This window comes from Mesoflavibacter sp. (assembly GCF_964226795.1).
GTDB classification, from domain to species: domain Bacteria; phylum Bacteroidota; class Bacteroidia; order Flavobacteriales; family Flavobacteriaceae; genus Mesoflavibacter; species Mesoflavibacter zeaxanthinifaciens.
On the sequence record NZ_CAXQQP010000004.1, the window covers coordinates 57672 to 115342 of the forward strand.

Genomic DNA, 57671 nt, shown 5'->3' on the forward strand with positions numbered 1-57671 from the left:
CTACAGCAGATTGGCAAGCATTTACTACATATTTAAAGCGTGTATGGTTTAGTAATGGTATTCATCATCATTATTCTAATGACAAACTTAAACCTGAGTTTTCTTCAGATTATTTAAAGCAATTATTAGCAGAAACAGAAACAACTTTAGAAGTCGAAGCGTTTGATGTAATCTTTAATGATCAAGACCTTAAAAAAGTTAATCAAGCAAAAGGCGTAGATAATGTAGCGCTTTCTGCAGTTAATTTTTATGGTCCAAATGTGACTAATGAAGATGTTATTTCTTTTTACAAACAAAAAAAATCTCCTAATCCAGAAAAGCCATTATCTTTTGGTTTAAACTCGCAATTAGTAAAAGAAAACGGTCAATTAAAAGAACGCGTGTATAAATCTGGTGGATTATACGGAAGCGCAATTGACGAAATTATTAAATGGTTAGAAAAAGCAAAAAGTGTTGCCGAAAATGAAGCCCAAGGAAATGCATTAGGATTGTTAATCGAATATTACAAAACAGGAGATTTACAAACTTGGGACGATTACAACGTTGCTTGGACTGCTGCTACCGATGGTGATATAGACTACATTAATAGTTTTATTGAAGTGTATAACGATCCATTAGGATATAGAGGAAGTTACGAAACTATCGTACAAATCAAAGATTTTGATATGTCTAAAAAAATGGCAGTGTTATCTGAAAATGCACAATGGTTTGAAGATAATTCACCTTTAATGGACGAGCATAAAAAGAAAAACGTCGTTGGTGTTACTTACAAAGTTGTTAATGTTGCTGGAGAAGCTGGTGATGCTTCACCAAGTACACCAATTGGTGTAAACTTACCAAATGCAAACTGGATTAGAGCAGCAGTAGGAAGTAAGTCTGTATCTTTAGGAAACATAATTGAAGCTTACAATAATGCAGGTAGCACAGGACGATTAAAAGAGTTTGTTCATGATGAAGAAGAGCTTCAACTAGAAGAAAAATATGGGCAATTAGCAGATAAGTTGCATACAGCGTTACACGAAGTAATTGGTCATGCATCAGGACAATTAAATCCTGGAGTTGGTGAGACTAAAGAGACGCTTAAAAATTATGCATCTACCTTAGAAGAAGGTCGTGCAGATTTAGTTGGACTTTACTATTTATACAACCCAAAATTACAAGAATTAGGTTTAGTAGACGATTGGAAATCTGTAGGAAAAGCAGCTTACGATGGTTACATACGTAATGGTTTAATGACGCAATTAATTCGTTTAAATTTAGGAGATGATGTAGAAGAAGCGCATATGCGTAACAGACAATGGGTAAGTGCTTGGGCTTACGAAAAAGGAAAAGCAGATAACGTGATAGAAAAAGTAACTCGTGATGGTAAAACGTATTTCAATATTAATGATTATGAAAAACTACATGAATTATTCGGTCAGTTATTACGCGAGACACAACGTATAAAATCAGAAGGCGATTATGCAGCAGTAGAAGCTTTAGTAGAAGATTACGGTGTAAAAGTAGATCAAGCAATCCATGCCGAAGTTTTAGAACGTAACAAACAATTCAAATCTGCTCCTTACAGCGGATTTGTAAATCCTGTTTTAGTACCTGAAACTAATGACGAAGGAGAAATTACAGCAATAAAAGTAACACAACCAGATACATTTGAAGGACAAATGTTAGATTACAGTGCTAACTACAATTTTTTACAAACTAAAAATTAAGATTAGACAGTTTAAATAAAAAAGGTGCTTACATTGTAAGCGCCTTTTTTATTTAAAAATATTTAATCAATTTTGATTTGCTTTTTCTTTTATATCGCGCAAAGATTTTAGTTGGAAAATAAAGCACTATACTTAATAATATACTAAATATCCATATTTGATATAAGTGGTCAAATCCAAAATAGTCGCCTTTATTTTCTCCAAATAGATTAACAAAAACAGTATAAATTAATAATAACACATAAAGATGAAGGATATAAAAAAACATAGGAGCAGAGCCTAAAACTTTTATTGCGTTAGTTAATTTATTTTCAAACTTTTCAAAAACGATAAGTAGTAAAAAACCAATCCCTAATCCAAATAGCAAAAAGTCTAAAGATGGCGGGTATTTTGTATAGTTTAAAAATGATTTTAAACTATCAATTGAGTTGCTGTAGTTTATCCAAGGTAGCGTTTCGCCATATATATTAAATTCTCTTAAAATTAAAAGTAGAAATAAACAACTTGCGCCTAAAATGGTTAAAGATTTTAATCTGATTTTACTAGATGTTTTACTACTATATAAACTACCTAAGCTGTAACCTAAAGCAATAACACCAATCCATGGTAATACAGGATAAGATATTTTTATGTTAAACCAATCTGAAGTAAATAAGTAGCCTCTATCGTGTAAAATGGTCCAAGGAATGTAACCTGCATCTGTATTTTCAAAACTTATTGGAGTTAATAAATTGTGCCCAAATATAATTAATAAACCTATAACTAAAATTAATCGAATTGGTAGTTTTACTAAAACAGATAAACAAATCATACTTAATCCAATTGCCCAAATAACTTGTAGATATAGGTTATTGTAATTACCAAACCATGAAAAGTTAACTAAGGTTAATTCTATTAAGATTAAAAATAAACCACGTTTAAATAAAAAACCACTTGGAGAACGTTTAGGTTTATTATTCGGATTTGCATAAAGCCAAGCAGAAAGACCTGTAAGAAACACAAAAATAGGAGCACATAAATGCGCCGATAATCTTGTGAAAAACAAACCAGAAGATGTAGTTTCTATAGTTAAAGGATCACTTACTTGCATGTGCAAAAAAAAGCGTTCTCTAACGTGATCTACAAGCATCAATAACATTACAAAACCTCTTAAAATGTCTATAGAGGAAATTCTTTTTTTAACGGGAGAATTTACAGTCATTATATTTTAAAATAAGGACGGCAAAATAGAAAGCGATTGCTTATATAATGTGAAGTTTATCTTAATTTTTTTATGATTATCATAAAAAAAATCTACATAAAAATAAATTTAATAGAAGCAATAAGTCCAATAAAAGCAATAAAAGCTATTAAAATCCAAAGTACACCACGATAATGTATTTTATGAAGTTTTAGATCTTTACGATACATAAAAACCATCACAATTATAAAAGCGATAGCGAATAAAACTCCAAAAATGATTTGCCCTTTACTAAACATAATTTATTTTTAAGCAAAATTACTAAAACCAATATCTCCAAACAAAAAGAATACAAAGTATTATGCAAGATAAAATAGACGCAGTAAAAGCCTTTCATACAGCTTTTAAAATAGGACATAGAGAAACACCAAAAGCTGACCTAGGAACAGATAAAAACCTGTTGCGTTACAAGTTAATGCGTGAAGAAAATGAAGAATATCTTGAAGCAGCAAACAATAATGATTTAGTTGAAGTTGCAGACGCTTTAGGCGATATGCTTTACATTTTATGTGGCACCATTATAGAACACGGTTTACAACATAAAATAGAAGAAGTTTTTGAAGAAATACAACGCAGTAATATGTCTAAATTAGGTGAAGATGGAGAGCCAATTTACCGCGAAGACGGGAAAGTCTTAAAAGGACCAAACTATTTTAAACCAAACATTAAAGAGATTTTAGAGAAAAGTTAAAAAGCTTGAAATTTGAAGCATGAAGAATGGAACTATAAAAAAAAAGCAACCAATTTTGGTTGCTTTTTTTTATAGTTTATATGTAAACTCTGTACAGCGTACTATCTACTGCATACTAAACCTGTACTCTCCATCCAAAAGGATCTTCAGCTTTATTGGTTTGTATATCTACGATACGTTTTTTAATACGCATAGCATAAGAGTTTTCTAATTCTGGTAGTTCAAAATCTTCATCCCTAAATCCAAATCCAGAAATAGGCGAAATTACAGCAGCTGTACCAGCTCCAAACATTTCTTTAAGATCACCATTTTTAGCAGCTTCAACAATTTCGCTAACTTTTACTTTTCTAACTTCTGTTTTAATTCCTTCGTCTTCAGCAATTTTTAAAACACTTTTTCTAGTCACACCATCCAAAATACGGTCACTAGTTGGAGATGTTAATAAGGTGTCATTTATTCTTACAAAAACATTCATGGCACCAGCTTCTTCAATATATTCATGAGAGGTGTCGTCTGTCCAAATCACTTGCTGATACCCTTTGTCTTTTGCTAATTGTGTAGGATAAAATTGTCCTGCGTAATTACCACCAGCTTTAGCATAACCAACACCACCATTTGCCGAACGTGAGTATTTTTCTTCAATTAAAACCTTTACTTTACCAGCAAAATAAGCTCCAGAAGGTGCTAATGCAATTATAAATTTATATTGGTTTGCAGGAGACGCATGAAAACCTTCACCTGTAGCAAAAACAAATGGTCTTATATATAAAGAGCTACCTTCTTTTTCTGGTATCCAATCTTTTTCTACTTCTAAAAGTGCTTTTAAGCCTTCCATAAAAAAGTCTTCTGGTAACTCAGGAATAGCAAGACGCTTTGCAGATTTATTTAAACGTTTTACGTTTTCCATAGGTCTAAATAAAAACACTTTGCCGTCTTTGTCTTTGTAGGCTTTCATACCTTCAAAAATAGACTGTCCGTAATGAAAAATCTTTGCAGAAGGCATTAAAGATATAGGCCCATAAGGCTCAATAATTGGTTTTTGCCAAATACCGTCTTTAAAGTCGCAAGTTAACATATGGTCAGAAAAAACCTGTCCAAAAGCTAAGTTTTCAAAATCGGTTTGATCTAATTTAGAATTTTCTGTTCTAAATACTTTAATATCGTTTTTATTTATAGAATTCATAAATAGGCTTGGTTTTAGGCAGCAAAAATACAGAAATAAGCTTTAAAAACAGTAATTTCGACCTAAAATACTATCTTTGAGGTATAAATAACTAAAACAAAAAACATGAAAAAATATTTTTTAATGATGGCTGTTGCTGTTTCTTTTCTAGCTTGTAAAAACGAAGCAAAGCAAGAATCAAATACTACAGAAGTAGAAACAGAAACTGTAGATGTAAACTATAAATCTTTTGGAAAAGAAATTATGGCAGACGATGCTATTGCAGCCAATTCGATGTTAAATCATTACAAAGATTTAAAAGTTGGAGACAGTATAAATACAAAAGTTAAATTAAAAGTAAACGAAGTTTGCCAGGCTAAAGGATGTTGGATGACAGCAGATTTAGGAGATGGTAACGAAGTAAGAGTTACTTTTAAAGATTATGGATTTTTTATGCCAAAAAATATTTCTGGTGAAGAGGTAATTGTAAACGGTCAAGCGTTTGTTAAAGAAATGCCTGTAGAAGAATTACGTCATTATGCAGAAGACGCAGGTAAGACAAAAGAAGAAATAGAAGCTATTACAGAGCCAAAACGTACTTATGCGTTAGTTGCAGATGGTGTTTTATTAGTAGAAAAATAAACATGAAATCTATATTTTACCTTTTAATAGTCTTTATTTTATTTGCTTGTCACGATAAAAAAGACCAAGCACAAACTACTGAAAAAGCTGAGAAAGTTTACGATATGTACACGCCTTCTGAGATGGCAAATCTTATGAACGAAATGTATACCTATAACGAACAGCTAAAAAAAGATATCATAGACGGTAAAATACCTACAGAATTTCCAGAGAAGTTTTTAAACATTCATACCGCGCAATTATCAGATTTTAAAAGCCGAAATGAAACGTTTAAAAGCTTCTCTAATTTATACATTCAGGCAGAAAAAGAAGTTTTTAATCCAAACTCTAAAGTACCAATAGAAACACGTTTTAATACTGCAATTGGTATTTGTATATCGTGTCATACTACCGAATGTACAGGACCAATACCACGTATAAAAAAGTTGATAATTAAATAATTATCATGGCTATAAGTCCTAAAATCGAAATTACTAAAGATGGTTCTAATACTTTATTGCATCCCAAATTTAACACACATTATCACTCGATTTTTGGAGCAATAGAAGAGTCTGATCATGTCTTTATTGATGCAGGTTTAAAATTTATAAAAACTAACCTACAAAACGATACATGTCGCATTTTAGAAGTAGGGTTTGGTAGTGGTTTAAATGCATTTAATACATTAATTTCTTCAGAAGAATTAGCATTAAACATAGATTATGTTGGAGTAGAACAATACCCAATATCTATAGAAATAGTATCTCAATTAAATTTTCCTAAAGCATTTAAAAGAGAAGATTTGCAGTCTACTTTTTATAAAATGCATGATACAGAATGGGAGAAGTCTGTGAAAATTTCAAAAAATTTCACTTTAGAAAAACGTCAACAAGATATTTTCAACTTTAAAGATGAAAACTATTATGATCTAATTTTTTATGACGCTTTTGGTCCTGGATCACAACCAGAATTATGGACAGCTCCAATTTTTGAAATTCTTTTTAAATCATTAAAAGATAAAGGTGTTTTAGTTACTTATTGCGCGCAAGGAGCAGCAAGACGTGCTATGCAAAGTGTTGGTTTTACTGTGCAACGATGTCCTGGTCCACCAAATAAAAGACACATGTTACGAGCAATAAAATAAGTTTTTATTTACTGTTAAATCCTACTTAAAGCCCGTTTTTACCTGCTAATAATTGGTTATTTTTGTATAAAATTGAAATGAAAATGCGTGTATTAATAACAGGAGCAACAGGATTAATAGGAACGGAAATTGTTAAATTATGTCACGATAAAAATATAGCAGTTAACTTCTTAACCACCAGCCAATCTAAACTTAGTAAAGACAATAATTATAAAGGATTTTTATGGAATCCTTCTAAAAATGAAATTGATACAGATTGTATTAAAGATGTTGATGTTATAATAAATCTAGTTGGAGCGACTATCTCTAAGCGTTGGACAGAGACTTATAAAAAGGAAATTATTTTAAGTCGTACCCAATCTACACAATTACTATTTAATACATTACAGAATAATTCACATCATATCAAACAAATTATATCAGCAAGTGCAATAGGTATATATCCAGATTCTTTAACCAATTATTATACTGAAGATGAAACTAGTATTAGTCATTCGTTTTTAGGACAAGTTGTAGAAAAATGGGAACATGCAGTAGATGCTTTTAAAGAGATAGGTGTCGAGGTTTCTAAGATAAGAATAGGTTTAGTGTTATCACAAAAAGGAGGTGCACTACCAGAAATGATAAAACCATTTAAGTTTGGTTTAGGAGCAGCTTTAGGTTCTGGTAAACAGTGGCAATCGTGGATACATATTGAGGATTTAGCCAGTCTATTTATTCATGTTTTAGAAGAAGAGTTAACCGGTACTTACAATGCAGTAGCCCCAAACCCAGAAACTAACCAAACATTAAGTAAGCTAATTGCAAAAACATTAAACAGACCATTTTTTCTACCTAATGTGCCTAAAGGTATTTTAAAAATGATATTAGGAGAAATGCATATTTTACTATTTGAAAGTCAAAGAGTAAGTTCTAAAAAAATAGAAGCTACAGGATTTAATTTTAAATATTACAAACTTAAAAGTGCTCTAACTGCAGAGTTAAAATAAAAAAAGCCACAACATTTGTTGTGGCAATTTCACTTATAAAATAGTTTCAACTAAAAACTAAGCTTTATCAGCTTTTACTTTAACTTGTAATACTACATCGTCTTTAATTAAGTAGTCTCCTAATTTAGCAGCATCCATTACTTTTCCAGAATTGTACTCAATTCCCCATTCTGTTCTGTCAATCGTAAATTTATCACTAGTAATGTTTAATTCATCACCATTAACAGAGATATTAGCAGGGAAAGTTACGTTTTTTGTAATACCTTTCATTGTTAAGTTACCGCTAATATTGTTTCCTTCTACATTAGTAATTTCAAAGGTTGCAGTATCATGTTTTTCAACATCAAAAAAGTCAGCATTTTTTAAGTGACCAGTTAATTTTGCATGATTTTCATCGTCTGCAGGTATGTCTGTTGGGTTAATTGTGTTAATATCAAAAACAAAATTACCGCCAACTAATTTGTCGCCTTCTAATTTTGCAACACCTTCAGATACGTTAATAGTACCTTCGTGTCCACCAACAACTTTGTTTGCTCTCCACATAATCATAGAGCTTTCTGGTACCGCTTTATAATTTGCAGAAGCAACAACTTCTTTTACTTCTTTAGCATCAGAAGTTTCAGCTTTATTTTCATTTTTACAACTTACAACTGCTAAACCTATAGCAGCAAAAGTAAATAGGTTAAATACTAATTTTTTCATGGTTTATCTTGTTTATTTTTATTTGATATGCAAATATATAAAAAATATTCCATGGAAGATAATTAAATAATTGTTAAAAAAAATTTGTGACATTTTGACATTTTATTATTAATGGCAGTACTTTTGCCAACTATTGTAAAGTATTTTAAAGCAAGTACAACATGAGCAAAAACAATAAAGAAGAAAAGCATATAGATGATGAAGCTATAAAAGCTTCACAACAAGCAGAAACTGATACAGCAACAGAACAAACAACAGAAGAAGTTACTGTAGAAGAGCAGTTAAAAGAGCAAGTACAGCAGGAAAAAGACAAATATTTACGTCTTTTTGCAGAGTTTGAAAACTATAAAAAACGTACTTCTAGAGAGCGTATAGAATTATTTCAAACTGCTAGTAAAGATGTAATGGTTGCAATGCTTCCTGTTTTAGATGATTTTGAACGCGCTTTGTTACATATAGAAGAAGACAAAGAGGCAGAAGAGTTAAGAAAAGGTGTCTTATTAATTTATAACAAATTAATACAAACACTTCAGCAAAAAGGTTTAGCCAAAATAGAAGTAGAGAAAGGCGATAAATTTGATCCAGATCATCATGAAGCTGTTACACAAATACCAGCACCAACAGATGATCTAAAAGGAAAAATTGTTGACGTTATAGAAAAAGGCTACAAATTAGGAGAAACTGTAATACGTTTCCCAAAAGTAGTTATTGGTCAGTAAAAATATAAAACGCTAAAAGCAAACAGCTAAAAGCAAAATAGAATATGGCAAAAAGAGATTATTACGAAATATTAGGTATAGATAAATCTGCATCACAAGCCGAAATAAAAAAGGCTTATCGTAAGCAGGCAATAAAATACCATCCAGATAAAAACCCTGATAATGCAGAAGCAGAAGCTAAATTTAAAGAAGCAGCCGAAGCTTATGAAGTGCTAAGTGACGAGAATAAAAAAGCGCGTTATGATCAATTTGGTCATCAAGCTTTTGAAGGCGCTGGTGGTTTTGGCGGTGGCGGCATGAATATGGACGACATCTTTAGCCAATTTGGAGATATTTTTGGCGGTGCATTTGGCGGCGGCGGATTCTCTGGTTTTGGTGGTGGCTTTGGTGGCGGACAACGTCGTGTTAAAGGAAGTAACCTTCGTGTAAGATTAAAGCTTACCTTAGAAGAAATAGCTAATGGTGTAGAGAAAAAAATAAAAGTAAAACGTAAAGTTCAAGCACCAGGAACCACCTATAAAACTTGTACAACATGTAACGGTACAGGACAAGTAACAAGAGTTACTAATACCATTTTAGGACGTATGCAAACATCCGCGCCGTGTAATACTTGCGGTGGCGCAGGACAGATTATAGATAAAAAACCAAACGATGCAGATGCACAAGGGTTAATCATAAAAGAAGAAACTATACCAGTTAATATTCCTGCAGGAGTTGTAGATGGTATGCAACTTAAAGTGTCAGGAAAAGGTAACGAAGCGCCAGGTAATGGTGTTTCTGGTGATTTATTAGTAGCAATAGAAGAGCTAGAACATGACAATCTACAACGTGAAGGAGATAACTTACATTACGATTTATATGTAAGTCTACCAGATGCTATATTAGGTACATCTAAAGAAATTGATACCGTAACAGGTAAAGTAAGAATTAAAATAGAAGCAGGTGTACAATCTGGTAAAATTTTACGCTTACGCGGAAAAGGTATACCAAGTATAAACGGTTACGGTAAAGGAGATTTATTAGTACACGTAAATGTTTGGACACCAAAAACTTTAAGTAAATCTCAAAAAGAATTTTTTGAAAGCATGAGAGAAGATGACCATTTTACTCCAAAACCAGAAAGAGGAGATAAGTCATTTTTCGAGAAAGTAAAAGATATGTTTTCCTAAATAACACATAAACAAAACATAAAAGTCTGCTAAAAGCAGACTTTTTGTTTAACTATTTATGTCAATTTATATCTGTTTTAATAAAAAATAGTATATTTGATTTATCGTTGGATTAAACCAACGGTAATTTTTCTTTTTCATAGCAATTTTTTCCCATCCTTTATCTTTTTAAAGGGTGGGTTTTGTTTTTTATGCCTTATCTAATATGTTGTTTAAGCTTTTAAGTTAAAAATACACTAATCAGCAGTGTTACTTTTTTAACATTTTCTATATTTACATTTGTGTGTAAAGCACAAACTAATCAATTTTAAACAACAATATGAGTAACTTATTAGAAGTCCAATCGGTTTCTAAAAAATTTGGAGATTTTACGGCATTAAATAATGTGTCTATAGCTGTACCTAAAGGAAGTATTTTTGGATTACTTGGTCCAAACGGAGCAGGAAAAACTACATTAATTAGAATAGTTAACCAAATTACAATGCCAGATACTGGACAAGTTTTTTTAGATGGCGAAACCTTAAAAAATCACCATATAAAAGATATTGGTTACTTACCTGAAGAGCGTGGTTTATATAAGTCTATGAAAGTTGGTGAGCAAGCATTATACCTTGCGCAGTTAAAAGGAATGGATAAATCTGAAGCCAAAAAGCGTCTTAAAATGTGGTTTGAAAGGTTAGAAATAGGTGATTGGTGGAACAAAAAAATCCAAGAGTTATCTAAAGGTATGGCGCAAAAAATTCAGTTTGTTGTTACTGTATTACATGAGCCAAAACTATTGATTTTTGACGAGCCATTTTCAGGATTTGACCCAATAAATGCCAACTTAATAAAAGATGAAATTTTAAGGTTAAGAGAAGAAGGTGCTACGGTAATATTCTCTACACATCGTATGGAATCTGTAGAAGAATTATGTGATCATATAGCTTTGTTAAACAAATCGAACAAGATTTTGGATGGTAATTTAATGGATGTAAAACGTCAATACAAAACCAATACTTTTGAAATTGGTATAAATCCAAAACAAGACAATTTAGAACAAGAGTTAGCACAAAAATTTAGCATCACACCAGCAAGTTTTAAAACATTAGGAAACGATTTAAAACTAAATATCAAGCTTTCAGAACACGAAACAGCTAACGATTTACTAAACTATTTAACCACCAAGGGACAAGTTTCTCATTTTGTAGAAATAATCCCAAGTGCAAACGACATTTTTATTCAAACGGTTAAGAATAACTAATTATGAACCATCTTCCACTTATCATAAAGAGAGAATATTTAAATAAAGTTAAAAACAAAGCGTTTTTAATTATGACTATTTTAAGTCCGCTAATTTTTATAGCACTTATAGCAGTTGTTGCGTATTTATCGCAGTTAAATAATGACTCACAAAGACAAATTTCAGTATTGGATGAATCTGGTTATTTAACTGGAGTTTTTAAAGACTCTGAAAGTATAAAATATAATATCTTAACAGATAAAAATCTTGAAAATGCAAAGCAAATTGTAAAAGAAGCAGATAATTACGGTTTACTTCATATTAAAAAGATGAATAGTCTATCTGAAGCTAAAAATAGTGTCGAGTTTTATTCTGAAGAAACACCATCGTTATCATTAATTTCAGATTTAGAAAAACTTATTGAAATCGAATTAACTCATAAAAATCTTGCCGAAAAAAATATAGACACAAAACTAATTGATGATTCAAAAATTAATATTGATATAACTCAGGAAAACTTTTCAGGAGAGAAAACTTCAAAATTTGATAGTGTTGTTAAATTAGCATTTGGTGGTGCAGCAGGATATTTGCTTTTTATGTTTATTATTATTTATGGTAATATGATTATGCGTAGTGTTATTGAAGAAAAAACTAGCCGAATTATAGAGGTTATCATTTCGTCAGTAAAACCAATACAATTAATGCTAGGTAAGATTATAGGTACCTCTTTAGCCGGAATTACACAGTTTGTAATTTGGTTAATTTTAGGAGGTGTTTTAATGGTTGTTGTTACAGCTATATTTGGTATTGATATGACACAAATCCAATCACCACAGCAACAAATGATGCAGCAAGCAATGACCGATCCAGATGCAGCAGAAAAAGCACAAATTATATTTTCGGCATTTTTTAATTTACCTTTAGCCAACTTGATTATAGCTTTTTTACTGTTCTTTATTAGTGGTTATTTGCTATATAGTTCTTTATATGCAGCAATTGGAGCAGCAGTAGATAACGAGACAGATACACAACAATTTATGTTGCCAATACTAATGCCATTAATTTTGGCTGTTTATGTTGGTATGTTTACAGTGATAGAAGATCCTCACGGTACAGTAAGTACTGTTTTTTCATTTATACCATTTACATCTCCTGTAGTTATGTTAATGCGTATTCCTTTTGGTGTACCGTTATGGCAACAAATAGTATCTTTATTATTATTAGTAGGTACCTTTTTACTTACAGTTTGGTTTGCTGCAAAAATATATAGAGTAGGTATTTTGATGTATGGTAAAAAACCTAGCTATAAAGAACTAATTAAATGGATTAAATACTAATGCAAGGTAAAGTAGAAGAAAAAATAGAACAAATTGAAGACGTTATTGTAGAAAGCTCTATGTGGGAAAAACTTAATGAGTTTTTAAACCTACATGTAGATTTTACTGAAGAAATCTCTGTATCTATAAAAGATTTATTAGTCATCAGTTTTGTTATTTTTATCACTACAGTAGTACTAAGAATAGTATTTAAGATATTAACAAAACGCTTACCCGAACATGATAAAGGAAAATTTTCGGTAGTTTATGGGTATTTTAGATGGCTTATTTATGTCATTATATTATTAATAACGTTAAATGCAATTGGTGTAAACGTTACCGCTGTTTTTGCTGCATCTGCCGCACTTTTAATAGGTATTGGTTTAGCGTTGCAAACTTTTTTTCAGGATATAATTTCTGGTGTTTTTATTTTGATAGACCAATCTGCACATGTTGGTGATATTATTGAAATTGACGGTAAAGTTGGTCGTGTTGAAGAAGTTAAATTACGTACCACAAGAGCTGTAACTATTGACAATAAAGTGTTAATTATACCTAATCATTTATACTTAACTAATAGTTTATATAATTGGACGCAAAACGGAACTACAACAAGAGAAAGCGTATCTGTTGGCGTTGCTTATGGAAGTGATGTAGAATTAGTAAAAAAACTCTTACTTCAGGCAGCAAAAGAGCATCCTAAAGTATTAAAATTTCCTCCTCCATTAGTTTTATTTACAGATTTTGCAGACAGCTCACTTAATTTTAAACTAGTCTTTACACTTAACGATAGCTTTACAGCTGCAATACCGCAAAGCGAAATTAGATTTAAAATCAATAAATTATTTAAAGATAACAATATAAGTATTCCTTTCCCTCAAAGAGATGTTCATATTATAAAAGATTCACATGAAGAAAACCCATATTAAAATATTATTAACCTTATTGCTATTTAGCTTTTGTTTTTCGGCATCAGCACAATTAACAGATTTAGCACGGTTAGAGTATTCTTTTATTCCTAATGGAAAATCTGAAGATCAATACACGCGTCTTAGAGCGTTGCTAAACTTTCCTGTTAAAACTAAAGAAGATTCATATTTAATTTTTGGAGGAGAATACAACAGAATTATCTTAAATCTAGAAGATAACTATCCCTTTGATACAGAACCTTTAAAGACCTTAAATGTAATAGATCTAAACATAGGCTACACGTTTAAATGGAACGAAAATTGGCGTGTAGGTGCTAAAATAACACCAAGAATAGCTTCTACACTAACCCAAAAAATAACATCAGACGATTTGTTTTTAAACGGAGGAGTATACGCCATAAAGGATAGAAGAGATGCCGATATTAAAAGACCATATAGATTAATTTTAGGATTAACCTATAATACTACAGCAGGTATGCCTTTTCCATTACCATTTGTAAATTATTTTAGACAAGTAAACGAAAATTGGTCTTTAAGTTTAGGTGTTCCAAAATCTAATGCTACTTATTATTTTAACGATAAACATTCTTTAGAAGCTTTTGTAGGTTTAGATGGTTATTTTGCGCATTTGCAAAGACCAACTAGTGTTTTAGGGAAGCAAGTAGATAACATTTCATTATCAGTAGCTGTACTTGGTCTAGGCTACGATTATAATTTTACAGATCATTTAGTTTTATACACCTATGCAGGTTGCACATTTATGATGAATAATGTATTAAGAGACAAAGATCGTAACGACGTATTTACATTAAACCAAACCAATACCTTTTATTTAAGAACCGGATTAAAATTTAAAATATAATGTCAAAAATATTAGTAATAGAAGATGAAGCTGCAATTAGAAGAGTTTTAGTAAAAATACTTTCTGAAGAAAACAGTAAATATCAAGTTGAAGAAGCCGAAGACGGATTAGCCGGTATAGAAAAAATAAAAAAAGAAGATTACGATTTAATACTTTGCGATATCAAAATGCCAAAAATGGATGGTGTTGAGGTTTTAGAAGCAGTAAAAAAAATAAAACCAGAAATACCAATGGTAATGATTTCTGGTCACGGAGATTTAGATACCGCAGTAAATACAATGCGTTTAGGTGCGTTTGACTATATCTCAAAACCGCCAGACTTAAACCGATTACTAAATACTGTTCGTAATGCGTTAGACCGAAAAGAATTAGTTATAGAAAACAAAATTCTTAAAAAGAAAGTCAGCAAAAAATACGAAATGATTGGAGAAAGCGACGCCATATCTCAAATCAAAGAGATAATAGATAAAGTAGCACCAACAGATGCAAGAGTTTTAATTACAGGACCAAACGGAACAGGAAAAGAGCTTGTAGCACATTGGTTACATCAAAAAAGCCAACGTAGTAAAGGACCAATGATAGAGGTTAACTGTGCTGCAATACCTTCAGAATTAATAGAAAGCGAATTATTTGGACACGTAAAAGGCGCTTTTACAAGTGCGAATAAAGACCGTGCAGGAAAATTTGAAGCAGCAAACGGCGGAACTATTTTTTTAGATGAAATAGGCGATATGTCTCTTTCTGCTCAAGCAAAAGTATTACGCGCATTGCAAGAAAGTCGTATACAACGTGTAGGTAGCGATAAGGATATAAAAGTAGATGTACGTGTTGTAGCAGCAACTAATAAAGATTTAAAAAAAGAAATTGAAGACGGTAAGTTTCGTGAGGATTTATATCACAGGTTAGCAGTAATTTTAGTTAAAGTTCCTGCTTTAAATGAAAGAAGAGAAGACATACCTTTGCTTATTAGTCATTTTTCTAAAAAAATAGCAGAAGAACAAGGTACAGCACAAAAATCATTTTCAGAAAAGGCGATTAAGTTACTTCAAGAATATGATTGGACTGGGAATATACGAGAGCTAAGAAATGTCGTAGAACGTTTACTTATTTTAGGAGAAAAAGAAGTTAGCGAAAAAGATGTGAAGTTATTTGCTAGTAAATAAAACTAAAAAACTCAATAAATATTATTGAGTTTTTTTATAAGTAAAATTTATATCCAATACCAGTTTGTAAGTCTGGGTTATTGTTTAAAGTTAAATCTTGTTGCAAGTAAAAGTATGTTGTTGTTTTTCTTGAGAATGAATAAATAAAGCTCCAGTAATTATTGTTTTTATAGAGGTTTAATGCACCTTGTCCCCAAGATTTAAAAGCGTCTGGATGGCGTATGGGTATAATGTATTCAAATTCATCTTTTTTATTAAGACTAGTTTGAAGATAAAAGTTTGCACCAAAAGAATGCACAAAGTTTTTACTAGTTTTAAAACTGTACTCAACTGCGTTTTCTAGGTTAGCTATAAAATTATTGCTGCCAAATTCAAGGTTAGAGCTATTAAAGTCAATCAGTCCTTTTCTTAAGAAACCTAAGTTTAATCCTATATTTATTAGGCTTTTGTGGTTAATCTTAAAGGTTTTAACTCCGTTTGTAGATAGTCCAAAATCAATAGATTGATTGTGTTTAGAAAGGTTTGTGCCCAAATGTACACCAACATTAAAAGCAAGCGTATTGTTTTTAGATTTAAAGCTGTCAGGATAGTAATAGTAACTAGTTTCTATGCCAGTTGCAAAAAAATCTCCAGCATTAATATTCATATTATTACCGTTTCTGTCAGTATAATTGATATTGGCTTGGTTTAACCCAAATACTTTTCTGTCAAAAGGATCATCACCACCAGCAATATCTCTATGAAAGTTCTCAATAAACTCATCACCGGTAAGTATTGTAAAAGGTGTTTTTCCTTTTGTTAGAAGATAAGTTCTAAATCCAATTTGTAACTCATGTTTTCTTGCTAATCTAAAGTTTAAGTTAGCTTTAAAACCTTTAATAACGCCATCGTTAGAGATGCTAAAAGAGTCTTTTTCTATGGTGTTTTCATCAAATGCTCTATGAGCAAAATCCCAATCGTATTCTCTAATTACTTCACGATCTGCTTCGTTTTTTGGAATGTATACTTTTAAAGCAGGACTCCAAACATTTCCACTTTCAACACTAATATTAAAAGATGTTTTTTTGGGAGCATTCATTTCAAAATGACCTTGCAAACGCATAAAAAACACACCAAAACTATGTGTAGAGAGTAGGTTAGGCTTATTAATATTTTCTTTACTAAAAAATATGCTGTCCTTAGTTTGACTTACACCTAGTTGTACGATTAAAGCTAAAACTACAAAACAAAAAAAGCGTTGTATCATTGATGGTTTTTAATTGTAAACTACAAAATCTTCTGTATATTTATTATCCAAACTTAAATTTAAGATGAAATCTATAGATATAGCCAATCATAAAATAACACAAAAAGTTCAAATAACCGATTTACCAAGCAAAGTAGATTTAGACGCAGATAAAAAAGAAACCGAAAAAGCATTAAAAAAAGTAAGACGCCAATTAGGCGAACTTCAAGATACCATGTACGCACACGGAAAGTACTCGGTTTTAGTATGCTTACAAGGTATGGATACAGCAGGTAAAGACAGTTTAATTCGTGAAGTCTTTAAAGATTTTAATGCACGTGGTGTAGAAGTAATGAGCTTTAAGGTACCAACCGATTTAGAGCTAAAGCACGATTATCTATGGAGACATTATTTGCATTTGCCAGCTCGTGGTAAATTTGGTGTTCACAATCGTACACATTATGAAAATGTACTTGTAACACGCGTACATCCAGAATATATCTTAAATGAAAAGTTACCCTTTATAAATAGTGTAGAAGATGTAGATGATGCTTTCTGGAACAAACGATTCGAGCAAATCAAAAACTTCGAAAATCATTTAGCAGAAAACGGAACCATCATTTTTAAATTCTTTTTAAACCTATCAAAAGAAGAGCAAAAAAAAAGATTGTTACGACGTTTAGACCTAAAACGTAAAAACTGGAAATTCTCAGCAGGTGACTTAAAAGAGCGTAAACTTTGGGACAATTATATGGCTTGCTACGAAGATGCCATAAATCGCACCAGTACAAATAAAGCACCTTGGTACAATATTCCTGCAGACGATAAACCAACTGCACGATTAATCGTAGCCTCTATTTTATACGATACATTAAAAGAATATACAGATATAAAAGAACCAGAATTAGACGAAAAAACCAAAGCCAATCTACATCTTTACAGAGAACAATTAAATAACGAGTAGTCTTTTTTGGGCGTTACCACAAGGGTCGCGCTTTCACTACTCGCGCTCTATGAGGCGCTCAAACAAACCGTTTAATCGCTAACGCAACAATCATGAAACAGCTTACAATAATCTTAACACTACTACTATTTGCAAATGTCAATGCGCAAACAGATCAAGATGTATTAAAAACCATTTATACACAATCTTTAACCAATGGTAAAAGTTATCAATGGTTAGACCATTTATCAAACAAAATAGGTGGTAGATTATCAGGTTCAGAAAATGCAGAAAAAGCAGTACAATACACAAAATCTGAATTAGAAAAACTAGGTTTAGATAAAGTTTGGCTACAACCGGTAATGGTACCAAAATGGATTAGAGGCGATAAAGAAGTGGCGCATTTTATTACTAATTCAACAACTATTAATGTAAATATTTGTGCACTTGGCGGATCTATAGCTACGCCAAAAAATGGACTTACAGCAAAAGTTATTGAAGTGCAGAATTTTGAAGAATTATCAGTGCTTGGTGAAGAAAAAATAAAAGGAAAGATTGTCTTTTACAACAGACCGATGCAAGCAGATTTAATACAAACCTTTATGGCATATGGAGGTTGTGTAAACCAACGTTATGCAGGAGCAATGGAAGCTATAAAATACGGAGCAGTTGGCGTAATTGTACGATCTATGAATTTACGTCAAGACGATTTACCTCATACCGGAAGTATGTCTTACGGAGATTTACCAAACAATCAACACATCCCATCTGCAGCAATTAGTACAAATGATGCCGATAAACTTTCAGAAGCCTTAAAAAAAGACAGTAATCTAAAGTTTTATTTTAAGCAAAACTGCCAGCAGTTTGATGATGTTTTATCTTACAATGTTATAGGAGAAATTACAGGAACAGAATTTCCTAATCAATATATGATTGTTGGTGGACATCTAGATTCTTGGGATTTAGGAGATGGATCACATGATGACGGTGCAGGCGTAGTACAATCTATGGATGTTTTAAGATTATTAAAAGAAAGTGGTATTAAACCAAAACACAGTATTAGAGTTGTGTTGTTTATGAATGAAGAAAACGGATTACGTGGTGGAAAAAAATACTCAGAAGAAGCAAAAGCTAATAAAGAAACTCATGTTTTTGCTTTAGAAAGTGATGCAGGAGGATTTACACCACGTGGATTTAGCTTTGATTGTAGCGATGCTAATTTTGAAAAAGTACTAAGTTGGAAACCTTTATTCGAGCCATATTTAATCCATTATTTTGAAAAAGGAGGAAGCGGTGCAGATGTAGGACCATTAAAAACTACAAGTAATGTTTTAGCAGGATTAAGACCAGATTCTCAGCGCTATTTTGATCATCATCACGCAGCTAACGATACGTTTGATGCAGTAAATAAAAGAGAGTTAGAGTTAGGTGCAGCAACTATGACTAGTCTTATTTACTTATTTGATAAATATGGTGTAGATAATATCCCAGAAGTTAAAGAATTTAAAAATTAAAATAAAGAGTAATGAAAATATTAGGAATGGTAGGACCTTGGCAAGTATTAATTTTATTAGTTGGTTTATTGTTACCAATAATAGCCTTAGTAGATGTAATAAGAAGCAATTTTAAAGGGTCAAATGATAAATTAATATGGGTATTAGTTATTTTGTTTTTAAATATTTTTGGGGCTTTACTGTATTTTTTAATAGGGACACGTCAAAAAATAAAAAAATAGGGTAATGCAAGCTAAACTACATCAGATACATCCTGTTTTACCTGTAAAAAATGTATTAGAATCGTTAAAGTTTTATGTCAATAAACTTGGATTTACTATCGCTTTTGCAAATGATAGTAAGCAACCAACTTATGCAGGAATTAGACGTGATGATATAGAAATACACTTACAGTGGCACGATGCAAAAGGATGGGATCTTGAGGTAAACCGACCAATGCTTAGAATTGTAACAGAAAATGTTGACATCTTATTTCAAGAATATAACTTTAAAAACGTTTTTAATAAAGATACCAAAGTTAGAAATACAGATTGGGGTACAAAAGAGTTTGCTTTTTATGATATTGATAAAAATGGTTTAGTATTTTATCAAAATAATGGATAATTAAGCAAAGACTTCTTCAGTTATCTCTTTTAATTTTTCTCTAGAAATAGGTTTAACTATATAGTTACTAACCATGTTATATGTTTTTGCTCGTTCTATATCTGTTGGATTTACAGAAGAGCTAACAATATAAACCTTTATTGTTTTTTTAGTTTTAATTCTTATAAATTCATCTAAAAACTGCCAACCATCCATAATTGGCATGTTTAAGTCAAGTAAGATTACATCTGGTAATTCTTCTTCGTTGTAAAGTTTAGATTTTATTGCACGTAAAGCTTCTTTACCGTTATAAAAAAACTTAACTTCTTCTGAGAAGTCTGTTTTATTAATAAGTTTTTTTGCTGTGAAGATGTATATTTCGTCATCATCAATTAAGTAGGTAAGTTTTATTTTTCTCATAACTTAAAGTGTAGATAAAAAGTTGTTCCTAGGTCTAGTTTGCTTTTTACGGTAATTTTACCTTGCATAGCTTCTATTTCGTTCTTTATTAAAAATAGACCTAATCCTCTAGAGTCTTTGTTTTCATGAAAAGTATTATACATACCAAAAATCTTATGTTTATTAAGTTTTAGGTCTATTCCTTTTCCTTTATCTTTAAATTTGACTATAAAGAATTCGTCTTTTAATAAGGAGCTTATTAATATTTCGGGGTCTTTACTGTCCTTTTTGTATTTAATAGAATTAGAAATTAAATTTAAGAAAATACTTTCAAAATAAGCAGGTATTGTTTTTATGTTTATGTTACGATCAACTTTATTGACAATTTTAGCATTTGAAGATTTGATTTTACCTGATAAGCTTTCTACTATTTTATTAATTTCTTCGTATACATTAATTTCTACAAAGTTTTCTTTTAAATGAATATCAGTTTGTGCAACTTCATTTAAATTATGTATTGTTTCGTTAAGTTTCGCAGACGCTTTAGTAAGCATAGGATAAAACTCGTTTTTCTCTATTTCAGGATATTCATCCTTCATAAGATTTAGCAACATGTTAAAGTTAGTTGAGTGTGATCTTAAGTTATGAGATACGATATGCGCGAAATTTAATAAACGCTTATTTTGGTTAGTTGTTATCTTTAATAAAGACTTAATGTTAATCTCTAGACTTTTAGAAGGTGTTATGTCTTGAAAAAGACCATAAAGTTTAACGCATTTATTACCTGAATGTACTGGGTAACCTATGGCTCTTACCCATTTTTTATTACCTTTTTTTGTTGTAATTCTTAATTCTAGGTCCCAATTTTTATTTTCTCTTATAGCGTCATTAACTGCATTAGTGATAGTTTCTTTACATTCTTTATCAGCATAAAACTCTATTGCGTTTTCTAAATTAGGGACAAAATCAGCTTCTACTTCGTGTATGTCTTTAGTAACTTCACTCCATGTAAGATTATTATTTTCAATATCATATTCCCAACTACCAATAGTTGCAGCTTGTTGTATGAATAAAAATAAATCTTTGTGTGAAATGTCTGTTTTTGGGAGAATAAAATTGTTTTTCAATTTAAAATGCTATTAATCAGTTTTTTTTTTAAGGGACTTCAAAAATAGCTTTTTTTTTTAAATTAAAAAGGATAATGATTATCTATTCAATTTTAATTTCTATTTGATTTTTTATTATATCTTCAAACGTTTCTCTTTTTCGTATAAGATGCGCATCTCCATTATACACTAGTACTTCTGCAGGTCTGTATCTTGAGTTGTAATTGCTTGACATACTATAACAATACGCACCAGCGTTACTAAAAGCTAGTATATCATCTTCGTTAATCTCCGTAATTCTTCGATTATTAGCAAAAGTATCAGTTTCGCATATGTAGCCAACAACACTGTAAAAACGTTCGCGTCCATCAGGGTTAGAAATGTTTCTTATTTCGTGTTGTGCGCCATAAAGCATTGGTCTAATTAAGTGATTAAAACCACTATCTACTTGCGCGAAAACAGTTGATGTAGTTTGCTTTACAGCATTTACTTTTACTAAAAATTGACCAGCTTGACTGACTAAAAATTTCCCAGGTTCAAAAGCTAAGGTTAATTTTTTTCCATAGTTTTTGCAAAACTCATTAAATCTTTTGCTAAGTTTTTCTCCAAGCTCTTCAATATTAGTTTCAATATCTCCTTCTTTATAAGGGACTTTAAAACCAGAACCAAAGTCTATGAAATCTAAATTTTTGAAATGCTTAGCGGTATCAAATAAAATCTCACTAGCATATAAGAATACATCTATATCTAAAATATCACTACCAGTATGCATGTGTATACCGTTAATGTTCATTTTAGTATTCTCTACAATACGAAGTATGTGTGGAATTTGGTATATAGAAATTCCAAATTTGCTATCAATATGACCAACAGAAATATTAGTATTACCACCAGCCATAACATGTGGATTTATCCTAATACAAACAGGTGTTTTTGGGTGTTTAGTACCAAATTGTTCTAAAATAGAAAGGTTGTCAATGTTAATTTGTACACCAAGTTTTGCTGCGGTTTCTATTTCTTCTAAAGAAACTCCGTTTGGTGTGTAAATTATTTGTTCTGGTTTAAAACCAGCCTTTAAACCAAGCTGTACTTCTTGTATAGAAACAGTATCAATTCCTGATCCTAATTTTTTCATTAATTTTAGTACAGAAACATTAGATAATGCTTTTACAGCATAGTTAATTTTTAAACTTTTAACATTACTAAATGCAGCTGTTAGTCTATTATATTGACTTACAATCTTATCGGCATCATAAACGTAAACAGGACTACCAAAGTCCTTAGCAATTTGTAGAAGTTGACTGTTTTCCATACATCAATTTTTTGTCAAAGGTATTTTTTTAGAAGGATATATAAAGGAATACTTTATAATATTACAAATTTGATACAAACTGTTAATTATTTAACAAATAAGAAAATTCTATTTAAAAGAATTATCTTTTTTAGCAACTAAATATTAGGGTAAGTAAAAGTGATTATTTATTTTTGTTGAACTTAAAATTTTACTTTAAACAAGATGAATTTACACGAATATCAAGGAAAAGAATTATTAAGCAGTTTTGGTGTACGCATCCAACGCGGATTAGTTGCCCAAACAGCAGACGAAGCAGTTGCAAAAGCTAAACAATTAACAGAAGAGACTGGTACAGGTTGGCACGTTATTAAAGCACAAGTTCACGCTGGTGGACGTGGTAAAGGTGGCGGAGTTAAACTTGCTAAAAACCTAGACGAAGTTAAAGAAATAGCTGGTCAAATTATAGGAATGGACCTTGTAACGCCTCAAACTTCTGCCGAAGGTAAACGTGTTCACCAAGTATTAGTAGCAGAAGATGTATACTATCCTGGAGATTCTGAGCCAAACGAATTTTACATGTCTGTACTTTTAAATAGAGGTAATGGTCGTAACATGATTATGTACTCTACAGAAGGAGGAATGGATATAGAAGAAGTAGCAGAAAAAACACCTCATTTAATATTTACTGAAGAAATAGATCCAGCAACAGGAATTTTACCTTTCCAAGCACGTCGTGTAGCTTTTAACTTAGGTTTAAGCGGTACTGCGTTTAAAGAAATGACAAAATTTGTTACAGCATTATATACAGCTTACGACAAATCTGATGCTTCATTATTTGAAATTAATCCTGTATTAAAAACAAGTGATGATAAAATTATGGCAGTAGATGCTAAAGTAACTTTAGATGCTAACGCATTATACAGACATAAAGATTTAGCAGAATTACGTGACCTACGTGAAGAAAGCCCAATTGAAGTTGAAGCTGGAGAATTAGGATTAAACTATGTAGACCTTGACGGAAACGTTGGTTGTATGGTTAACGGTGCTGGTTTAGCTATGGCTACAATGGATTTAATTAAGCAAGCAGGTGGTGAGCCAGCTAATTTCTTAGATGTTGGTGGTACTGCAGATGCTGCTCGTGTAGAAGCTGCTTTTAGAATTATTTTAAAAGATCCAAACGTAAAAGCTATCTTAATTAATATTTTTGGTGGTATTGTACGTTGTGATCGTGTTGCGCAAGGTGTTGTAGATGCTTATAAAAATATGGGTGATGCAATACAAGTACCAATTATTGTAAGATTACAAGGTACTAACGCAGATATCGCAAAAGAATTAATTGACAACTCAGGATTAGATGTATTAAGTGCAACTGAATTCCAAGAAGCTGCAGATAAAGTACAAGAAGTATTATCTTAATATTTCGTAATTATAAAAAAAAGAGCAACTTAATAGTTGCTCTTTTTTTTATTTGTTTTTATTGTCTTATAAATGTAAACCACATTCTGTTTTTGGGTTGTTATTCCATCGACCAGATCGGTCTTCTCCAGGAACAGTACAATGCTTACAACCTATAGAGTGATACCCTTTAGATACTAATGGATGAAAAGGAAGTTGATGCTCTTCAATATAAGCATCACGCTCTTCTTTTGTTACATCTAAAAGCGGATAAAATTTTAAAATATCACCTCTTAGTTCAAAAATATCCAAAGTAGCTCTGTGGTCACTTTGCCATTTTATTAAACCAGAAACCCAAACTTTATATTGGTTTTTAATAAGGTCTAAAGGCTTTACTTTGTTAATAGAGCAACAAAAATCAGGGTTTTTTCGCCAAGTTTCGTCTTTAGTAGTAAACTCATGTTCTTCTTTTAAAGCACCTATAGAAGCAACATTTAAACCATATTTTTTAGTTAATGCTTCTTTATATTTTAAAGTATCTTCAAAATGATAACCTGTATCAATAAAATATACTTTTTGAGTTTTGTTTACATCAGAAACTAATTTTAATAAAAAAGCAGATGTTGCAGCAAAAGAGCTGGTTAACATCACGTCTTCTTGTTTAAAATCTTTATAAAGTTCTGCTATTCTTTCTGTAACCGATAAGGTTTTATATTTTTTGTTTAGCGCTTTTATTTCTTCTTCAGAAATGTTAGGCTTAACTATTGTTTTGGGAGTTGTCTCGAACATAATCAATCTTTACGAACTTGCAAGATAGCAATGATTTTTTTGATATGAAATTTGTCGAAAAATTTTTAAGTAATTACAATAAAAACTACAGTTTAATTATTGAATTGTCTGTTTAATTGTGTTTTTAATACAATATAAAAACTAGTTTATTAGTCTTTTTTTGACTTTGGCTTATTAAAGTTTTTCTTGTTATTAAATTTTTTTGTATTTGTTTTTGTTGTAGGATTACTTTTTGGTTGCTCTCCTTTTTTAGGCATTGGTCCACGTAAATGAATAATAAGACCGTTTAAAAAATTACGTAAGATTTGATCACCACATTCTACATAATTAGGATGATCTTCACGTCTAAAAAAAGCACTTAATTCAGACTTTGTAACTCTAAAATCAACAAGAGCTAAAATTTCAATTATATCAGTATCACGAAGCTTATGAGCAACTCTTAGTTTTTTGAAAATATCGTTGTTTGTCATGTTTAAGTATTTGAAAATCAATAATTAAAACTGTATTTTTATTGGGTTATAAAGATAAAATACGTTTAAATACGTTGTAAAACTACTCATTTTTCGATAAGTGGCACACTTTTAACGACTATAAAAAAAACATAATACGTAATTTTATAAAAGAAAAAAATAGTTATGTCTAACCGAGTTGAGAAATTAAGTCTTTTATCAGAAATGATTGCTTTTGCAAAAGAAGATGATACTTTAAAGCCTATTGAGTTTAATTTTTTATTAGGTGTATCTAAACAACTAAACATTTCTAGAGAAGATTTTGATTATTTAATTTCAAACCCGATAGGAGGTATTACTTTAAAATCTTATAGTGAACGTATTGTACAGTTTCATAGGTTAGTTTTATTAGCTCATTTAGATAGTAGTAAAAATCCAGCAGAAGAAGCTAAACTATTTAATTACGGACTTAAAATGGGCTTAAATCACGATTCAATATTGCGTGTTCTTTATCTTATGGACGGTTTTCCTGATCGTATTGTTCCAGCTGCAGTTTTAATAGATATATTTAGAACTCAGTATAATTAGCTTTTAATAGCTTCTAATTTTTCTTGATAGGCTTTAATCTCATCACGTAATTGTGCTGCAACAATAAAATCTAAAGCTTTTGCAGCTTGCTCCATAGTTTTTCGTTTTTCTCTAATTTTCTTTTCTAATTCAGGTTTACTTAAATATTCGCTTTCTGGTTCTGCAGCTTTAGCAGCTTCCAACTCATAACTATAAGTACTAACTGAGTTTTTAGCTAAAACACTATCTAAGTTTTTCTTTAGTGCTTTTGGTGTGATATTATTGTCTGTATTGTAAGCAATTTGTTTTTGGCGTCTGTATTCGGTTTCATCAATAGTTTGTTGCATACTTTTGGTTATTTTGTCTGCATACATTATTGCTTTACCATTTAAGTTACGTGCAGCACGACCAACAGTTTGGGTTAAGGATCTGTTAGATCTTAAAAAACCTTCTTTATCTGCATCTAAAATAGCTACTAAAGATACTTCTGGTAAGTCTAAACCTTCACGAAGCAAGTTTACACCAACTAATACATCAAACAAGCCTTTACGCAAGTCTTGCATAATTTCAACACGTTCTAAAGTATCTACATCACTATGTATGTAGCGCACACGTATTTGAATTCGGCTTAGGTATTTTGTTAATTCTTCAGCCATTCGTTTTGTTAGGGTTGTAACTAATGTACGCTCGTCTTTTTCAACACGTTGCTGGATTTCTTCAATTAAATCATCAATTTGATTTAAGCTTGGTCTTACCTCAATAATTGGATCTAATAAACCTGTTGGTCTAATTACTTGCTCTACGTAAACACCATCTGTTTTTTCAAGTTCGTAATCTGCTGGCGTTGCAGATACATAAATCACTTGATTTTGTAATGCTTCAAACTCTTCAAACTTTAACGGTCTATTATCCATCGCAGCAGGTAATCTAAAGCCGTATTCTACTAAGTTTTCCTTACGACTTCTATCGCCGCCATACATAGCGTGAACTTGAGAAATGGTCACATGACTCTCGTCTACTACCATTAAATAATCATCAGGAAAATAATCTAATAAACAGAATGGACGCGTACCAGGCTCGCGACCATCTAAGTATCTAGAGTAATTTTCTATACCAGAACAATAGCCTAATTCTCTAATCATTTCAAGATCAAATTCGGTACGTTCTTTAAGTCGTTTTGCTTCAAGATGTTTACCAATATCTTTAAAATAATCGTGTTGCTTAACTAAATCATCCTGAATTTGTCTTATTGCACCTTGCAGTACATCTGGTGATGTTACAAACATATTTGCAGGATAAATGTTTAAGCGATTATAATGCTCTATGACTTCGTTAGTTTGGATGTTAAATTGCTCTATATCTTCAATTTCGTCACCAAAAAAGTGAATTCTAAATGCATCATCAGCATAACTAGGAAATACATCTATGGTATCTCCTTTAATTCTAAAATTACCATGTCTGAAATCTGCTTCGGTACGAGAGTACAAGCTTTGAACTAACATGTGAAGTAGTTTAGTGCGTGATATTTCTTGATCAACTTCTAAACTTATTACGTTTTTTTGAAATTCAATAGGATTACCAATACCATATAAACACGAAACAGAAGCAACTACTAAAACATCGCGTCTACCAGAAAGTAAAGACGATGTTGTGCTAAGTCGCATTTTTTCGATTTCTTCATTAATCGATAAATCTTTTTCTATGTAAACACCAGATGTTGGTATATAAGCTTCTGGTTGGTAATAATCATAGTACGATACAAAATACTCTACAGCATTATCAGGGAAAAACTGTTTAAATTCAGAATATAACTGAGCTGCTAAAGTCTTGTTATGTGCTAAAACTAACGTTGGTTTTTGTACTTCTTCTATAACATTAGCAACCGTAAATGTTTTACCAGATCCAGTAACACCAAGTAAGGTTTGGTATTTTTCATTATTATCTAAACCACTTGCTAATTGCTTAATAGCTTGTGGTTGATCACCTGTTGGCTTAAATTCTGATTTTATTTTGAATTTCATATTGTAAAATTACTGAATAAAAATCAGATATTTTCTTTTATAAAAGTTAACGTTTTAAGGTGAAGTGACCTTTAAGCTGTTCTCCAGATTTTAAGTTAATAAGATACCAATAATCGTTAGTAGGTAAAACGTTTCCGTTATACATACCATTCCAACTTAAATGAACAGTAGAAACTTGTTTTAACAATTTTCCATACCTATCAAAAATGTAAATTTCTTTTATGATTTGATTAGGATCTATAATTTGCCAAACTTGATTGTAAGCATCTCCGTTTGGAGTGAAATACTTAGGGATGAAAAGCTCATTTACAACAGAAACATTTATATCAAAATTTAACTGTCTAACTACACAACCATTAATATCTCTTACAAATAATGTGTACGTTCCGTTTGATAAGTTTGAAAAAGTATTACTGTTTTGAAAAGTTATATTGTCTAAAGAATACTCATAAAATATAGTATTGTCTGACATAGAAACTGTTATAGTATCTTCAATAATTGATATGTTATTTTGATCTAAAGTGAAATCAATATTTAAGACTGTTACCGTAAAGCTAGACTCGTTGCTACAAGTATTTGGCGCAGTACCAATTTCATTATAAATATAGATAGTTTGTGATGTAGAAATAATATCTCCAGCGTTTAACATCGTTCCGCTACCATTAGCACCAGTAAAATAATTACCGTTGGTTAATGTTGGTAAAGTATAATCTTGACAAACGGTTTGGTCAGCAATCGTATCTACTGGCGGATTACCAGAAACTGTTACAGTAAAGCTAGACTCGTTGCTACAAGTATTTGGCGCGGTACCAAATTCGTTATAAATATAGATAGTTTGCGATGTAGAAATGACATCTCCAGCGTTTAACATCGTTCCGCTACCATTGGCACCAGAAAAATAATTACCGTTAGTTAGAGTAGGTAAGGTATAATCTTGACAAACGGTTTGATCTGAGATAGTATCAACTGGTGGATTACCAGATATTGTTACCGTAAAGCTAGACTCGTTGCTACAAGTATTTGGCGCAGTACCAATTTCATTATAAATATAGATAGTTTGCGATGTAGAAATGACATCTCCAGCGTTTAGCATGGTTCCGCTACCGTTAGCACCAGTAAAATAATTACCATTGGTTAAAGTAGGTAAAGTATAATCTTGACAAACGGTTTGGTCAGCAATCGTATCAACTGATGGATTACCTGAAACTGTTACCGTAAAACTAGACTCGTTGCTACAAGTATTTGGCGCAGTACCAATTTGATTATAAATATAGATAGTTTGTGATGTAGAAATAATATCTCCAGCGTTTAACATCGTTCCGCTACCATTGGCACCAGAAAAATAATTACCGTTAGTTAATGTTGGTAAAGTATAATCTTGACAAACGGTTTGGTCTGAGATAGTATCAACTGGCGGATTACCGGATATTGTTACCGTAAAGCTAGACTCGTTGCTACAAGTATTTGGCGCAGTACCAATTTCATTATAAATATAGATAGTTTGTGATGTAGAAATGACATCTCCAGCGTTTAGCATGGTTCCGCTACCGTTGGCACCAGAAAAATAATTACCGTTAGTTAATGTTGGTAAAGTATAAACTTGACAAACGGTTTGGTCTGAAAGAGTATCAACTTGTGGATTTAAGATATAAAGTTGAGCGGTATTACTGTATAAATTGCAATCTGCAGAAACCATTTGACAGTAATATTGACTGTTATCTAAAGCAGTTGGTGCATTTGTAATCGATAAAGTATTAGTGTTAACTCCAGAAAAAGTAGAGTCGTTATTTAATGGAACCCAAACACCAACAGCATTTAAAGAAAACCATTGGTAAGTATATGAACCTGTATCTACATTTGTTGTAAAACTTATATTTGAATTATCACAAATTGTTTGAGAGTTTGGATGAGTTATCGTTGGATTACTACTATTAAAGTTTGTTGTATGGCTATCTAAATCACTACAATCTTCTGTGCCAGATATAGACCAGTCTGAAGCGTTAAAAATATTAATAGGAGCAATAGCGTTAGGGTTTCTTATAAAACTATAGCCTCTTTCGTTTAAAGCTTCTACTACATCGATAACGACACCATTTTTAAGTAATTTAAATTCATCATTATCGTTAAAACCAGAACCAACACTTTCGTCTGCAGAAACAGAACAGGTATTTCCATTGCTACCCATTTGCAAGATATAAGTTTGTTGTGGCCCAATTGAGTTAACTAAAGGAACAGTTATAGAAGGTGTAGCATTACCAATATCTCCGTAGCGTTCTATATCATAAATGCCATCTAAAGTTACAGTGGTGTTGGAAGGGTTGTAAAGTTCTATAACTCCATAACTTCCAGGTTCTGAGTCATATATTTCTGAAATATAAATTTCGCTAGTATTACAAGAAGAATCTAATACATTTATTTGCGTTGCTGCTGTTGTAGAACAACCACCAGAAGTATTTATTATTAAATCTGATAAACCATTAGTTCCTGTAGGAATAAAAACTTCTAAATGAGTATTGTCAATGATGTTATAAGTCGCAGAAATACCTTCAATAGTGATTTGAGATGTTGTAGAAAAATTGCTGCCATTTATAGTAATTAACGTGTTTGCGGGACCAGAACTAGGGTTAATTGTATTAATTATTGGGTCTGGACAACTTGTAGCTAAAAGCGTATTACTAGAAAGAACTATTAATGCTAATAAAAAATAAATATGTTTCATTTGTATAAATTGGACGGCAAATAAAACAATATTTTATCTTATTTGTGTTAAGTAAAAGTTAGTTGTTTATCTTTTTAAAGCAAAATGACTTCTATATATTCTACCATTGGTGTCTGTAAGTAAAAACCAATAGTCATTTGCTGGCATTAACCGTCCTCTGTAAGTTCCGTCCCAGCCTTTTGTGTTTGGGTTAATGATATGTAAAAGTTTACCGTAGCGATCAAAAATTTTAACATCAAGATTAGTGTTGTAACCATCTGTCATTCCGTATGGTTTCCAATAATCATGAATTGTATCATTATTTGGTGTAAAGTATTTAGGAAAACCAATTATTGCTATTGTTTGCTCTATAGTTTGACAGCCGTTAATTTCTGTAACATAAACAGTATGTAAACCAGCTGAAACATTAGTAAAAGTATTACTATCTTGATAAGGTTGACCGTCTATTGCGTAACTAAATTGACCAGTATTTTCTAAATTTATAGTTACTGTATTGTTATTAGAATAGTCTGTGTAATCTATACTTTCTATTATTGGTGCTTCAATTGGATTTACAATTATATTTCTTGAGTTTGAGCAACCGTTAGGATCTGTAATAATTACGGTATAGGTACCAATTTCATTAATATCAATAAAACTTGTGTTAACTCCTGTATCTATTCCATTTAATAACCATTGGTAATAATAATTGCTTGGCGAGTCATTTAAAACTCCACCATAAAGGGTTATCGTTTCAGGATAATTATTTAAGCAGTAATCAAAAGTTTGATCTGCTTCTATTTGTGGTGTGTATAACACAGATAAATCTACATTAGTAACTGCAAAACATTCATTACCATTACTAGTAACTTTAGCAAATATGGTTTGAAAATTAGCTTCGGTATTTTCAAAGCTTAAAGGTAAAGGGTTTGTTTCCACGAAAGCGTTATCTATACTTTGATAAAATGTTATTGTTGAATTTGCAGGAACAGCATTAGCAATTTGCGATTGTACTTGGGTTAAATCAAAGGTTGTAAAACCGTCTAATTCACCTTCATCGCAAGCGTCTAAAGAAAAACTTGGTAATGTATTATTTGAAATACTTAAGTTAACTTCTGCTATGCTAGAACAATTAGACTGAGTAGAGCTAACCAATGCAAATACAGTTTGATTTATTTGTGTGTTATTAAAACTATCAGGCGTTTGTATTGGGTTAATTTGTTGTTGCGCATCATTAAAATCAGTAAAATAATCTACTACAAATAAATTGCTATCATTGTTTATAATAGTCTGCTCTGCATAGTTTAGGTTAAATGTGGTATATCCATCTTGATCAATATCGCAATTTGTTAATGATGTGTTTTGAACGATAGGTTGTTGAAACTCTTCAATAACAACTTCACCATAAGAAATGCATCCATTATTTAAAGTAACTTCTACACTGTAAGTTCCTGGAGAATCTACTATATAATTAGAAGTAATTTCAGGTTGCAAAACATTATCTTTAAACCAAGCATAAGCTGTTGCGTTTGGTTGAGATGCGTCTAATGTTGTGGTGTCATTTTCGCATAATGCGTTATTTGTGTTTTGAAGTAAATTAGGACCTAAGTCTGTGTATAATTCAAAACTACTAGCTTCTAAAAAGACTGCTGAATCATAACGGTAATTTTGCTCGTCTGCTATAACTAATTTTACCTCATAAGTAACATTAGGAGTTGTGTTTGCAATAGCAGTAAGTACAGCTGTTTGGCCATTAAAATTTATTGGTGCATTACTGTTATTCCAACTACCAAAGTAAGCTTGGTTTTCTTCTTGACAAGCACCAGGTATTCCTGGATGTACCGTTGTTACCTTTACCGGAGTATTAGTTTCTGGTACCAAAGCGATGTTTTCGTACTGTTGTGTGCCACTTTGCCTAATTAAAAATCCAAATAAATCTGAATATTGACAGGTGTTGGGATTACCTTCTTGATATTCTTCTGATGCAAATAAATATCTAAAGCTTATTTGGTTAGCAGGTGCAGTAAATTCAAACTCTATAATGGTAGCATTAATCGTATTGCTTTCATTTAAAATTTGTTCTAAATCTGTGTCTCCTTGCCAATTACTAGCATTATCATCGCTTAATGAAGTGTTTGGTCCGTTTACGTTAGAGAGTTTACCTGTACTTAAAACAACACCTTCTTGAAATGGAAATGAAGATCCGTTTGCATTAAAATACCCGTAACTTAAATCGTTTGTGTTAAAATTACCACCAACAACATTAGTGACTTGAACATTAGATATACACGCATTACCTATTAAAACATCCTCAATTAATTGTTGTGGTGTGTAAGATGTCCAATCTGTAGTTACATTTTGTGATACAGCTAAATTTATACTTAGTAAAATAAATAAAATAAATGCTTGTCTCATACATTTTAAACTGGCATGCAAATGTACGTAACAAATCTAATTATTAAGACTATAAAAATGTTAAAGCTTTAAAGCGAAATGCCCTTTAATTTCAAATTCTATAGCGCCTTTTTTAACATTAGCAACATACCAATAATCTGTTGCAGGTAATAGATTTCCGTTATAAGTTCCGTCCCAACCTTGAGAGGTATGATTTAATGTTTTTAAAAGTTTACCGTAACGATCAAAGATATGTACTATTGTGCCTTCTAACTGCTCTACACCTGTAATATGCCAAGTATCAAAATAGCCATCATTATTTGGTGTTACAAATTTAGGTACATCAATAATTACTATGTCTTTTGAAGTCGAATTACATCCGTTTAAATCTATTACAGTTATTGTATGAGGACCAATTGGTACGTTGTTAAAGAAATTAGATTCTTGTGGATCTTCATCATCAAATTGATATAAATAATCACCAATCCCTGAAACTTCTACAGTAACATTGTTTGGGTCTGAAAAATCTATAGTTTCTGTAAAGTCAATAGTAGCAGCTTCAGATTGAGAAACAGAAAAACTTGTAGAAGTAGAACAACCAAATTGTGTTGTAACAGTTACAGAATATGTTCCAGTTTGATTAATTTCAATATAAGAATTTGTACTTCCGTTAGACCATAAATAACTGTCTGTTGGTTCATTTGTTTCAGCAGAAACTAACAATGGTAAATTATCTAAACAAAGTACTTGGTCTTCAATATCTAATTCTGGTTTTCTATGTACAATTGTATTAAAATTTGTTGTGTTGTAGCAGCCTGTAATATTGTTTTCTATACGGATGAAATACGTTGTTCCATCTTCACTAAATACATTTAAATCTGTTAAGGCGTTTTCATTATTATTTGCATCTAATTGAGATGTATAATAGTTTACCGTAAAGTTTGAAGAGTTTTGATTACCTAATACAATCGGAGTTTGCACTCCTAAATTAAAATTAGCAAACAAGTCATAATCATCATCACAAGTTTCTAAATTTTGAATATTATTTGCTGTAGGCAATGGGTTTACTCGTAATGTAAAAGACTCTATGTTAAAACAGTTGCTTCCAATAAAATTAGCTCTTACAAAAATAGTCTGATTTCCAACGTTGTAAGTGTAATTTGAGTCTAAAGTATTTTGTTGAAGTTGAGCATCGTTTAAAGATAAATAAAACTCAGTTTCAATAGACTGTGTTGTGTCTACTAAATCTGGTAATGTATTGTTTAAATTATAAGAGAAAGTACTTTCTTCACAAATTTGAGTAGTTACATTTGGATTAATAACAGGTGGTACTTCAACAATTAAATCTAACGGAATTTCTGCATAACAATTAGAAATAGTATTTACAACTTTTATAAAAACTGTCTGTGGATTTATTGTATTTGTAAAGTTTTCTGGGTTAGTAATCTGGTTTGTGCCTTGCTCTAAATCTGTAAGGTTTGTGTAATATTCAATCTCTGTATTATTCTGTCTAATTGGCAAAACTTCAATTTCTGAAACGGTTAAATCAAAAGTTGTAAAACCATCTGTGTTATCATCGCAAGTCTCTAAGCTGTTTGGTGTGTTTGTTAACGGGACTTGTATAACATTAAACTCAAAGCTAGAAATACCTTTACAATAAGTACCGTTATCTACAACAGCAAAAATCTGTTGAGGATTTACTGTATTTGTAAAAGAATTTGGTAATGGATTAGTTTGCGCTTCAGCTTCAGCTAGAGATAAATGATAAGTAACTGTTAAGTTTTCTGATGAATTTTGAGTGATTTCTGAAGTAATATCATCTAGATTAAAAGTTTCTGACCCATCATTAGAGTTGTCGTCACAAACAAATATATCTGTTGGCGTGTTGTAAATTGGGTAAGCGCCAACTTCTATATCAAAAGAAGTTGTATCGTAACAGCTTTGATCTGTAATATTGTGTACTCTAACAAAAATAGTTTGAGGCGAAGATGTATTTTGATATGCAACAGTTTTATCAATAGGAGCTACGTTGTTTATAGCATTTTGAGCAGTTTCAAAATATAAAACTTCTTTTCCTGTTTGACCGTTTAAAATTTCTGCATCTTTTTCTTGAAAGATAAAGTCTGCGGTTTGATTACCATCATTTTCACAATTGGTATAAGTTTCTATTGGTGTAAATATGGGTAATGTGTTTACTATTATAGTAATAGATTGCACAGCGTAACAACCGGTATTAGTGTTTTCTACACGGCAATATACAGTTTGTGTATTAGCATTATAATTTTGCGTATCTGTAATCGGACTGCTATTAGTTTCTGCATCAGTTAGTGAGGTATGAAAACTAAAAGCTCTATCTGTAGTGGTATTAACAATTTCTGGAATTTTAGCGTCTAAATCTACTATAAAAAAACCATCTTGATCATCATCACAAATTATAATATCTGAAGGTTGATTAATGGTTGGAGCTGGTAAAACCTCAATATCTAAAGAAGACGTTGCGTAACAACCAGTCATGGTATTTTGTACACGTACATATAAGGTTAAAGGATTTGTCGTATTAGTATAAAATGCAGGCAAGCTATTAGTATTATTATCTGCATCTGCTTGTGTTAAATAGTAATCTACAGATGGATTTGGTATACCATTACCAGAATATGTATCAAAAGAAGTTAAGTCTATACTTGTAAATCCGTCGTCATCTGTATCGCAGTAAGTTTGGGTATCTGTTAAAACTACTTCAAAACCTTCGTTTATTAATAGTTGAATATTTGAAAAATGACTACAGCTACTACTATTTAAGGTTATGTATAATAGAGTAGGACTAGCATTAATAGTATAAGGTACAGATTGATTAATAGCATTGGTATTATTGATTTGATCTGTTTCTGTTTCATAAAAATCAATAGTAACATTTTCTAAATCATTAATAATCTCTAATCCAATATGGTATAAATCAAAATCTACAATTTGATCATTTGATGCATCATCACATTCATAAAAATCGGTAATATTTGTGCCTGTTTCTAAAAGAAATGCGTGAAGCTCCATAGGTACAACAGAAGCACAACCAGTTGTATTGTCTTCCACACGTACAAAAACAGTTTGTACATCTTGGTCTATATTATCATAGCTTGTTGGATTAGCTATTGGGTTTGTTCCATTATTAGCATCTTCTTGAGACTCGTGATAAGTCACAGTTACGTTTGTTAACCCTTGTAGTATTTGATCAATTTCTTGAGTAAGATCAAATGTGTCAAAACCATCTCCATCCTGTTCGCAAGCATCTAATTGAACAGTTTCTGGGTTAATTTGCGGATTTGTATTAACTTCAATTTCAAGCGTCGTAGTTGTAAAACAGCCTGTAGTTATATCTACAACACGTACAAAAACAGTTTCGGTTGGGTTAGAAGGTGTATAAGGTTGAGGTATTGGATTGTCTCCTGTTAAAGCATCTGCATTAGAAAAATGATAAGATACTACATAGCTTGTGTTTGAAGACGTTATTTCATCATCTTTAACAGTCATATCTACATTGCCTCCTCCATCAGAACAAACAGATAAGGCTGAAGGATTAATTATTATAGGAAAAGGATTAATTATTAAATTGAAAGTTCCTATGTAAATACAACCAGACGTGGTATCTTGAGCATTATAGAATATAGGTTGAACAGCTGTAGTACTAGTTACAGATGTTGTTGGGTTTTGGTCATTATTAGCATCATTTTGAGAGGTATGAAGTGTAATGTCATAAGTTGAAGGCGGAAGTGTAGCTTCGATTTCAGAAGTTTTTGGTGTTAAATCAAATATTTCTGTACCATCATTTGAAGCATCATCACAAACTTCAATATCCGAAATTGTTGGTCCATTTTGAACAGTGTTTAATACAACATTAATACTATCTTGAAAAGAACAAAAATCTGCGCTAAGAGGTACTGTAACTTCAACAGTATAATTACCATCTGTAGTAACATTTAAAGTGCTATCCGTTTGGTTATTAATTATATTTCCGTCTAAGTACCATTGGTAACTAGCTTGTGGATTGTTAGTATTTGCATCCAAAGTTATAGATGCATCACAAGTTGTTATATCTTCACCTAAATCTACAGAGTCTGTAAAGCTGTTTCCTTCTATAAATACAGCAGTATCAAAGTTTCTGTCTGTTTGATCGGCTACGATTAGTTTTATGCTATATTGTACGTTAGGAGTAATATTTGCAGAAGCTGTCATTACAGTAGTGCGACCATTAAAGTTAGTGTCTCCAATATTATAACCTTCAAAATAATTACTATTTTCTTCTGGGCAAAAACCAACTATTTCATCATGAATAGTATTAGTGTTTACAGGTGTTGATGTACCTGGTACCAATGCAATATTTTGATATGGGTTACTACTTCCTGTTTCTCTAATTAAAAAAGCAAACCCATCGGAGTATTGGCATGGGTAATCTGCAAAATATTCTTCTGATGCTAATATGTAATTAAAAGAAATTGTACTAGAGGTAGAAATAAAATCAAACTCAATAGATGTAGCATTTAGGGTGTTATTTATTCCAAGTGCAGCTTCTAAATCAGGATCTGTAGACCAGTTATCGCTACCTTCGTTTAAGGCACTAGTGTTAGTAGTATTTCCTGCTGAAGTTACTTGTCCTGTAGATAAAACAATACCATTTTCAAAAGGAAAGTTTGAGTTAGCTCTTTCAAAATATCCAAAACTTTGAAAACCATCAACTTGACCATTATAATTAGAGTTTATGTTACTAACTTCTACACAACCTTGTACTAAATTATTTTCGATAAGTTGTTGTGAGGTAAAACTGTCATTTACAGTTATTTGTTGTCCAAAAGATAAGTAACCAATAAAAAAATGAGTTACTGTTAGCCAAAATATTAGACTATTTTTGTAGGTTTTATGCGCTTTCATGCTATGTATCAGTCAATTAAATAAACTTGGGGTATGTTTATGTTGCGAACAAACGTATTTAATTAATCGATAAAATGCAAATTTTAGCGTTAAAATGTTATTAACTATTTATTAAGATATACCCAACCAACCAAATCATCGTATTTAGGATCATGAAGTTTTAATACGTAAAAATATGTTCCTGTTGGTACAACATCACTAAAAGCTAATATGCCTTGATTGGTTTGGCCATGCCACTTTAGATTATTATTGCCTTTAAAAATTAGCTTTCCGTAGCGATTGTATATTAAAAGCTCGTGATTTTCAAATATATCATATAATCCTTGTATGTTGAAGAAATCGTTTTTTGAGTCTCCATTAGGAGAAAATCCTTGCGGAACAAAAGGTGGGCAATTTTCAGTATGTAATTCAAATTGAAAAATATCAAAACACTCATCTGTTTCTGCGGTTATATATATTGTTTGAGGCGTAGAGTTTGAAGCGTAATTTGCTGGTGAAAGGATTGGGTAATTTTCATTTATATCTTCTAAACTTTCAAAAAAACTAAAGCTGTTATATTCTGTTTCATTTATTTGGCTAAACACTTGTGTTAAATCAAAATTAGCTTTCTTTTTTCCTTGGTTACAAGCAGATATAGGGTTAAGTAATATCGTTTCTGGTAATGGAATTAATTGAATAGTTTGAAACGTGTTATTATTATCTTCATTTGTTTCAGTAACAATTCCGTTACCAGATCCATTATCATCTACTACGATTTCTAAAATAAAATTATCGGGATAATTAGGCGGTATTGTTAAGGTTGTTTGGTTATTTTCTGAAGCATTGATTGGTATGTTATTTTGTGTTGTAGTTTGCCCAATTAGTGTATTGTCAATATAGAATGAAATTGGTGTGTTAACAGGTAAAATATCTGTGCTGTTAGTGTTATAAACGGTGTAATTTATATCTATTTCCCGATTTACGCAAAACACATCATAATTGTTTATGGTAATTGTGGCGTCTGGTAATTGGCTGTTTAAAACAGTAATTATGTTGTTGAGAATAATTAAATCTGCTCTAAAAATGCCAAATTGGTCCACACCGCCAGTAGTCATTTTTATGGTAACCTGTGTGTCGCCTATAGATATGTTGTTTTCAATATTATAAACATCTAAATCTGCATTGTAAAAGTTTGTCGAATTTGTAAAAGTATTTGTGCCATTAAAAGCGTTATCTGGTAGGTTTAAAGGTGGATTGGATAGAATGTTTCCGTTAATAGAAAGACTTTCTCCGTAGTTTAAAGCATTGTCTCCTTCCCAAGCTAAAAAACCAATTTTAGCATTGTCATTATCTAAAACATCAATGTTGTCTAGGATAATTGTTTTTTCTTGAACTTCAGAATTTATAATTTCTAAACCTTGAAAAAGATTAATTTGATTAAGAGGTAAGTTACTATTCTCGTAGATAACGTATAAACTCCAACCTGCATAATTAGTACGATTATTACAAAAGCCAGGTGTATTTATTAGGACCGAATTGACATCTAAATTAGAAAGGTTATATGTTGTGCTACCTTCGTTAATTATTTGATTTGTCACATCTGCATAGCAGGCAAAGTAAGTGAGTTGTCCATTACTACCAGCATCATAATTTACGTTATAAGTGTCTTGAGCATTAATAGTTATATTGTTTAAGGAAACTTGAGTATCTCCATTACCAGAGCCAGACCAGAACAGGTAAGCCGCAATTATATTAACATTATTAGGTAAGTTTAAATTAGCTGAAGCAGAAGTAGGCAACGTACAAAAACTACTGTCAAGGTTATTCTCTGCAGGATTTAAAGTATTACCAATAGCGGTGTAATCATACCTACCATTAAATTGCTGAAATAATGTAATATCCTGAGCTTTTAAAGTATTAAAAAAGCAAAGTAAAATTACTAAGTATAAGAAAGTAAAGTTTTTCATATTTAGGACATTACTTTCTAAAATTACAAAAAACTACCTTTTTAAAGTAAAATGACTTTTAAAAACACGCCCATCTTGTAGTGTTACAGAAAACCAGTAATCATTACTTGGCATTGGTTGTCCGTTATAAGTACCGTCCCAACCTTTACTTTTAGGATCTATTTGGGTTAATAATTTACCGTACCTATCAAAAATATATATTTTAGAATTTGGTTGAAATTGACTTGACACACCATAAACTTGCCAATAATCGTTAATTGCATCGTTATTAGGAGTAAAAAATTGAGGAAAACCAATAACAGATAATGTGTCTGAAATTAATCCGCAATCATTTTTTACGTCAATAATATTAACAGTATATATTCCTGGTGTTACTTGAGTTAAAACAGAGTCACTTTGGAAGCCTGTACTTTCTCCTTCACTATTGATTAATTCGTATTCATAAGTACCTTCTCCAGAGGTTATAATACTAACTTGATTATTAGTCGTATTTCCGTCTAAAATATCGATATTTTCAATTGTAGCAATGTTAGATGCTTCTACAGTAAAAGTTTTTACTTTTTCACATCCTTCAACCGTTGTAACAGTTACGGTATAAATGCCTGGTTGGTTTACTTCTATACTATTTGTGTTTTGTCCTGTTGACCAATTAAAATAATAGTTATTATTAATAGGTGAAGTAGCACTTAATGTAATAGTTTCTGGGAAAAAATTAAGACAGTAAAAAACTGTTTCGTCTTCATCCAAATCAGGTCTTTCATTAATAATTAAATCGACTTCGCTAATACCATAACAATTGTTATTATTTTCTGCACGAGCGTATATAGTTTGAAAGTAAGCAGAACTGTTAGTAAAAGTTGTAGGTAAGGCATTACTTTCTGTTAACGCATCATTGTAATTTTCGTAAAAATTAATTGTAATATTTCCTGGTAATGCCGATGTCATGTTAGTGCTTATTTCATTTAAATCGAAAGTGTTAATGCCATCTTCAGAGCCTAACTCGTCACATACTTCAAATTCATAATTATTAATTTGAGTGGTACTAACTTCTAGTGTTAGTTCAGTTATATTTACACAATCAGTATTACTGTCTTTTGAAACCGCATAAACTATTTGTGGGTTACTTAAGTTGTTATAAGATGTTGGGTTAGTAATTGGTGTAACTTCATTATTAGCATCGTTTAAAGTATCATAAAAAACAACAGTTAGATTAACATTGTTGTTAGTTATATTAGTTATAGCTTCTTCTAAATTAAAAATAGTGTACCCATCAGGTATACCATCTTCGTCACATTGTAATAACGTATGGTCAAAAGATGCTGGTACTGGATTGATAATTAAATTAAAGCTATTAACTGCATAGCAGTCTGTGTTATTACTGTTTTCTAGTCTTACATATACTTCTTCTTGAAAAGGTGTGTTGTTATAGTAGTTTAGGTTTAATGGACTTAAACTATTTTCTGCATCATTTAAATTAGCGTGATAACTAATATTGAATAAAGTAGTGTTTTGTCCGTTGTAAACTTGACTATTATAACTTGATAAGTCTACAGTTGTTTGACCGTTTGTATCGTCTCCGTCAGATAAATCATCACAAACTTCAAAGTCATTTAAGTTATCTATTACCGGTGTTTGAAAAACAGAAATATCAAAACTAGTTGTCGCATAACAGTTAGGGTTATTAATGTTTTCTACGCGAGCAATAATTGTTTCTTGTGGTAACGTATTTTGGTAATTACCGGTAATTTCGTTTTGATTGCTATCTGCATCTGCTTGGTTTTTAAAGTATTTAACTTCGTAAATTGCAGCATCTTGACCGTTTAATATTTCTGTGTTTAGATCAGTCAGATTAAAGTCCCATATATTATCATTATTATCATCACAAATTACAATGTTATTTGGTGTTGTAGCGGTAGGAATATCATAATAGGTTACAATTGCTTGTCCTTCTTTTGTATCACAATCACCGTTATTTAAGTCTATTATAACTTCGTAATTTCCGTTTTGTGTCACTAATAATTCATTAGGAATTGCTGGTGTTGCTATCGCATTACCATCTTGAGTCCAAGTATATGTTGCACCAGGAATATCTTCTGCAATAAGTGTGTAGTCGTCTCCAGTGCATAATGGTAAATCTACAGTATTAGTATTGTCGGTTGGGATAATATCAATTTTTTCAACAAAAAAGGATGCGATAAATGGTGGTAAGCCTTGCCTAGATACTAGTCCATTTAAATCCACAGATTGGTGTTGATAATCTGCTGCTTGCCCTAAGCTGTTAGGAGAATTTATTGTACTTAAAAAAGGCGTGCCTTGATTATAAGTAGCACTTAATGATCTATAAATTTTACCATCAGGTCCAAGTTGTAATGCACTTCTATACATAATTCTTTGGTCCAATATTTCTTCAGAAGCACTAATGTTGTTGGCGTTTAAGTCATATTGAAGCAAGGCTCCATATTGTGCATTTGCATTATTAAAGTCATCTTGAGGAGTTTCAAAATAGGTTGAAACATATAAGATTTGACTATTCGGAGAAAACTCTACACCGTAAGGTCTTTGCGTTTTTCCAGATGGATTTAAATTAATGTTTATTTGTTGAGCATTAGTAGCTTGACCACTATTGGTGTCAAAATCAAAAAGATATAAGCCGGAAGCAATATTAGCACATGCTATTTTTGTTCCGTCAGGTGAAATTTTAAGATAACCTCTTCTTTCTGGAACAAGTATATTTAGGTCTGAAATTACAGGAGTAGTGTTTACTCCTGTAGCAGTTACTTCGTAAGCAAATATAGAGTTGTTTAATTCGTCACCATTAATATCTGCAAATGTTATTACCCAAATATTTTCTGTTTGACAGTCTTTTAAGACAGCGCTTAGTTTTTCTGAAGTATTGTTTAAAAGATTAATGTTTTTATTTGCAGTAACAGTGCCTAATCCACCATTAGCTGTCATGTCTACTTCGGAATAATGAAAACCTTCGTCAGGATTTCCTTGAAACTCTGTATCTACAGTAAAAATATAATAGATATCAGAATCTTGAGGTTTTGGTATTATAATAGCAGATTGTGTACTAGAAGGATTTCCTTTTAAACCATTTCCATTAGCCATTACCTGATGGTTTTTATTGTATACAGTTATTCCGTCTGTGTAAAATAATAAATCACCATTTCCATCAGAAATACTTGTACAACCTTCATCTGTTGCTAATTGACCGTTGGTAAGTGCTGTTACGGTATTTGTTGAAAGATCAAAATTTATTCCTGCATTGTTACCAAAGTACCAGTTGGAAGCTTCATTTTGAGAATGAACAAATGACACTAACAGCAAAAATGTTAGTAGTAATATCTTTTTCATAATCTAGTATAGCCAGATTTGTAAAGATATTACAAAAATGAAAAACGAAAAGATATAAAATGTTAAATACCTATAAATCTCTTTTTTGCAGTAGCTTGTATGAACCGTAAATAAATAAAGATGTCCATGCTAAAACAATAACAATTTGATACCAATGTACAGAGTAATCAAAATTAAAATCTTCGCCAACTTGTTTGGCAAGTTCTTTAGCTGCGCCAAGTCTTGAGCCTGGTTCTACTATTAAATTAGACATGCTTTCTAAAGGAAAAAACTGTGTAATTGTTCTCCAAGAGTTTTCGGTTAACTCTATTTCCCAACGTAATAATCCGTATGCTATTTTTTCTATAATAAACCAAACAAATAAAAAGCCTAATGCAAATGCAGATCGTCTTATTAAAATACCTAAAAACAAGCAGAAAGAAAAGAAGCCTACTAATTTAACAAAGAATGCTAAAAGATATTCTGTGTCCGAAAACACGTGGTAAAGCTCTGTAATATCAGAAAAAGCAAAACCTAATATTAGTGTAATTATAAATACGAAAACGGTTGATACTAAAGCAAAAACACTTACGGTTACAAACTTAGAGGCGATAAATTCTTTTTTACTTAAACCATCTATTAAGTTTTGCTTAATGGTCTTGTTACTATACTCGTTAGCCATCATAGACACAATAACAATTGCTAAGAAAAATTTTAAAGAGGCAGCAACATAAGTGTTAAAATGCCAAATGTAGGGAAAGTCAAAAATTCCTTGTTCTGCTAAATGAAACTTAACAGGTCCAATATCAAATTTGATTGAAGCTATTAATGCTATTGATGTTAATAATATAAAGTATGCTAAAATAAGCACCTTACTTGATCGGTTATTCCAAAGTTTGATTAATTCTATATTTAAAAGTCGTAACATTATTGTCGGTTTTTTGGTTGGGTTTGTTTAAGATAATTGGTCTGTAAGTTGTAAAAATTGCTCTTCTAAACTTTCTTTACGTAAAACTAAATGAGATAGGTTGATGCCATTATCAAAACACAGTTTGTTTAAAGTACTAGATAACATAGGTTGATCTAAAAACGCAGTTATTAGATCGCCATTAACTTTTACATCCTTAATGTTAGGATTAGTATTTAAAAAGTTAATTAAATTGTTAGTGTTTTCAGCTTTTAATTCAAAAAAACCATTACTAGTAATCATTTGGTCTACAGGACCTTCATATAGTTTTTCGCCTTTTCTTAAAACGACAACATGAGTACAAACTTTTTCAACTTCGTCTAATAAATGAGATGCTAAAAGTATAGTTGTACCTTTACTTGCAATCTCTTTTATTAATGATCTAATTTGATGTATTCCTTGTGGATCAAGCCCATTTGTAGGCTCGTCTAAGATTAAAATTTCAGGATCATTAAGCAATGCGCTTGCTATAGCAAGACGTTGTTTCATCCCTAAAGAAAATGTTTTAAACTTACTATGTTTTCTTTCAATAAGACCAACAAGTTCTAGTTTTTCGTCTATTTTTTCTTCAGCAATGTCTTTAATTTTACAAACTAGTTTAAGGTTTTTATAAGCAGACATATAAGGATAAAAATTTGGTCGCTCTATAATAGCTCCAACTTTTTTTAATGCTTCGTGTGTAGATAAATCTCCGTTAAACCATTGAAAATTTCCTGAAGTTTTATTTACAACATTAAGTGTAATACCTAAAGTAGTAGATTTACCACTTCCGTTAGGTCCTAAAATTCCGTAAACATTACCTTTTTCAATAGTGAAAGATAGATTGTTAACTGCGGTTAAATATCCGTACTTTTTTGTAAGGTTTGAGATGGTTAAAATTGTGCTCAAAATATTTTTGGTTTTTGATTGATATAAGTAAGACGATTGTAGCTTGGTTTTGTTACAATTTATAAAATTTGTCACTAAATTTGAGTAAATTAGGGTCTATGCAAGATTTAAAAATTTCTAAAAAGAAGCCATCATATCCTGTAAACGAAAAATTACATGAGTATTTAAATGAATATAATAGAAATTTAAAAATTTCGATTTTATATGAAGATTTATTGCGTTTTCAAGGTTCTGTTACGGTTTATGATAAAGACGATAATGATACACTTTGGATACGCGTGTATTATAACGAATTTGATCGTGCAGAAATTGATCTTAACCTAAAAAAAGTCTATACGCAATTACACTCTGACGGAAACGAAAAAACCATTCCGTTTTTAAATGTAGATGCTGTAGATTACTGCACGTTTGGTAATAGTAAACCGTTTAGAGTAAAAGTTAGAAATATTTTAAATGATAATTACACTTATTTTTATGTAAAAAAAGCAGATGCTTCTAGAATCTATGGATTAGAATTAGAACATATGCTTTCGCCATACAATTTAAATTTTTTAGTCTATAAAAATACCTTAATAGAAGAGCATATTGCAGGTATACCAGGCGATGAGTTTATTCAAAATAAATTATCAGAATGTTTGCCTTCAGAAAAATCTCAAATCGCAAAAGAGTTTGTAAAGTTTAACGAGCGTTGCATGATTAGATTACTTGGTGATATGCGCGCATACAATTATGTAATTGTACCAACGCACGATTTTGATCACGTAGTGTTTAAAATTAGAGCTATAGATTTTGATCAGCAATGTTATGAAGGTAAGTTTAATGTTTACCGACCGCAATTTTTTAAAGAGAATAATAAAATGGTAGCATTAGTTGCAGAAAAACTTACAAAAGATTCTATTGATCAATATAAAATAGAAGAACGGTCTACCATAGCAAAACGTATGATTAGTTATCAAGATAGAATAGGGGAGTTGTTAGATTGTATGACTAGCGATACTATTTCTATTGAAAAACATATCGAATTGCTTAAATCTAAAATCTATGAATATACCATGGATATAGAGTTTAAGCGTAGCAAAAATATGGGCGAAATCTTAAAAAATGCTTTAGATTTTGTAAAACGAAATTATCAAGATGTTAATACAAAAATGTATTAATTCCAGTTTTCATCAAAATCTAAACTTTCATAATCATCAACATCATAGTCGTCGTCAAATTCATTAAAGTCGTCATCACTATCGGCTTCAAAAACTTTTTCTGGAGCTTCTGTAGGAACTTGACCTTGCACATACATTAGGTTTGGGTAATCTGTGCCTTGCGCTTCTTCAACAATTTCAGCTAATTCAACAAAAAATGTCCACATACTTAAAAAGTCGTAAACATAGATAAGTTTTGTTTGTGCTTCGTGTACGATGTCTGCAATGGTAGTTTCATTCATTAATTTAACTTGATTTAAACCATCGCTCATGTCAAAAAGGCTAATTTCTTCACCTTGATTCCATTCGTCATCACTAATATAAAAAGACGCCATTTCTGTACCATCAAACCCAAAAGATTGAGTGATAACATTGTGTAGATCTTCCATGGTATCGTTTTCACGAATTTCAAAATCTCTAAAGATATCTTCTTCTGTATCGTTGTCTAAAATAGCTCTAAAACGGTAAATCATAATTAAAAAAATAAGTTTACAAAGATAAGGTTTTAATCCTTATTTGCTAAATCTATGTAAAGTAAATGTCATTGCTGTTAATAAGAAAAATGCACCAACTTGATGTGCAACACCTAACCAAACCGGAACTTGTAATAATAGGGTCAATACACCTAAAACAAATTGTAAAAAGACTAAGCCTACAAGACTATTTAAAGCTAGTTTTTGGTATTTGGTTTCTACAAATTTTTGTCCTTTAAAAAATACGATTAGTATTAATGCAACTACAAAATAAGCAAGTGTACGATGTACAAACTGTACACCACTTTTACCTTCGGTTAGGTTTAATAAAAGCGAATTTTGTTCGGTATACACAGTTTCATGAATAAATTTACCTTCACTCATCATTGGCCAATGGTTATGTATCCAACCTGCATCTAAACCAGCAACAAAAGCACCATAAATTATCTGTACTAATAGCACAAATGTAGTTACTCGTAACAAGTTTTTAAAAGCAGAATCTGTAACCTTGTTAAAAGGAAATATTAAATCTAATGCAACCCAAAAGGTTAAAGCAAAAGTGATAAATGCAGTGGTTAAATGCGCAGCCAATCTAAAATGACTAACATCTGGTCGATCTACCAAACCACTTTTTACCATGTACCAACCCAAAAATCCTTGAAAAGCACCAAGACACATCAAGCCTATTGCTTTTTTTATAGTTTGTTTGGTGAGTTGTTTTGTAATTAAAAAGTATACAAAAGGAAAGAAAAATACTAATCCAATAACACGACCAATAACACGATGAATCCATTCCCAAAAGTAGATGTCTTTAAAATCTTCTAAAGTGAAATGGTTATTAAGTTTTTGATATTCTGGATATTGCTTGTAAAGGTCAAAAGCAGCATTCCATTCGGCGTCATTCATTGGAGGAATTGTACCAGAAATTAATTTGTAATTAGAAATTGATAAACCAGAATGGGTTAAACGTGTGATACCTCCAACAATAACCATTATAAAAATTAATAAACAGCCTGTTAGTAGCCAATAAATTACTTTTTTGTTGTCTTTCTTTTTCATAACTATTCAGTTTTTAAACCTAAAGCTTTACCTTTTTCAAGCATTAAATTAAAAGCAGCTTGATGTTCATTAGGAATGTCGCCTTCTAAAATTGCTTCTTTTATAGCTTCTTTTATTAATCCAACTTCTCTTGAAGGTTTTAAGTTGAAAGTCTCCATAATTTCTTCTCCAGAAACTGGTGGCTGAAAGTTTCTTACAGAGTCTTTTTCTTCAACTTCAACTAATTTTTCTCTTACAATTTTAAAGTTGTTATGATATTTTTTAAATTTTTTAGGATTTTTTGTCGTGATGTCTGCTTCACAAAGCGTCATTAAATCATCCACATAATCTCCAGCATCAAATAATAAACGTCTAACTGCCGAATCTGTTACGATGTCCTGAGCTAAAACAATTGGTCTAGAGCTCATAAAGACTAGTTTTTGGACGTATTTCATCTTATCATTTAAAGGCATTTTTAAGCGTTTAAATAAGTGATATACCATTTTAGAACCTTCAAATTCATGACCATGAAACGTCCAACCTACTTTTTTGTTAAATTTTTTTGTTGGTGCTTTACCAATATCGTGCAATAATGCAGCCCAACGCAACCAAACATTTTCTGTATGTTTTGCGATATTATCAACAACTTCTAAAGTGTGATAAAAATTATCTTTGTGACGTTGGCCTTCTTTTTCGTCAATACCTTTTAAAGCGGTTAACTCTGGTAAAATTATTTGTAAAAGTCCAGTTTTTTCAAGAAGTAAAAACCCTATTGAAGGTGTTGGACTTTCTAAAATTTTATTTAGTTCTACTACAATACGCTCTTTAGTGATAATTTTAATGCGTTCACTATTTTTAGAAATGGCTCTTAACGATTGATTTTCGATTTTAAAATCTAATTGTGTAGCAAATCGTATTGCGCGCATCATGCGCAATGGATCGTCACTATACGTGATGTCTGGATCTAATGGCGTACGTATTATTTTTTGTTCTAAATCTTCAATACCGTTAAATGGATCTAATAGGTCTCCAAAATTAGCTTCAGAAAGATTTAAAGCTAATGCGTTTATAGTAAAATCACGACGGTTTTGATCGTCTTCTAACGTACCATTTTCTACAACAGGATTACGACTATCTTCGTTGTAGGATTCTTTACGTGCACCAACAAATTCTATTTCGATATCTTCATACCGTAGCATTGCTGTTCCGTAGGTTTTAAATACTTGAACTTTTGGTTTGTTTGGTAATAATTTAGACACTTCTTTTGCAAGTGCTATACCACTACCAATCGCAACCACATCTATATCTTTTGCATTACCACGTTTTAAAATAAAATCTCTTACAAAACCACCTATTACATAACTATCTAAGTTAAGGTTTTTAGAGGCTTGAGAGATTATTTTAAATATTGGGTTTTGTAGTGCTTGTTTGTAATTCATCAGGTAAATTTACTCACGAATAATCTTTACTTCACCATTACTAGATAATTTGATAATTGTAGATGGTTTGGTATTGTTTTTTTCGTTTTGCAAATTTACAACATAATCCACACCTTTTAAAATAGGCGTGCTTATTTCTTTAAAGGAATTTGGTGTTGGTTCTCCAGCTATATTTGCTGAGGTAGAGACAATTGGTTTTCTAAATTGCTGGATTAGTTTTTGGCAGAATTCGTCTTTAGGAATTCTAATAGCCAACGTGTTGTCTTCTGCAATTAGATTAGTAGCTAAACCAGTTGGGTTATCATAAATAATAGTTGTTGGTTTGTTACTAAATTCTATTATTTGGTAAGCAACTTCTGGTACCTCTTGAATATATTTTTCTAACATTTTTAAATCACTAACCAAACAAATTAATGCTTTAGAGGCTTCACGCTGTTTTAATTGATAGATTTTTTTTACTGCTTCAAAATTTGTGGCATCACAACCAATTCCCCAAACCGTATCTGTTGGGTAAAGTATGGTGTTACCTTGTTTAAGGTGCTGTATTGTAGTAGCTATTTGCTGCTCCATTTTAAGAATTAATAAATTGACTAACGTCTTTTATAAGTTGTTTTCTGTATTTTAAATGTTCTGTTCTTACTATTTTACTTGAATTTGTAAATTGTTGTTGTAATTCTGTTTTTTCAGTATTTAAGATTTGGTCTATAGTAAAGGTGTTAAAAAAGTCTGTAATACCTTCAAATCTACTGGTATCTCTATCTGGTCTAACAAAAATAACAGGTGTACCAAAAGCTAAACATGGTAATGCAACATGAATTCTAGAAGTAACTACAAGTTTTGCAGATGCATAAAGACTTAATAGCTGCTCTGCTTTTTTAAATTTTTCTTCATGCGTTGTTGCATTAAAATCTTGATTAGAAACGGTTATACTTTGCTCTAATATTGATTTAGGAATTAATTTTTCTATAATTTTTTTAGCCTCTTTTTTTTCTTTGTATTCTTTTAAAAAAGATTTAGTAGCATTTATAATAGGCTTGTGTGGATTTCTAATGGTTTTCCAAAGACTTTTTTTGTTTGTATCGGACACGTCGTTTTTATGTGATAAAATATCGCATAAAACAATAGCGTTTGGTGTTGTTGTATTTTGATATTTTTCTTTCTCTAAAGTAAGTGTTAAACAACCAGAAAAGTAGGCTTCTACACCATTTTCTTCTAATTTTTGAAGTGTAAATTTATCACGACAACCAATAGGTTGATGCTTCTTATAATAGGCTATAGCTTCTGGACTTGTTAAAGGTTTTTTAGCAAAATCGTTGATGTGAAACGAAACAAATTTAGGAAGTAAAGTCTCGCTTGGTGGCCAATGTTCTGGGTGATGCATAAACCAACCATTTAAAATGATTTTAGCATTTTCAGTGGTTTCATCCAATGCTTCACGACTAATCAACGCATCTACTTGTGGTAAAAAACGCTTTGCAGCTAGACTTTGTATGTAATCGCCAATGTTTGTTTCTTGATCTCTATATTTTAATAGTGCGTATTTCATTAACCTATTTATTTTGGTGTAAAATTATGGTAATAAAGCTTAAACGCCAATAATCTTAAAAAACAATTCTTTAAATTTTAATCTTAAAGTTTAAAAATTGTAATTTTGAACTTTAAAATTTTATATGGCTTTACCTATTATTCAATCTTTATGGATTGGCGGTTCTTTATCAAAAATAGAACAGCTTTGCATTAATTCTTTTTTAAAAAACAATCATGAGTTTCACTTGTATACTTATGGAGAAGTGCAAAATATTCCTGAAGGAACAACAGTAAAAGATGCAAATGAAATTATTAATTCATCTGAAATTTTCACCTACAACGGTGGAAGTTATGCTGGTTTTGCCGATTGGTTTAGATGGGAATTGTTATATAAAAAAGGAGGTTTTTGGGTAGATACAGATGTGATATGTATTAAACCTTTTAATTTTGATGAAGATGAAGTGTTTGGCTCAGAATCTATAGATCTTGTTTGTCCTGCTGTTTTAGGATTTAAACCAGGACATGAGATGTGCAAATTTTTAAGTCATAATTGCGAATTCCCAAATACTATTTTGCCTTACGATAGTAAACACCAAAAAAAGGTAAAGCGTAAACGTAAATTTTGGGGTAAAGGTAGAGAGCATATAGAATGGGGCGAATCTGGCGGACCAGAAGGTTTTACTAAAGCTTTAGATTATTTCAAAATAAAAGACAAAGCCAAACCATTTACCTATTTTTTTCCAATACATTTTTCTAACTGGCATACAGTTTACGATAACACTTTTAAAAATAGTGCGGATTTATTTAAAGATACTTACGCAATTCATCTTTGGAATGAAATGACTAGACGCGAGCCTAATTTTGATAAAAATGCAGATTTTGATTCGCAATCTTTAATAGAACAACTTAAAAGAAAATATCTTTAAGCCATCTTAGCTTGTATTAATATTAGTTGGCGTTTTATTATCTTTTTTAGACTTTTAGATCTATACCAACGCAAATAGTTAAGCGTTTTATCTAAGCCTAAAGGCAATACTGTTTTAAAATTTTGGTGCAATTGTTTTAAGCTGTTACTTAGATTATTGTAACTAGCTTCTGGTAGTTTTGCAGCTTTAAAAGCATTTGTAATTAAGTTGTTGACGTCTTCTTTATCTTGGTTTGGTGTGTTAAAATAACAATGTGTTATTATGGTCATTTTAAAATAATTAAGATATAGATTTGTAACGTTTTTTGCTTCAGTTGATTCTGCGTTTAGATAATATTTTTGATAGATAGTATTTAAAATATCTAAATATGCTTTGGTGTTTTTAATGCTAAAATTATTGGTAATAGAGTTTTGATTTCCAGTATTGTAATAATATGTTGTTTGATCACTTAATATAATAGATTGGCAGTTAATTAAGGTTTCAAAAAACCATAATTCGTCTTCATGTAATAATCGGTCTTTAAAAGCAAGGTTATGCTTAGTAATAAAGGCTTTTTTGTATAATCTATTATGTGCAACACAACTTACTTTATCATTTAATACCATTGGTATTAACTTGTAATTGGTATTTGATAACTTTTGGTTTACAGGTAAAAAATGTTCTAAATAACCTATAATGTTTTTGTTATGTCCATCTGTTAATGCAGTCTTGCCAAAGATAATATCTGTGTTATGAGGTATTAAACTTACAAAATTTTGAAGCGTGTTTTTATCAATCAAATCGTCTGCATCCAAATAATAGATGTATTTTCCTTTGCTAATTTTTGTTCCAGAATTTCTAGAACCAGAAAGTCCTTGGTTATCTTGATAATAATAAATAATTCTATTGTCTAGATTTTCAAAAGCAGTAATAATTTCTTTAGAATTATCCGAACTACCATCATCAACAACAATACATTCCCAATTTGTAAACGTTTGATTTATTACATGTTGAAGAGTTGTTTCAATATATTCTTCTCCGTTATAACACGGAATTATTACTGAAATTAAAGGCGTTTCTTGCATGAAAATTAAAATAGATTGTAAAATTAAGTTGCAAATCTTCAAAAATAAAATATAATGGCTAATAAATTATAAAATGCTATTTTTGGAGCTATTTCTGTAAGTAGTTTAATGAAAGTATTATATTTTTTTCCAGGTAATCCGTTGGTACGTTCACAAGGTAACCACGTAAGAGCTTACACGCTTTTACAATATTTTAAGGCAAAAAATATAACTTTAGATTTAGTAGCAGAAACCGATCAACACTTTACCGAGCAAGATGTAGAGGCACTTAAATCTGAAAAATTAGTTAATCAAGTACATTTTTTACCAAAGCATAAAAAAGGAGGTTTAAGTTATTTTTTAAAAGTCTCTATACCCAAATTGTTTAGTAAAATACCTAAACCTTTTGATCGTAGACAATTAAATCAACAACAAGCTTTTAATAAGGTGTTGCAAAATAACACATACGATAAAATAATTGTTAGTTATTCTTGTTGGATACCTTTGTTTTTAGATAATCCATACTTAAAAGGAGCAACGACAATAGTAGATACACACGATTTTTTAACCTCGCAATTTAAAAGCCGAAAAGATTTTAAGTTAGGTAAATTTTTTGAAGGCGAAATGAAACTTTTAAACAGTGTTGATCAAGTTTGGGCAATTTCAGTAGAAGAAAAATACCTTTTTGAGCAATTTATAAAAACACCAGTGCATTTAGTGCCACATTTAACAACTAGTAAAATACAAAACACAACAAAAACTATAGATGTTTTATACGTAGCTAGTGAAAACGAACATAATATAGCAGCAGCACAATGGTTTTTTAATAAAGTTTATCCTTTATTAGAGACTAAAATATCTATAACCGTAGTTGGAAAAATAAATAAGCATATTAAGGATTATCCAAACGTAATTAAAATTAATTATGTTGAAGATTTATCTGCAACTTACAATGCTTCAAAAGTTGTAATTTGTCCAATGCTAAGCGGTACAGGATTAAAAATTAAAGTCGTAGAAGCGTTATCCTTTAATTTGCCAGTTGTATGTAATACAAGAGGCGTAGATGGATTAATTAATAAAGTAGATAATGGTTGTTTAGTAACAGATAATGCAACTAAATTTGCGTCTTACACAACGCAATTACTTAATGATTCTAGTTTTTATGAAACCAACAAGCAAAAGGCAAATCTATTTTACGAAGAGTTTTTAAGTGAAAAAGCTGTGTATAGTACGTTAGACCAAATTTTAAATTAATCGACTGTTTTATGAACTCTGAAATATTAAAATTCTGGTATAAAATTACCAACAATAAAAGCAAATATTTAGAAGTTAAACATGCAAAACGCGAGCAGAAAAAACGTACTACTTTAAATCCTGAAGTTTTAAAAACTTTAAAACAGTTTAAAGATAATATCGATTCTAAAACCGAAATTAACTTATCACATTCTGGACATTTAGGAGATTTGATATATGCTTTACCCATTATAAAAGAGTTGTCAAAAACAAAAACTTGCAATTTAATAGTTAAAGTTAATCAGCCATATAACGGACAATATTTTAAACATCCATCAGGAAATATTATGATTTCCGAAAGGTCTTTTAATATGCTTTTGCCATTATTAAAAGAACAATCGTATTTAAATAGCGTAATAGTTTACACCAACCAAACTATAGATGTTGATTTAGATTTTTTTAGAGCTTTACCTATTTCAAATCAATTTCATTCATTTAGATGGTATTATCATCTTGTAGGAAAACAAGCCGATATGACATTGCCTTATTTAGATGTAAAACCACATAAGACTATTAAAGATAAAATTGTAATTGTACGTACCTTTAGAGCACGTAATGTATTTATAGATTATTCATTTTTAAAACACTACGATAACTTATTGTTTTTGGGCACAAAAGATGAATATGAAGATTTAAAGCAAAGCGTACCAAATCTAGAATTTTATGATGTTAAAGACTTTCTAGAACTAGCACAAATAATAAAATCATGTAAGTTTTATTTAAGTAATCAAACTTTTGCTTATGCGATTGCCGAAGGATTAAAAGTACCAAGACTATTAGAAGCATATCCAGATTATCCTGTAATGTTTCCAACAACAACTAATGGAGCAGACTTTTATTTTCAAGAGCATTTTGAAGCTTATTTTAAAACCATGTATAACGCTTAATATTTTTTAATGACTACGGTAGATGTATCTATAATTACAGTAAATTATAATAATGCAAAATTGACTTTAGATTTTGTAAACTCATTAGTAGCTAAGTTTACTAAACAGTATACTTTTGAAGTTATTGTAATTGATAATGCCTCTACAGAACCTTTAAGTTTACAATTAGAAACTACTTTTAATGCAGTAGATTATCCTGTAATATTTCATAAAAGCGCTATAAATTTAGGTTTTGGCGCAGGTAATATGTTAGGTGTTCAGTTTGCAAAAGGTAAATATTTGGCTTTTATAAATAACGATGTAATAATTACAGAAGATTGTTTTTCTCCTTTAATAGACTATTTAAAAGCAAACGATGATGTTGCAGTCTGTTCACCACAACAATTAAATATTGATAATAAACCTGTAATTGGGTTTGATTATTTTCAAGGGTTTAGAAAAGAATTATTTGGTAGAAGTTTTATAGAAAAATTTATAAAAAATCATCCAAAACGAAAAGATTTACCATACAAAACACCTTTTGAAGTACCAGCTTTACAAGGTTGTTTTATGTTTTTTAAAGCTGAAATTTTTGCAAAAATTGGAGGTTTTGACACTAATTTGTTTTTATATTTTGAAGAAATGGATTTGTGTTTTAGGTTAAAGCAATTGGGCTACAAAAGTGTTTTAGTACCAACATCTACTTTTAAACATTTAGAAAGTGCAACCGTAAAAGCAAATCCTTTAATTAAGCAAGAGTTAATGATTTCTAGGCTTTACATATACCGTAAAAATTATTCTTATTTAAAATATAAATGCTTACAATGTATTATTTTACTAAAGTTAGCTTTAAAAGCGTTGACCAGTAAGAATAGAGCAAAATTATTTTGGATAGTTTTTCAAGGTGCGCCTTTAAAATATTCTTTAAAGCAGAAACAACAAATTGTTTTAAAATAAGCTTCTGTAGACGTCTGCATAGTGTAATGCTGCAGTATCCCAATTAAAACTTTTAGCACGGTTTTGATATGCATTTATATAAAAGTCTTTGTTGGTTTCATACTTATGTAATCCTTCTATCAAGACGTTAGCCATGTATTTTGAATCAAAATTATCCCAGTAAAATGCATCTTTACCGCCTATTTCAGGTAACGATGTAAGGTTGGATAAAAATACAGGTTTACCATAAGACATCGCTTCTATTGGTGGTAACCCAAAACCTTCTAATAATGAAGGAAACACCAACGCTTCACAATGTTTATAGTAATAATGTTTCTCGGTTGAACTAATTTTACCTAAAATATGGATTTGGCTTTTTGTATTAGTTTTTGCAATTGCAGTTTCTAAAACATTGGTTGTATAATCGTCTTTTTTTGATCCTGCAAGTACCAAATCAAAATCTGGTAAATGCTCTAACATTTGCACTAAAGTATGTGGATTTTTACGTGCTGTTAATCCGCCAATAAAAAATAAAAATGGTCGTTGGGTTACTGGTGTAACCGCTTTAAAATCGGTTTGGAGTTTGCTTATAGGATTACCGTTGTAAATTACATATTCAGGAATGTTTGGAACATCAAAATATTTGTGAGTAGATTGTTTAGCAAATTCAGATATGTAAGTAATGGCATTGCTTCTTTTTAATTTTTCTTTAAACCTAAGATTAACTTTATGATCCATATCGTTAGAAACTTCATCTACAAAATTTACGTCATGAATTGTTAATACGTACGGAATATTAAAAAATGGTTCTACTTTTATATTTTGATTTAAACTATGCCAAACATCGTACTTCTTTTTTATTCTGAATAAAGGTTTTCGGCTTAAAGATTTATAAGTTTTATAGTTAAAATAATTACCGTATTTATCTTTTAAAGGCGTTGTGTTTTTAGCATTAAGTGTTATTTTAAAATCTTCAATTTGCGCATTATAAAGCCCATTAATTAGATGATAATTAAATTGCCCAAAACCGTTAAATTGATTTTTTATGTTATGAGATTCTAAAAAAACGTCTTTCATCTATTCAATATTTCTGTACATAGTCCAAAGCTGAATATAACGCTTAAACACCATAAAACCACTAAGATAAGATACTATAAAACCTTCTTTTCCATCTAAAAAACCAAGTCTTAAAAAGTATTGGTTCATAAATCTGTACCAAGGTCTAAATAAAAAATGATATAGATTTGGACGTGTATTCTTATTATATAATTCTTCTGCTTTTAATTTACTGTACTTAGTAAGTTTTAAATTATAATCGTCAAAAGATTTATACGTGTAATGATCTACTTTATGTTTTAATTTTTTAATAGTTGAAGCTGTTTCTATAGCTTCGTGTACTAATTTACCATTGTATTTGCAGTTGCTTTTATTAAATAGTCTAACAACATAATCGGTTTGAAAACCACTATATTTCAAACGTTTTCCCATAAAATAAAAGTTTCTTTTTACTTTAAAAGCTTCATTTTTAGGGTTTGTTTTTATGGTGTTAGTAATTTCTTCAGCCAATTCAGGAGTCACAATTTCATCTAAATCAAAAAAAGTAACCCAATCGTTATTAGCCAAACTTATTGCGTAGTTTTTTTGTGTAGAAAAATCATCAAATTTACGTTGTACTACTTTTGCACCAAGTTGTTTAGCAAGATTTACGGTGTTATCTGTACTAAAAGAATCTACTATGATAATTTCGTCTGCAAAAGATAAGCTTTTAATGTAGCGTTCTACATTTTTTTCTTCGTTATAAGTTATAGCTAAAGCGCTTATCATGTTATAGAAAATAAGATTTTAGGCAAATATAACCAATAG

General features: G+C 30.9%; 50 protein-coding genes (1 of these 50 only partly in view). 24 read left to right on the forward strand and 26 right to left on the reverse strand.

The features are described 5' to 3' along the window. Nucleotides 1–1709: the 3' portion of a dihydrofolate reductase gene (locus ACEQT4_RS01705; protein ID WP_370225713.1), read on the forward strand. Its footprint begins 331 nt before the window's first position; the window shows 1709 of its 2040 coding nt (coding positions 332–2040); its start codon lies off the left edge, out of view; the stop codon is at nucleotides 1707–1709. A 52-nt stretch (nucleotides 1710–1761) separates the two neighbouring features. On the opposite strand, the gene ACEQT4_RS01710 is transcribed toward ACEQT4_RS01705, so the two are convergent. After that, the gene (locus ACEQT4_RS01710) at nucleotides 1762–2910 is read right to left on the reverse strand and encodes a DUF1624 domain-containing protein (protein WP_370225714.1); all 1149 of its coding nucleotides are present in this window, start codon (nucleotides 2908–2910) and stop codon (nucleotides 1762–1764) included. 92 nt (nucleotides 2911–3002) lie between these two features. Further along, on the reverse strand, nucleotides 3003–3188 hold the full coding sequence (locus tag ACEQT4_RS01715) for a hypothetical protein (RefSeq protein ID WP_370225715.1): 186 nt from the start codon (nucleotides 3186–3188) through the stop codon (nucleotides 3003–3005). Between the two features lie 62 nt (nucleotides 3189–3250). Between ACEQT4_RS01715 and ACEQT4_RS01720 the strand changes: the two genes are divergently transcribed. Then, nucleotides 3251–3640: a nucleoside triphosphate pyrophosphohydrolase family protein gene (locus ACEQT4_RS01720; protein ID WP_027880758.1), complete on the forward strand. Its 390-nt coding sequence runs from the start codon at nucleotides 3251–3253 to the stop codon at nucleotides 3638–3640. A 115-nt stretch (nucleotides 3641–3755) separates the two neighbouring features. Here ACEQT4_RS01720 and ACEQT4_RS01725 read toward each other — a convergent pair whose 3' ends face one another. After that, a complete protein-coding gene (locus ACEQT4_RS01725; protein ID WP_370225717.1) occupies nucleotides 3756–4823 on the reverse strand; it encodes a branched-chain amino acid aminotransferase in 1068 nt (355 codons plus the stop codon). Nucleotides 4824–4928: 105 nt separating this feature from the next. Between ACEQT4_RS01725 and ACEQT4_RS01730 the strand changes: the two genes are divergently transcribed. The 4 genes from ACEQT4_RS01730 (at nucleotide 4929) to ACEQT4_RS01745 (ending at nucleotide 7556) form a co-directional block, all read left to right on the forward strand. Then, complete coding sequence (locus ACEQT4_RS01730; RefSeq protein ID WP_027880760.1) at nucleotides 4929–5444, forward strand: DUF4920 domain-containing protein; 516 nt, start codon at nucleotides 4929–4931, stop codon at nucleotides 5442–5444. A gap of 2 nt (nucleotides 5445–5446) precedes the next feature. Beyond that, nucleotides 5447–5884, forward strand: coding sequence for a hypothetical protein (locus ACEQT4_RS01735; RefSeq protein ID WP_027880761.1), 438 nt, complete (start codon nucleotides 5447–5449; stop codon nucleotides 5882–5884). A gap of 5 nt (nucleotides 5885–5889) precedes the next feature. Next, entirely contained in the window at nucleotides 5890–6567 is a 678-nt protein-coding gene (gene mnmD / locus ACEQT4_RS01740; protein WP_370225718.1) for a tRNA (5-methylaminomethyl-2-thiouridine)(34)-methyltransferase MnmD, read from the forward strand. An 83-nt stretch (nucleotides 6568–6650) separates the two neighbouring features. Then, entirely contained in the window at nucleotides 6651–7556 is a 906-nt protein-coding gene (locus tag ACEQT4_RS01745; RefSeq protein WP_370225719.1) for a TIGR01777 family oxidoreductase, read from the forward strand. A 57-nt stretch (nucleotides 7557–7613) separates the two neighbouring features. Here the strand turns inward: ACEQT4_RS01745 and ACEQT4_RS01750 are convergent, their stop codons facing one another. Further along, the gene (locus ACEQT4_RS01750; protein ID WP_027880764.1) at nucleotides 7614–8258 is read right to left on the reverse strand and encodes a YceI family protein; all 645 of its coding nucleotides are present in this window, start codon (nucleotides 8256–8258) and stop codon (nucleotides 7614–7616) included. Between the two features lie 161 nt (nucleotides 8259–8419). On the opposite strand from ACEQT4_RS01750, the gene ACEQT4_RS01755 reads away from it, so the two are divergent. The 7 genes from ACEQT4_RS01755 to ACEQT4_RS01785 all read left to right on the forward strand — a co-directional run bounded on the left by ACEQT4_RS01755 (nucleotide 8420) and on the right by ACEQT4_RS01785 (nucleotide 15638). Next, nucleotides 8420–8977 carry a nucleotide exchange factor GrpE gene (locus ACEQT4_RS01755; protein WP_304143110.1) on the forward strand — a complete coding sequence of 186 codons (558 nt, stop codon included), beginning with the start codon at nucleotides 8420–8422 and terminating at the stop codon, nucleotides 8975–8977. Nucleotides 8978–9021: 44 nt separating this feature from the next. Beyond that, entirely contained in the window at nucleotides 9022–10146 is a 1125-nt protein-coding gene (dnaJ, locus tag ACEQT4_RS01760) for a molecular chaperone DnaJ (RefSeq protein WP_027880766.1), read from the forward strand. Nucleotides 10147–10465: 319 nt separating this feature from the next. Next, nucleotides 10466–11389 (forward strand): ABC transporter ATP-binding protein, encoded by a 924-nt coding sequence (locus tag ACEQT4_RS01765; protein WP_370225721.1) that lies wholly within the window; start codon nucleotides 10466–10468, stop codon nucleotides 11387–11389. Between the two features lie 2 nt (nucleotides 11390–11391). Continuing rightward, nucleotides 11392–12705, forward strand: coding sequence for an ABC transporter permease (locus ACEQT4_RS01770; RefSeq protein WP_370225722.1), 1314 nt, complete (start codon nucleotides 11392–11394; stop codon nucleotides 12703–12705). Further along, entirely contained in the window at nucleotides 12705–13613 is a 909-nt protein-coding gene (locus ACEQT4_RS01775) for a mechanosensitive ion channel family protein (protein WP_370225723.1), read from the forward strand. Before ACEQT4_RS01770 ends, ACEQT4_RS01775 begins: the two co-directional genes overlap by 1 nt. Continuing rightward, nucleotides 13594–14475, forward strand: a complete 882-nt coding sequence (locus ACEQT4_RS01780; RefSeq protein WP_370225724.1) for a DUF6268 family outer membrane beta-barrel protein — start codon at nucleotides 13594–13596, stop codon at nucleotides 14473–14475. The genes ACEQT4_RS01775 and ACEQT4_RS01780 overlap by 20 nt, the downstream gene beginning before the upstream one ends. Then, the gene (locus ACEQT4_RS01785) at nucleotides 14475–15638 is read left to right on the forward strand and encodes a sigma-54 dependent transcriptional regulator (protein ID WP_027880771.1); all 1164 of its coding nucleotides are present in this window, start codon (nucleotides 14475–14477) and stop codon (nucleotides 15636–15638) included. Before ACEQT4_RS01780 ends, ACEQT4_RS01785 begins: the two co-directional genes overlap by 1 nt. A gap of 34 nt (nucleotides 15639–15672) precedes the next feature. Here ACEQT4_RS01785 and ACEQT4_RS01790 read toward each other — a convergent pair whose 3' ends face one another. Continuing rightward, nucleotides 15673–16884: a hypothetical protein gene (locus ACEQT4_RS01790; protein ID WP_370225726.1), complete on the reverse strand. Its 1212-nt coding sequence runs from the start codon at nucleotides 16882–16884 to the stop codon at nucleotides 15673–15675. Nucleotides 16885–16948: 64 nt separating this feature from the next. Here ACEQT4_RS01790 and ACEQT4_RS01795 point away from each other — a divergent pair, with 64 nt between their 5' ends. The 4 genes from ACEQT4_RS01795 (at nucleotide 16949) to ACEQT4_RS01810 (ending at nucleotide 19923) form a co-directional block, all read left to right on the forward strand. Continuing rightward, the gene (locus ACEQT4_RS01795; protein ID WP_370225727.1) at nucleotides 16949–17827 is read left to right on the forward strand and encodes a PPK2 family polyphosphate kinase; all 879 of its coding nucleotides are present in this window, start codon (nucleotides 16949–16951) and stop codon (nucleotides 17825–17827) included. Between the two features lie 92 nt (nucleotides 17828–17919). Then, nucleotides 17920–19320 (forward strand): M20/M25/M40 family metallo-hydrolase, encoded by a 1401-nt coding sequence (locus ACEQT4_RS01800; protein ID WP_370225728.1) that lies wholly within the window; start codon nucleotides 17920–17922, stop codon nucleotides 19318–19320. A gap of 11 nt (nucleotides 19321–19331) precedes the next feature. After that, nucleotides 19332–19541: a PLD nuclease N-terminal domain-containing protein gene (locus ACEQT4_RS01805; protein WP_027880775.1), complete on the forward strand. Its 210-nt coding sequence runs from the start codon at nucleotides 19332–19334 to the stop codon at nucleotides 19539–19541. Between the two features lie 4 nt (nucleotides 19542–19545). Beyond that, nucleotides 19546–19923, forward strand: coding sequence for a VOC family protein (locus tag ACEQT4_RS01810; protein ID WP_370225730.1), 378 nt, complete (start codon nucleotides 19546–19548; stop codon nucleotides 19921–19923). On the opposite strand, the gene ACEQT4_RS01815 is transcribed toward ACEQT4_RS01810, so the two are convergent. The 3 genes from ACEQT4_RS01815 to lysA all read right to left on the reverse strand — a co-directional run bounded on the left by ACEQT4_RS01815 (nucleotide 19924) and on the right by lysA (nucleotide 22719). After that, nucleotides 19924–20322, reverse strand: a complete 399-nt coding sequence (locus ACEQT4_RS01815; RefSeq protein WP_027880777.1) for a response regulator — start codon at nucleotides 20320–20322, stop codon at nucleotides 19924–19926. It lies immediately after the preceding gene. Then, nucleotides 20319–21428: an ATP-binding protein gene (locus ACEQT4_RS01820; protein WP_370225731.1), complete on the reverse strand. Its 1110-nt coding sequence runs from the start codon at nucleotides 21426–21428 to the stop codon at nucleotides 20319–20321. Before ACEQT4_RS01820 ends, ACEQT4_RS01815 begins: the two co-directional genes overlap by 4 nt. Nucleotides 21429–21510: 82 nt before the next feature. Further along, on the reverse strand, nucleotides 21511–22719 hold the full coding sequence (gene lysA, locus ACEQT4_RS01825) for a diaminopimelate decarboxylase (protein ID WP_370225732.1): 1209 nt from the start codon (nucleotides 22717–22719) through the stop codon (nucleotides 21511–21513). 204 nt (nucleotides 22720–22923) lie between these two features. Here lysA and sucC point away from each other — a divergent pair, with 204 nt between their 5' ends. Then, complete coding sequence (sucC, locus tag ACEQT4_RS01830; RefSeq protein ID WP_027880780.1) at nucleotides 22924–24117, forward strand: ADP-forming succinate--CoA ligase subunit beta; 1194 nt, start codon at nucleotides 22924–22926, stop codon at nucleotides 24115–24117. Nucleotides 24118–24183: 66 nt separating this feature from the next. Here the strand turns inward: sucC and ACEQT4_RS01835 are convergent, their stop codons facing one another. Together ACEQT4_RS01835 and ACEQT4_RS01840 are read right to left on the reverse strand one after the other, a co-directional pair. Beyond that, the gene (locus tag ACEQT4_RS01835; protein WP_370225734.1) at nucleotides 24184–24885 is read right to left on the reverse strand and encodes a phosphoadenylyl-sulfate reductase; all 702 of its coding nucleotides are present in this window, start codon (nucleotides 24883–24885) and stop codon (nucleotides 24184–24186) included. A gap of 149 nt (nucleotides 24886–25034) precedes the next feature. Beyond that, nucleotides 25035–25355: a DUF1456 family protein gene (locus ACEQT4_RS01840; protein WP_370225735.1), complete on the reverse strand. Its 321-nt coding sequence runs from the start codon at nucleotides 25353–25355 to the stop codon at nucleotides 25035–25037. Between the two features lie 165 nt (nucleotides 25356–25520). Between ACEQT4_RS01840 and ACEQT4_RS01845 the strand changes: the two genes are divergently transcribed. Then, on the forward strand, nucleotides 25521–25922 hold the full coding sequence (locus tag ACEQT4_RS01845; RefSeq protein WP_223076299.1) for a TerB family tellurite resistance protein: 402 nt from the start codon (nucleotides 25521–25523) through the stop codon (nucleotides 25920–25922). Here the strand turns inward: ACEQT4_RS01845 and uvrB are convergent. From uvrB to ACEQT4_RS01885, 8 genes are all read right to left on the reverse strand, one after another. Further along, complete coding sequence (gene uvrB / locus ACEQT4_RS01850) at nucleotides 25919–27922, reverse strand: excinuclease ABC subunit UvrB (protein WP_370225737.1); 2004 nt, start codon at nucleotides 27920–27922, stop codon at nucleotides 25919–25921. The genes ACEQT4_RS01845 and uvrB overlap by 4 nt on opposite strands. A 46-nt stretch (nucleotides 27923–27968) precedes the next feature. Then, a complete protein-coding gene (locus ACEQT4_RS01855) occupies nucleotides 27969–30641 on the reverse strand; it encodes a T9SS type B sorting domain-containing protein (protein ID WP_370225738.1) in 2673 nt (890 codons plus the stop codon). A gap of 66 nt (nucleotides 30642–30707) precedes the next feature. Beyond that, on the reverse strand, nucleotides 30708–33035 hold the full coding sequence (locus ACEQT4_RS01860; protein WP_370225739.1) for a choice-of-anchor L domain-containing protein: 2328 nt from the start codon (nucleotides 33033–33035) through the stop codon (nucleotides 30708–30710). Between the two features lie 60 nt (nucleotides 33036–33095). Next, a complete protein-coding gene (locus ACEQT4_RS01865; protein ID WP_370225740.1) occupies nucleotides 33096–37934 on the reverse strand; it encodes a choice-of-anchor L domain-containing protein in 4839 nt (1612 codons plus the stop codon). Between the two features lie 104 nt (nucleotides 37935–38038). Further along, on the reverse strand, nucleotides 38039–39880 hold the full coding sequence (locus tag ACEQT4_RS01870; protein ID WP_370225742.1) for a gliding motility-associated C-terminal domain-containing protein: 1842 nt from the start codon (nucleotides 39878–39880) through the stop codon (nucleotides 38039–38041). Between the two features lie 33 nt (nucleotides 39881–39913). Further along, nucleotides 39914–43237: a T9SS type B sorting domain-containing protein gene (locus ACEQT4_RS01875; RefSeq protein ID WP_370225743.1), complete on the reverse strand. Its 3324-nt coding sequence runs from the start codon at nucleotides 43235–43237 to the stop codon at nucleotides 39914–39916. Between the two features lie 70 nt (nucleotides 43238–43307). Continuing rightward, entirely contained in the window at nucleotides 43308–44144 is an 837-nt protein-coding gene (locus tag ACEQT4_RS01880) for an ABC transporter permease (RefSeq protein ID WP_106679298.1), read from the reverse strand. Nucleotides 44145–44171: 27 nt separating this feature from the next. Beyond that, nucleotides 44172–45071, reverse strand: coding sequence for an ABC transporter ATP-binding protein (locus ACEQT4_RS01885; RefSeq protein ID WP_370225744.1), 900 nt, complete (start codon nucleotides 45069–45071; stop codon nucleotides 44172–44174). A gap of 98 nt (nucleotides 45072–45169) precedes the next feature. Here ACEQT4_RS01885 and ACEQT4_RS01890 point away from each other — a divergent pair, with 98 nt between their 5' ends. Then, nucleotides 45170–46228 (forward strand): hypothetical protein, encoded by a 1059-nt coding sequence (locus tag ACEQT4_RS01890; RefSeq protein WP_370225745.1) that lies wholly within the window; start codon nucleotides 45170–45172, stop codon nucleotides 46226–46228. Here the strand turns inward: ACEQT4_RS01890 and ACEQT4_RS01895 are convergent. The 5 genes from ACEQT4_RS01895 to ACEQT4_RS01915 are packed head-to-tail and all read right to left on the reverse strand — an operon-like array spanning nucleotide 46225 to nucleotide 50763. Continuing rightward, nucleotides 46225–46740, reverse strand: coding sequence for a hypothetical protein (locus tag ACEQT4_RS01895; protein WP_106679302.1), 516 nt, complete (start codon nucleotides 46738–46740; stop codon nucleotides 46225–46227). The genes ACEQT4_RS01890 and ACEQT4_RS01895 overlap by 4 nt on opposite strands. 39 nt (nucleotides 46741–46779) lie before the next feature. Continuing rightward, nucleotides 46780–47799: a COX15/CtaA family protein gene (locus ACEQT4_RS01900; protein ID WP_370225747.1), complete on the reverse strand. Its 1020-nt coding sequence runs from the start codon at nucleotides 47797–47799 to the stop codon at nucleotides 46780–46782. A gap of 2 nt (nucleotides 47800–47801) precedes the next feature. Continuing rightward, nucleotides 47802–49217 (reverse strand): CCA tRNA nucleotidyltransferase, encoded by a 1416-nt coding sequence (locus tag ACEQT4_RS01905; protein ID WP_027880146.1) that lies wholly within the window; start codon nucleotides 49215–49217, stop codon nucleotides 47802–47804. A gap of 9 nt (nucleotides 49218–49226) precedes the next feature. Further along, complete coding sequence (locus ACEQT4_RS01910; protein WP_370225748.1) at nucleotides 49227–49787, reverse strand: L-threonylcarbamoyladenylate synthase; 561 nt, start codon at nucleotides 49785–49787, stop codon at nucleotides 49227–49229. 1 nt (nucleotide 49788) lies between these two features. Continuing rightward, nucleotides 49789–50763 carry a polysaccharide pyruvyl transferase family protein gene (locus ACEQT4_RS01915; RefSeq protein WP_370225750.1) on the reverse strand — a complete coding sequence of 325 codons (975 nt, stop codon included), beginning with the start codon at nucleotides 50761–50763 and terminating at the stop codon, nucleotides 49789–49791. Nucleotides 50764–50887: 124 nt separating this feature from the next. Between ACEQT4_RS01915 and ACEQT4_RS01920 the strand changes: the two genes are divergently transcribed. Then, entirely contained in the window at nucleotides 50888–51670 is a 783-nt protein-coding gene (locus tag ACEQT4_RS01920; RefSeq protein ID WP_106679314.1) for a glycosyltransferase, read from the forward strand. Here ACEQT4_RS01920 and ACEQT4_RS01925 read toward each other — a convergent pair. Continuing rightward, a complete protein-coding gene (locus ACEQT4_RS01925; protein WP_370225751.1) occupies nucleotides 51667–52734 on the reverse strand; it encodes a glycosyltransferase family 2 protein in 1068 nt (355 codons plus the stop codon). The two genes, ACEQT4_RS01920 and ACEQT4_RS01925, sit on opposite strands and share 4 nt — an antisense overlap. 108 nt (nucleotides 52735–52842) lie before the next feature. Here ACEQT4_RS01925 and ACEQT4_RS01930 point away from each other — a divergent pair, with 108 nt between their 5' ends. Genes ACEQT4_RS01930 through ACEQT4_RS01940 form a run of 3 tightly spaced genes read left to right on the forward strand, consistent with a single transcriptional unit; the run spans nucleotide 52843 to nucleotide 55829 of the window. Then, nucleotides 52843–53967 carry a glycosyltransferase gene (locus ACEQT4_RS01930; protein WP_370225752.1) on the forward strand — a complete coding sequence of 375 codons (1125 nt, stop codon included), beginning with the start codon at nucleotides 52843–52845 and terminating at the stop codon, nucleotides 53965–53967. An 11-nt stretch (nucleotides 53968–53978) separates the two neighbouring features. Further along, complete coding sequence (locus ACEQT4_RS01935; protein WP_370225753.1) at nucleotides 53979–54893, forward strand: hypothetical protein; 915 nt, start codon at nucleotides 53979–53981, stop codon at nucleotides 54891–54893. A 9-nt stretch (nucleotides 54894–54902) separates the two neighbouring features. Further along, nucleotides 54903–55829 (forward strand): glycosyltransferase family 2 protein, encoded by a 927-nt coding sequence (locus tag ACEQT4_RS01940; RefSeq protein ID WP_370225754.1) that lies wholly within the window; start codon nucleotides 54903–54905, stop codon nucleotides 55827–55829. Here ACEQT4_RS01940 and ACEQT4_RS01945 read toward each other — a convergent pair. Continuing rightward, on the reverse strand, nucleotides 55821–56885 hold the full coding sequence (locus ACEQT4_RS01945) for a glycosyltransferase family 4 protein (protein ID WP_370225755.1): 1065 nt from the start codon (nucleotides 56883–56885) through the stop codon (nucleotides 55821–55823). The two genes, ACEQT4_RS01940 and ACEQT4_RS01945, sit on opposite strands and share 9 nt — an antisense overlap. Next, nucleotides 56886–57632 carry a glycosyltransferase family 2 protein gene (locus ACEQT4_RS01950; protein ID WP_370225756.1) on the reverse strand — a complete coding sequence of 249 codons (747 nt, stop codon included), beginning with the start codon at nucleotides 57630–57632 and terminating at the stop codon, nucleotides 56886–56888. It lies immediately after the preceding gene. Nucleotides 57633–57671 lie beyond the last annotated feature (39 nt).

Bases quoted from the DNA above. Each gene is read 5' to 3' on its own strand.
- ACEQT4_RS01725 (WP_370225717.1), bottom strand. From the start codon at position 4,823: ATGAATTCTATAAATAAAAACGATATTAAAGTATTTAGAACAGAAAAT.
- ACEQT4_RS01925 (WP_370225751.1), bottom strand. From the start codon at position 52,734: ATGCAAGAAACGCCTTTAATTTCAGTAATAATTCCGTGTTATAACGGA.
- ACEQT4_RS01800 (WP_370225728.1), top strand. From the start codon at position 17,920: ATGAAACAGCTTACAATAATCTTAACACTACTACTATTTGCAAATGTC.
- ACEQT4_RS01945 (WP_370225755.1), bottom strand. From the start codon at position 56,885: ATGAAAGACGTTTTTTTAGAATCTCATAACATAAAAAATCAATTTAAC.
- ACEQT4_RS01835 (WP_370225734.1), bottom strand. From the start codon at position 24,885: ATGTTCGAGACAACTCCCAAAACAATAGTTAAGCCTAACATTTCTGAA.
- ACEQT4_RS01790 (WP_370225726.1), bottom strand. From the start codon at position 16,884: ATGATACAACGCTTTTTTTGTTTTGTAGTTTTAGCTTTAATCGTACAA.
- ACEQT4_RS01890 (WP_370225745.1), top strand. From the start codon at position 45,170: ATGCAAGATTTAAAAATTTCTAAAAAGAAGCCATCATATCCTGTAAAC.
- ACEQT4_RS01745 (WP_370225719.1), top strand. From the start codon at position 6,651: ATGCGTGTATTAATAACAGGAGCAACAGGATTAATAGGAACGGAAATT.
- ACEQT4_RS01795 (WP_370225727.1), top strand. From the start codon at position 16,949: ATGAAATCTATAGATATAGCCAATCATAAAATAACACAAAAAGTTCAA.
- ACEQT4_RS01815 (WP_027880777.1), bottom strand. From the start codon at position 20,322: ATGAGAAAAATAAAACTTACCTACTTAATTGATGATGACGAAATATAC.
- ACEQT4_RS01940 (WP_370225754.1), top strand. From the start codon at position 54,903: ATGACTACGGTAGATGTATCTATAATTACAGTAAATTATAATAATGCA.
- lysA (WP_370225732.1), bottom strand. From the start codon at position 22,719: ATGGAAAACAGTCAACTTCTACAAATTGCTAAGGACTTTGGTAGTCCT.
- ACEQT4_RS01880 (WP_106679298.1), bottom strand. From the start codon at position 44,144: ATGTTACGACTTTTAAATATAGAATTAATCAAACTTTGGAATAACCGA.
- ACEQT4_RS01915 (WP_370225750.1), bottom strand. From the start codon at position 50,763: ATGAAATACGCACTATTAAAATATAGAGATCAAGAAACAAACATTGGC.
- ACEQT4_RS01750 (WP_027880764.1), bottom strand. From the start codon at position 8,258: ATGAAAAAATTAGTATTTAACCTATTTACTTTTGCTGCTATAGGTTTA.
- ACEQT4_RS01845 (WP_223076299.1), top strand. From the start codon at position 25,521: ATGTCTAACCGAGTTGAGAAATTAAGTCTTTTATCAGAAATGATTGCT.
- ACEQT4_RS01920 (WP_106679314.1), top strand. From the start codon at position 50,888: ATGGCTTTACCTATTATTCAATCTTTATGGATTGGCGGTTCTTTATCA.
- mnmD (WP_370225718.1), top strand. From the start codon at position 5,890: ATGGCTATAAGTCCTAAAATCGAAATTACTAAAGATGGTTCTAATACT.
- ACEQT4_RS01865 (WP_370225740.1), bottom strand. From the start codon at position 37,934: ATGAAAGCGCATAAAACCTACAAAAATAGTCTAATATTTTGGCTAACA.
- ACEQT4_RS01720 (WP_027880758.1), top strand. From the start codon at position 3,251: ATGCAAGATAAAATAGACGCAGTAAAAGCCTTTCATACAGCTTTTAAA.
- ACEQT4_RS01805 (WP_027880775.1), top strand. From the start codon at position 19,332: ATGAAAATATTAGGAATGGTAGGACCTTGGCAAGTATTAATTTTATTA.
- ACEQT4_RS01875 (WP_370225743.1), bottom strand. From the start codon at position 43,237: ATGAAAAAGATATTACTACTAACATTTTTGCTGTTAGTGTCATTTGTT.
- ACEQT4_RS01840 (WP_370225735.1), bottom strand. From the start codon at position 25,355: ATGACAAACAACGATATTTTCAAAAAACTAAGAGTTGCTCATAAGCTT.
- ACEQT4_RS01910 (WP_370225748.1), bottom strand. From the start codon at position 49,787: ATGGAGCAGCAAATAGCTACTACAATACAGCACCTTAAACAAGGTAAC.
- dnaJ (WP_027880766.1), top strand. From the start codon at position 9,022: ATGGCAAAAAGAGATTATTACGAAATATTAGGTATAGATAAATCTGCA.
- ACEQT4_RS01775 (WP_370225723.1), top strand. From the start codon at position 12,705: ATGCAAGGTAAAGTAGAAGAAAAAATAGAACAAATTGAAGACGTTATT.
- ACEQT4_RS01715 (WP_370225715.1), bottom strand. From the start codon at position 3,188: ATGTTTAGTAAAGGGCAAATCATTTTTGGAGTTTTATTCGCTATCGCT.
- ACEQT4_RS01765 (WP_370225721.1), top strand. From the start codon at position 10,466: ATGAGTAACTTATTAGAAGTCCAATCGGTTTCTAAAAAATTTGGAGAT.
- ACEQT4_RS01860 (WP_370225739.1), bottom strand. From the start codon at position 33,035: ATGAGACAAGCATTTATTTTATTTATTTTACTAAGTATAAATTTAGCT.
- sucC (WP_027880780.1), top strand. From the start codon at position 22,924: ATGAATTTACACGAATATCAAGGAAAAGAATTATTAAGCAGTTTTGGT.
- ACEQT4_RS01855 (WP_370225738.1), bottom strand. From the start codon at position 30,641: ATGAAACATATTTATTTTTTATTAGCATTAATAGTTCTTTCTAGTAAT.
- ACEQT4_RS01895 (WP_106679302.1), bottom strand. From the start codon at position 46,740: ATGATTTACCGTTTTAGAGCTATTTTAGACAACGATACAGAAGAAGAT.
- uvrB (WP_370225737.1), bottom strand. From the start codon at position 27,922: ATGAAATTCAAAATAAAATCAGAATTTAAGCCAACAGGTGATCAACCA.
- ACEQT4_RS01780 (WP_370225724.1), top strand. From the start codon at position 13,594: ATGAAGAAAACCCATATTAAAATATTATTAACCTTATTGCTATTTAGC.
- ACEQT4_RS01735 (WP_027880761.1), top strand. From the start codon at position 5,447: ATGAAATCTATATTTTACCTTTTAATAGTCTTTATTTTATTTGCTTGT.
- ACEQT4_RS01900 (WP_370225747.1), bottom strand. From the start codon at position 47,799: ATGAAAAAGAAAGACAACAAAAAAGTAATTTATTGGCTACTAACAGGC.
- ACEQT4_RS01810 (WP_370225730.1), top strand. From the start codon at position 19,546: ATGCAAGCTAAACTACATCAGATACATCCTGTTTTACCTGTAAAAAAT.
- ACEQT4_RS01785 (WP_027880771.1), top strand. From the start codon at position 14,475: ATGTCAAAAATATTAGTAATAGAAGATGAAGCTGCAATTAGAAGAGTT.
- ACEQT4_RS01930 (WP_370225752.1), top strand. From the start codon at position 52,843: ATGAAAGTATTATATTTTTTTCCAGGTAATCCGTTGGTACGTTCACAA.
- ACEQT4_RS01730 (WP_027880760.1), top strand. From the start codon at position 4,929: ATGAAAAAATATTTTTTAATGATGGCTGTTGCTGTTTCTTTTCTAGCT.
- ACEQT4_RS01710 (WP_370225714.1), bottom strand. From the start codon at position 2,910: ATGACTGTAAATTCTCCCGTTAAAAAAAGAATTTCCTCTATAGACATT.
- ACEQT4_RS01755 (WP_304143110.1), top strand. From the start codon at position 8,420: ATGAGCAAAAACAATAAAGAAGAAAAGCATATAGATGATGAAGCTATA.
- ACEQT4_RS01905 (WP_027880146.1), bottom strand. From the start codon at position 49,217: ATGAATTACAAACAAGCACTACAAAACCCAATATTTAAAATAATCTCT.
- ACEQT4_RS01950 (WP_370225756.1), bottom strand. From the start codon at position 57,632: ATGATAAGCGCTTTAGCTATAACTTATAACGAAGAAAAAAATGTAGAA.
- ACEQT4_RS01870 (WP_370225742.1), bottom strand. From the start codon at position 39,880: ATGAAAAACTTTACTTTCTTATACTTAGTAATTTTACTTTGCTTTTTT.
- ACEQT4_RS01935 (WP_370225753.1), top strand. From the start codon at position 53,979: ATGAACTCTGAAATATTAAAATTCTGGTATAAAATTACCAACAATAAA.
- ACEQT4_RS01770 (WP_370225722.1), top strand. From the start codon at position 11,392: ATGAACCATCTTCCACTTATCATAAAGAGAGAATATTTAAATAAAGTT.